The following is a 56,690-nucleotide window of genomic DNA, read 5'->3' on the forward strand; positions in this document are numbered from 1 at the left end:
GGCGGCGCTGAAGCGTACGCCCAAGGATGTGGCCAACGCAGTGGCCTCGGGCCGCGCCTCGGCCGGGACCACGACGGTGGCCGCGTCCGTGCGACGCAGCTTGATCCCCTGGGTGAGCAGCTCGTTCACGGCGCGGACGTCGTTGCCGTCCTTGATCGTCAGCTGGAGAGCGCTGCCCTTGCGGGCGTCGACCGAGCCTTCGAGAGCGGCGTGGGCGACCGGCTTGGTGAACACCTTCGGCGCGGCGTTGCGGCTGATGTCGACAGTCGCGCCCCAGAGCAGGCCGTGGCTCCAGCCGGAGATGTCGTACATCTGCGGTACGAGGTCGGAAATGTCCCGGCCGGCCTCCAGCAGCACGTTGGCGAGCCCGCGCTTCGGCTGGTGCATGTCGACGAGGTAGGTGCCGGCGTCGTACCGACGGCCGTTCAGCGCGAAACCGTGCAGCGCCTTGGTGACCCGGACATCATTGTCGATCAGATGGTTGACCAGCCGGGCCGCGGCAGGCGTCCCGGCGGGGATCACGTACGCGCGCGGGAACGTCGTCGAATAGCGGTCCTCCGGGCCGAACCCGTCGACGAAACCGTCCGGGATCACCGGTGACGCCTCACCCGCCCAGCCGCGGCGGAACTGCTCGATCTGGCCGGCGAGCAGGGACGCCTTGTTGGTGTCCGCGTACGTCAGGGCCGCCTCGATCGTCGCGGCCGCGACGTCCGTGTTGATGGCCGACCGGCGGCGCAGCTCCTCGACCGGCAGGTTGGTGTAGTTCGCGTTGTTGACGGCGAGCGGGATCTCCACGGTGTGGCCGACAGCGCCCTGGTAGATCGCGTACATCGGGGTGAAGATCGGCGGCCAGTCGTCCCAGTCACCGGGAGCATAATCCCGGAACGGGATGTCGGCGCGGGTCGTTTCGGCGTACCCGAGCTTCTGGATCGCCGCCTCCATGCCGAGCGCGTTGGGCAGCGCGTGTTTGATGTAGAGGTCGTACTCGTAGTTCTGCCCGTGCGGCGGGGTGGCCGGCTCGATCAGCGTCGTCCCGGTGTACCCGTGCTCGTCGAGCATCACGAACGGCTGCGTCCCGATCACCACGTCACGCACCGCGCGGGATTCCGGCTGGGCGTTGGTGGCGTGATCACGGTTGATGTCGAAACCGGCGCCGTTGGCCCGGGTGCCGGCGACCCGGCCGTCCGGGTTGTTCGTCACGGTCACGTAGACGCGGCTCTTCTTGAGGAAGTTCACCGTCGCGGCGTCGGTCGCGGTGGCGAGGCGCTCGATGACGCGCAGCGCGCCGTCGGTGCCCTCCCACTCGTTGCCGTGAATGTTCGCGTTGATCCAGACCGGGGTCTTGTAGCTCTTGGCCAGCGCTTTGTCGCGCTTGGCCGCCCACGGGTTGTCCTCGATCAGGTTCCGCCAGTAGTCCTGCTTCTTCGCGTCCGCGGCCGACTCCGGCGCGGTCACCGTCACCAGGTACAGGTCGCGGCCTCCGGCCGACTTCCCGATCACTTCGGCGGAGACCTTGTCGGAAACGTCCTGCAGGGCGTTCAGCTTGGGCGCGATCCCATGGTACGGAATAAGCCCCAGCTTGATCGAACGATCGTCCGGGTTCTCGGGATAGACGGTGAGCTGGTTCTGGCGTGGGTAGCCTTTGAGTTTGGGCGTCCACCGGCCTTGAGCGCTGTCCATGCTCTGGACGCCGAGTGTCCGGCTGAGTGCGCTGACCGGGTTGAGAGCGGCGACCTCGTTGCGTTCCGCGCCGTTTCCGAAGTCCCTGCTCGAGGGGGAGCCTCCGGGCGCGGCCGCAGCGGGCTCAGCGAGCAACGCCGCGGTCAGCAGCGCCGTGCCGAGTCCGGCCAGCGTTCGTGACAAGTCCACAAAGCACCTCCGTTGGGATTCCTCGCACCCTCCCTGGAATCACAACAGATGCGCAATGATCTATGCAGACGAATTCTGTTTTTTACCTGCCCGGCCTGCCAGCTGGGGCGCGACGGCCAGCAGCAACCAGATCCAGGCGGCGTACCGGGGCGCCACGAAAGCGACAGGTACCGAGACGGCGAACACCGAGGCGGCCGCGAGGTAACGGGCCAGCGTGACACGTACTTCCTCCGGTTCCACCGCGGCGAAACGGCAGGATCCCGACGAACAGCAACATCGCCAGGTTGATCCTGAGCAGCCAGTCGTCGGCGAACTCGACCCGGCGGAACAGCCGGACGTGGCCGAGCCAGACCAGCCCCAGCACATAGAACGAGAGCGCGTAGGCGGCGTAGGACGTGGCGTTGTCAGCGAGCGCCCGGCCGAGCTCACCGCCGGTCACGTCCTCGGGGACCTTGAGCTCCAGCACCAGCAGCGTCATGGCGATCGCGAAGACCGCGTCAGCCAGCATCTTGATTCGTTCCGGCTCATACCGCCCGCCCTGCGCCATGGCCGCCAACCTACGCGACCCGGACCACGGCACACACAAGGAACCAGCAGCGGTGATGAAGCCTCACGCAGTCCGTCCGTGCGCCCCCATCTCGGCCCAGGCGTAGCTGAAGTCGCACAGTGCTGTTGGGTGCGGCCTCATCAACGCCAATCGCCCGTTACGTGCGACGTGATCCACGCCAGTCGTCCCGTTCATCGCAGGCTCCACACCCCGATCGCCCGATTTAGAGGATTTGCGCGTGCGCTCACCGCCGCCTAGTGGGCTACGAACACACGCAAGGCGCTTACGTGCGCGCTCACCACCCGTCCACCTCGTTCGCCGCCCGCCCCGGCGCCGCCCGCCCGGCGCCGCTGGAGAGGCGGCCAGGTCAGAGAACGCCAGGTCAGGAGCCACCGGGCCAAGGGACCGGACCAAGAGACCACCGAGCCAAGGGATCTCCGGGCCGAGGAGCGCCGGGCCGAGGAGCGCCGGGCCGAGGAGCGCCGGGCCCTGAGAGCGCCCGGCCGAGGGAGCGCCGGGTCAGGGGGCTGCGGCCAGCACGCGGCGGGCGTCGCGGACGACGGCCAGGTCGACCATGCGGCCTCGGGCGTCCAGGCAGACGCCGCCGCCGGCCGCCTCGAAACGGTCGATCGTGTCGCGGGCCTCGGCCACCTCCTGCGCTGACGGGGTGAAGACCTCGTGGACCACCGGGATCTGGGCCGGGTGGATGCAGGCCCGCCCCCGGAAGCCCAGGCGCCTCAGCGCGAGTGTTGTCCGCCGCAAGGACTCCAGGTCGCGGAAGTCGGTGGTCACCGCTGCGGCCGGGGGGTCGATTCCGGCTGCCGCGGCGGCGAGGACCACGGCTGAGCGTACAAAAAGAAGCTCTCGCTCGTCCTCACCCAGGGTGACTCCCAGCTCGGCTGCTAGATCGGCTTCGCCGATCTGCAACCTGCTGACTCGCGGCGCGCTCGCGATGGCGGCCGCGGCCAGGAGCGCCTGCGGCGTCTCAAGCAGGGGTACGAGTGTGACCGCACCCGTCGGGTCGAGTTCGTCCAGGATCGTGGTGAGTGCGGCGAGCTGGTCCAGCGAGGCTTTCGCCACGACCAGGCCACGCAGCGCAGAGGAGGCCGCCGTCACCACCGCCCGGGCGTCGTCCAGGCCGGCCGCGCCCACGTTGACGCGGACGAAGATCGCGGCACCCGGGGATTGAGCGGACAGCCAGGACGCCACTGCTGAGCGGGCGGACAGCTTCTCCGCGGGCGGTACCGCGTCCTCCAGGTCGACGATGATGGCGTCGGCGCCCCGGGTCAACGCTGCTGCCAGCATCGACGGGCGGTTCCCGGGGACGTACAGATAGGATCTCATCCGATGGACGCCTTCCCGGCCAGCAGCGCGCGGGCGATCACCACGCGCTGGATGTCGTTGGTGCCCTCGCCGATCATCATGAGCGGGGCGTCGCGGTACAGGCGTTCCACGATGAACTCCTTCGAATATCCGTATCCGCCGTGCACCTGCATCGAGTTCAGCGCGCAGAACACCGCGGCCTCCGAGGCGAACGCCTTGGCCATGCCGGCTTCCATGTCGACCCGGTGGCCGCCGTCGGAGCGGGACGCCGCCCAGTAAACGAGCAGCCGGGCCGCCTGCACCTGCGCCGCCATCTCGGCGATCTTGAGTTGGATGGCCTGGAACTCGCCGATCAGCTGGCCGAAGGCGCGCCGTTCGCCCGCGTACCGCAGTGCCTCGTCGTACGCGGCCTGTGCGATGCCGAGGGCGCGGGCGGCCACGTTGATCCGCCCGGTCTCCAGGCCGGAGAGCACCTGCTGCATGCCCCGGCCCTCCACGCCGCCGAGCAGCTGGGTGGCGGGTACCCGGACGTTCTCGAACAGGACCTCGCAGGACTCGGTGCCCTTGTAGCCGAGTTTCGGCAGGTCACGCTCGACGGTGAAGCCGGGGGTGCCGGCCTCGACGAGGAGAACGGACATCCCCCTATGAGCAGGTGTAGCGGAAATATCCGTCTTGCACAGCACGGGCAGCGGATCCGCGTGCCGCGCGTTGGTGATCCAGGTCTTCCGGCCGTTGATCACGTAATCCGAACCGTCGCGGACCGCCGTCGTGCCGATGCCCTGCAGATCAGTGCCGGCGTCCGGCTCGGTCAGCGCGATGCCCGTGCGACGCTTTCCGGACGCCAGGTCCGGGAGATATTTCACCTTTTGCTCTGGTGTGCCGTGCCGGGCAAGCAGCCAGCACGACAGGGAGTGACTGCCGAGGATGCCGGCGATGCCCATCCAGCCCTTGGCGATCTCCTCGAAGGTCAGGGCGAAGCTGACCATGTCGGCGCCGAGGCCGCCGTACTCCTCGGGCACGGTGAGACCGAACAGCCCGAGCGCCCGCATCTTCTCGACGATCTCGGTGGGATACCGGCCGGAGGCCTCCCACTCCTGCGCGACCGGGCGGATCTCCCGGTCGACGAAGTCACGGAGAACGTCGCGGTACATCCGCTGCTCGTCGGAAAGCTCGAAGTCCATGCGTTACTCCGGGAGAGAGGGACGGAAGACCGGTAGGCCGTCGCGCCAGTCGAGTCGGACGGGCTGATCGCAGACGGGATCGGGGACGTCGATCAGATGGGTCAGCACGATCGGGCCTTCGGTGAGCCGGACCCGGGCGACGGTATAGGGCGTCTCCGCACGGTGGACCACGGTGAAGCTGTCGACGATCCCGGTGCCGGCCGCTTCCACGGGCCAGAGGTCGTCACCACCACAGGCGACGCAGATCGGTCGTGGGTAATACTGATATTTCTGACAAGTGCGGCAAAAATGTAGAATCACCGGTCGACCCCCAGGATGACCGTCGCGTGGCTGGAGAAGATCCCGCCCGTGCCGTGGGCCAGCGCCACCGAGGCATCCGGCACCTGCCGCGCCCCGCACTCCCCCCGCAGCTGCCGTACCGCCTCGACCAGCAGCAACACCCCGAACTGCCCGGGATGGCAGTAGGCGAGCCCACCCCCACCGGTGTTGTGCGGCACGGTGGCCGCAAGTCCCGCGCCCGGCGCAGCGAACCCGAGCGCCTCCAAACCCAGCGGCACCGAGATCGTGAACGCGTCGTACAGCTGGACCACGTCGACATCGGCCGGCGTCAACCCCGCACGGGCAAACGCCCGCTGACCGGAATCGATCGCCCCGGTTCGCAGCAGGTCCGGTGCGGTCGCCATGCCCGTGTGAGTGAGCGCTTCGCCGTACCCCAGGACCGTGACCGGAGGCCGGGGAAGATCGCGCGCACGGGAGAGGGACGTCAGCACCACCGCTCCGCCACCGTCGGTGACAAGGCAGCAGTCCAGCGCACCGAACGGCGACGAGATCATCGGCGCTTGAAGGACCTCGTCGACGGTCAGCGGCCCCTTGCCATAGGTCCAAGCAGCCGGGTTGAGCTGCGCCCGGTCCCGAGCGGCGACCGCCACACCGGCCAGATCGGCCCGGGAGAGACCGTAGGTGTGCAGGTAACGCTGCGCGACCATCGCGTAATACGAAATCGGATACAGCGGGCGGTACGGCTCCTCGAAGGCCGCCTCCGGCGTGCCTTCTTCGTAAACCCCGGTCAGCTTGCGGCTGCGTGCCGAGCGCTGATTGCTGGCGTACGAAATAACAACCGTCGAACACTGTCCGGAAGTGATCGCTTGAGCGGCGCGCGCCACGTACATCTCGAAGACCGCACCACCGGCGAAGCTGGAGTCGCTCCAGGCCGGCTGGAGCCCCAGATAGTCCGCGAGCTGGGTGGCCGAGAAGCGGGAGATCCCGTTGGTGGCGATCCCGTCCACGTCGGCGAGGGTGAGCCCGGCGTCGGCGAGGGCCCGGGTCACCGCCTGGGTCTGCAATTCCAGGACGGACTTGCCGGTCTTGCCGAGGTCACATTCGGCGGCGCCGGCAATGGCGACGCTCATGGCAGGGTCAGGGTCGCGGAGGCCGGAGCCACCGCGGTCCGCCCGTCCCCGACGACCTCGACCCTCAGGTCAACTTCGATCTCGGAGTCGGAAGAAGCGGAAGAAACGGCTCCGACGCAGCGGATCGTCTCCCCGGCGAAGACCAGGTTCTTGAACCGGAACGACAGCGACTCGATCACCGCCCCCGCTCCGAACCACTCCCGCAACGCGATCGCGAGGTAGGCGCCGAAGACCTGCCCGTCGACAACCGGCCGGTCCAGGCCCCGCGAAGCCAAGTACGAGCTGTCGTAATGCAGCCTGTGCCAGTCCCAGGTAGCGCCCGCATAGGCGATCATGTCCGGCAGCTCGATGGTCCGGACGAACACCAGCTCACCGCTCGACATAGATCAGCGACTCCTCGTTGACAACCAGGACGTGACCGTGCTGGTCGGTGTAGGTGGCGACCGAGGTGACCACGAGCATCCGCTTGCCGCTCCCGGTGACCCGCTCGGTGATGTCGGCGAGCTTCCAGCGGGCGGTCACCACCGTCGACGGCAGCACCGGCCGCTCGAAGCGATAGGAGTTGCCCCCACGCACCAACCGGGTGCCGGGCACGTCCAGCTGCCACCCGTGCCCGGCATAACCGTCGGCGTCCCGGGGTAGGTTCGCGTATTGATTCGTCTCGCAGATCAGCGTCGGCGGGGCGACGTCGCCGGCCAGGTGCGCCGGATCGGTGTCACCGGTGGCCAGCGCGAAGTACCGGATGGCGGCCCGCCCGAGCGGCTCCGGCGCGGTGTAGACGGCCTCTTCGCCGATCCGGTCGAGCAGCGAAGCGGAAAGCAGCGTCACCGCAGCACCGCCGTCGGCACCGTCTCCAGCAGGAACTCCGGCCGCAGCAGCGCCGAACAGACCACCGCGGTGACGGCCGCGTTCGGGAAGTACTTCTCCCGCAACGCGCGCGTCGAAGCGTAGGACGGGACCGCCGCCGGCGTGAGGTACTCGACAAGCGCGGTCACCTCAGAACCGGTTGCGCCCCCCGCAGCCAGCACGGTCTCGATGCTCGCGTAGATGAACTCGGTCTGCGCGGCCAGGTCACCGTCGTGCAGCGCCAGCTGGCTGACCGGATCGAGCGCACCGAACCCGGCCAGATAGATCGTGTCGCCGGCCCGGACGGCGGGCTTGTAGGTGAGCGTGTCGTACCGGGCCCAGCCGGGATTGAGAACCGTCAGCGGTCCGGAAGCGGCGATCGCGTCGAGCGACACCTGCGCACCGGGCGCGACCGGCACATCGACCAGGATCCCGGCGGCGCCCGGGTACACCGGGCCGGGAAGCAGCTCCTTGCGCGGCCGGCCGCAGCGCGGATATTCGGCACGGGTGGCGGTGGCCGTGTAGTCGACGGTCCGGACCAGCGACGTCATGTCCAGGTCCGCGACGGCGAGCAGCTCCGCGATCCGGGTGAGGCACCAGCGGTACTGATCCCGGAAGTCGCCCTCGACCGTGTGCACGCTGGGCAGGTAGACCACACCTCCGGCGACCCGCAGCACGTCGTCACCGTCGGCGAGCAGCGTCCCGCCACCGGGATGAGCGGTGACGGCGACGGCATAGGAGGCGCCGGACCCGTAGATCGCCTCGACCGGGACCCGGGAGATCGGCACGACGTGATCACCGAAATAGGCCGAGCGCTCCGCATCGAGCGAGAGCTCGGCGGAGGTGACATATTCGGTCACGTGGACCACGTCAGTGACGGTGACTCCGGCGTCAGCAAGCGCTGCGTAGCCGGCAACCGCCGGCAGATACACGGTCACGTGAGGCACCCTTCGATAGCGTCGAGCAGAGCGACCGGGTCATCGGCGGCGAAAACCGCGCCCGCTCCCGGTCCGAGATTCGCGGCGGCCTTGGTACGCGCTCCCCCACCGGTCGAGCGCTCCACCCGTGACACCCGCCCGTCGCCGTCGACGATCCCGGGAGCGTCCGCCGCCACGACCGAGCGGTCGGCGGAGAGAACCACCGTGATCCGGGAGGCCAGTCCGAGCACGTCCGGCCGGTCCAGATCGGTGAACGTGTCCAGGTCGACCCAGCCGTCCACCACCATCGCGGCGACACACCAGTACACACTGAACTTCGCCTCGTAGGCGCTGCGTGGCCGCCGCTTCTCCGGCCCGGCCACGATCGGCACGGCATCCGGGTGCAGGGTCACGGTGAGTGAGGCGGGCGCGCTGCCGGCGAATTCCCCGGCCGCGTCGATCGAGGCATGAGTGAGCTGGCAGGCCGGATACGGTTTGATCCCGATCCGGGTGGTTTCCCATCGCCCATTCACCCCGGCGCGGCCCAGCTCACCGAGCAGCGCGCCCACGTCCGGTTCGCGCCCGGCGAGCGCGCGGAAAAGTCCGTAGGAACCGTCGAGCGAAGAGTCCGGACCGCTGGCTCCGGCCGCGGCCAGCCGAGCCGCGAGAATGCCGTTCGCCGCGGCGGTTCCGGGATGCAACTGTTTGGTGCTGGCCGGGCTGTGCAGGAATTCGAGCAGCCCACTCGCGCCACTGGCAGCGATGCCGATCGCGTTCGTCAGCGCCGCCGCGTCCAGGCCGAGCAGTTTCCCGGCGGTGACAGCGGCCGCGACCGGCCCGCACATCGATGTCGCGTGCAGGCCGCGCGCGTGGAACGCATGCGGCGCGGCGGCACCCAACCTGCACATGATCTCCAACCCCGCGACCAGCGCGGCCACCATCTCACTGCCGCGAGCCACGGTCTGTTCTCCCACGGCCAGGGCCACGGGTACGCACACCGCGCTCGCGTGGACAAGACCACCAGCGTGCGTGTCGTCGAAGTCCAAGGCGTGCACCGCCACCGCATTACCGAAAGCGGCCGCCACCGCGCCGACCCGCTCACCGGTGAACAGCCGTGCCTCGGGTGGGCCGCCGAGCCCGCGCGCGACGGTGAGCGCGGGATCGGCGGCGGCTCTGCGGATGCCGGCGACGGCACAGCCGACCGCATCGAACAGGTGGTCCCGGGCGGCGTCGACGACTTCGGCGGGCAGGTCGTCGTCGGTGAGCCCGGCGGCCCACTCCGCCAGCACCACCGCGGCGGGACGGTTGTTCACTCGGTTACCTTGCCGAAGGCGCCGGCCGAGCGGAGCTTCTCCAGCTGTTCCGGCGAGTAGTCGAGCAGCTCGGACACGTACCCAAGGTCTTCTCCTCGCCGGGGCGCCCGGCGATAAGCCGGCGGCTGATCGCCCACCCGGACCGGCGAGGCGACCTGTTTGACCGTGCCGTACCGCGGGTGTTCGGTCTCCACGACGAGGCCGCGCGCGAGGGTGTGCGGATCACGCAGAGCGGCGGCAACGTCGTTGACCGGGCCGCACGGGATGCCTGCGGGTTCCAGAACGGCGAGCCAGTCGGCGGTGATCCGGGTCGCGAAGATGCCCTCCAGCAACGGCAACAGCTCGGCGGCGTGCTCGCGGCGGTCGGCGAAGGTGGCGAACCGCGGCTCGGTGAGGATCTCCACGCCCAGGACGGTGACCAGGCGCTGCCAGAACTTCTCCTTGGCGCAGCCCACCACCACCCAGCCGTCGGCGGAACCGAAGAGCTGGAACGGCACGAGCGACGGATGCGCGGAATAGCGGGTGCGCTCAGGAGTGAAACCGGCGTTGAGGTGCCACGCTGCCGGATAGGTGAGCATGCCGATCGCGGTGTCGAAGAGGCTGAGGTCGCAGTCCATGCCACGGCCGTCGCGGCGGGCCGCGTGCACGCCGGCCAGCAGGGAGATCGCGGCGACGAAACCGCCGGAGTAATCGACGATGGACAGGCCGGACTTCGCGGGCGGTCCGCCGGGCTCACCGGTCAGGTCCATCCAGCCGGCGAGGCCTTGGAGGATGTAGTCGTACCCGGGTTGTGCCGCTCGTGGCCCGGTCATCCCGAAGCCGGTCAGCGAGCAGCAGACGATGCTCGGGTTGATGTGCTTGAGCTGGTCATACCTGATGCCGATCTTCGCGGGGACGTCGCCGCGCAGGTTGGAGTAGACCGCGTCGGCGTGCCGGACCAGGTCCTCGAAGACCTCCCGGCCGGCCGGGGCGGCGAGATCCAGCGAGACCGACCGCTTGCCCCGGTTGAACGTCTCGAAGAAGAGCGAGTCCTCGTCCTGCGCGTACGGCGGGACGTACCGGCCCACGTCGCCGCCGGTGCCCGGCTCCTCGATCTTGATGACGTCGGCGCCGAGGTCGGCGAGGTGCACCGAGCCGAACGGTCCGGCGCCGTACTGCTCGACGGCGATGATCCGGATGTCCTCGAGTGGTCTCATCGCAGGCTCCCCACCAGTTCGAGCAGACGGTCCTGTGACCCCCGGACCTCGTCGGCGGGCAGGCCGTAGGAGGGCGGGGAAAGCTTTATGGCGTCGGCGAGGCCGTCGTAGGCGGCGATCTTCGCGGCGCACTGTGCCGGGGTCCCGGCGATCGTGTAGGCGTCGACCATCTCGTCCGGGACGAGGTGCCCGAGGTCGTCGGCCGGGCGGCCGTTCTTCAGCGCTTCGGAGGCTCTCCGGGTTACGTCGCCGAACCCGGCCTCGCCGAACATGTCCGCGTATGAGCGGACCGAGGCGTAGAAACCGACCACGTTGGCGGCACGCCGCCGGGCGGCCGCGGGGTCGTCGTCGACCGAGCAGCAGGCAGCGGCGACGACGTCGAACCCGGCTCTCGCCGAGCCCGAGCCCTCACCCACGCCCGGGCCCCCACCCTCGCCCGAGCCCTCTCCCGAGCCCTCTCCCGAGCCCTCTCCCACGCCCGAGCCCTCTCCCGAGCCCTCTCCCGCGCCCGACAAATCCGATTTATCGGATTTGCGGGAAAGGCCGTGCGTCAGCGCGGGCCAGATCCGGTCGCGCAGCTCCGACGGCGGGCAGAGCTCGTGCGCGATCCACCCGTCGGCCACCTCGCCGGCCAGCGCGACCATCGCCGGGCCGACCCCGGCCAGGTAGATCGGGATGTGCTCGCGGACCGGGGCGTACGGCCTGCGCCAGCCCCGCACCCGGATCGACCGCACACCCTTGTGGTTGATCGGATCCCCGCCGGCCAGCACCTTGCGGATGATCGCCACGGTGTCCCGCAGCCGCTGCAACGGACGCTCGAACTCGACGCCGTGCCAGTCCTGGTTGAGCCGGGCCACACCGGTGCCGAGGCCGAGCCGGAACCGGCCCTCGGCGAGCTCGTCCAGGTCGGCAGCGGCGGTCGCGGTCAGCATCGCGGACCGGGCGAACGCCAGGGCGATCCCGGTGCCGACGCCGATCCGGGCCTCGCCGCCGGCCGGCTTGCTGGTGCCGGTGGCCAGGGCCGCGGCCGTGGTGAACGCGCTGCGGTGCAGCTCGGGCGCCCAGACCACGCCGGCGCCAACCGCCTCGGCAGCCCGGGCGGCGACGACCAGCTCGGCCATCGTCTCGCCCCAGGGCTGCAGGTCAAGGCGCACTGGAGGGGCCGTGGCCGCGTTTGTAGGTGAGCATCGTCCGGGTCCAGGTGATGACGTCGACGCCGTCCTGGTTGAAACCGGTGGTGAAGACCTTCACGATCCCGGCGTACGGCCGCGACTTCGACTCGCGCAGGTCGAGAACCGTGGACCTGGCGTAGATGGTGTCGCCCACGAAGACCGGGTTGGGCATCTTGATCTCTTCCCAGCCCAGGTTCGCGAAAGCGTGCTGGCTCACGTCCGGCACCGAGAGGCCGGTGACGATCGCGACCGTCAGGGTCGAGTTCACCAGCAGTTTCTGGTACGGCGTACCGGCCGCGTAGTCAGCGTTGAAGTGGCTCTGATTGGTGTTCAGCGTCAGGAGCGTGAACCACGTGTTGTCCGCTTCGGAAATGGTGCGCCCGAGCGGGTGGTCATACGTGTCACCGACGGTGAAGTCTTCGTAATAGCGGCCGAGCATGGGGCGAAGCTAGCACTTGTTTCGCACAGTGGAAAGGTGTTTCCATCTACGCCATGCTCGAAGCGTTCCTCTACCTGCACATCGTGCTCATGGTCTTCTGGCTCGGCGGGGACCTCGGCGTCTTCTACTCCAGCAGATACGTGATCAACCCCGACCTGACTCCCGCCGCCCGGCTCACCGCGCTGAAGATCATGCTTGGCCTGGACCTCGGGCCGAAGATCTGCCTGATCCTGTTCCTGCCCAGCGGCCTCACGCTGATCTCGCTGGACGAGCACGGCGGTTCGCTCTGGGGGATCAAGCTGCTGCCCTGGTGGCTGCTGGTCCCGCTGTGGATCTTCGCGTTCGTCTGGATCTGGCTGATGTGGACCGACCATCACGAGCCCGGAAAACACCCTTTGGTACGCCGGGTCGATTACGCGATCCGGCTCGCGGTGATCGCCGGGATGGCCGGCGCCGGTGTCTTCACCCTGGTGGTGAGCGAGCCGTTCGGGGTGACCACGAACCCGAAGTGGCTGGGCGGCAAGGTGCTGCTCTACGCGATCGCCATCGCGGCCGGTCTCGGTATCCGGCAGACGCTGAAGGCGTTCGGGCCGGCGTTCGGCGCGGTGATGGCCGGCACCGCCGACGCGGCGACCGAGGCGGTTCTCAAGCGCAGCGTGAACGGGTGCCTCCCGTACGTCTGGACGATCTGGGGATCGGTGCTGCTGGCCGGCCTGCTCGGGGTGGCCAAGCCGCTGGCCGACCTGTAACGGTGCCGCCCGCACCCCACCCCTTCTCGATGGGTGGGCCAGTGGGTGGGTCAGTGGGGCTGGTAGCCGAGCTGGGCGGAGATGCGGGCGGCCGCTTCCTTGAGGTCGGAGACCGCTGACGTGTCGGCGTCCGGCTTGAAGCGGAGCGCCGGCCCGGCCAGGCTGATCACGGCGACCACCCGGGCGTCATGGTCGAAGATCGGCGCGGCGATCGACGCGGCGCCGGCCTGGCGTTCGCCGAGCGAGGTCGAGTACCCCCGCTTGCGTACCGATGCCAGGTCCTTGCGCAGTTTCGCCGGCTCGGTGATGGTCTTGTCGGTCACCGCTTCGAGGGGGTGCCGGGTCAGGTACGCCTCGACCTCGAAGTCGGGCAGGAACGCCAGGAACGCCTTGGACGAGGCGCCGGCGTTGAGGGGGAACGGGATGCCGAGGCTCACTTCGAGCCGCAGCTCCTGGTCCGGAACCACCTGGTCGACGTAGAGCCGGGTGTCGCCGCGCCGCAGCGACAGGGTCGCCGTCTCCTGGGTGCGCTCGGAGAGGTGCTTGAGCTCCGGCGCGGCCATCGCGCGCACGTCCGTGCGGGCCAGGTAGGCGCGGCCGAGGGCGACGGCGGCGTGGCCGAGGGCGTACCGGCGGGTGGCCGGGTCCACGGTGATCAGCTCGCGGCTGCGCAGGGCGGTGAGGATGCGGTGCACGGCGGCCTTCGTCAGACCGAGCGCGGTGGCGATCTCGGTCACTCCGAGATCCGGTTGGTCGGTACGGCCGAAGTAGAGCAGGACGTCCATGGCGCGCTCGACGGCGGCGATGGAGCGCGACTGGCTCTCGTCCTCGGCAGGTTGTGCCTGCGCGGCCGGCGGCACGGTTCGGCTGGGCACTGGAAACTCCCCCGGAACAGGAACGGAACAAAACTTTGGCGAAGCCTAGCCTGCCATTTCGCACCGCGAAACGGCGTACCGATCCGTTGTTGACAGCACACCCGACCGTCGTTACGTTCGGTGTAACACCGTTTCCCAAGGCGAAACGCAAGAACGAGGGAGACCACGAAGTGCCGGTCGACAGCACGACGTTCCGTTCCGTGCTCGGACAGTGGCCGAGCGGGGTGTGCGTGGTGACCACAACCGGCCCGAACGGTTTGCACGGGATGACCGCCAGTTCATTCTCCTCGGTGAGTCTCGATCCCCCGTTGGTGTCGGTCTGCCTCGGCAACCATCTGCCCAGCCGGACACTGCTCGGCGAGGCGGGCAAATTCGCGATCAGCTTCCTCGGCAAGGACCAGGCGCACATCGGGCGCCGCTTCGCCGGGCAGGACCGCGAGATCACCGATCGGTTCGCCGGGCTGGACTGGACCATGACGCCGAACGGGTGCCCGGTTCTCAGTGACGCCGTCGCCTGGCTCGACTGCACTGTCGCGCACGCGTACCCGGGTGGCGACCACACCATCTTCGTCGGCGCGGTGACCGAGGCGGCGCTGCCGCGGGTCATCTCGCCGCTGTTGTTCCACTCGCGCAACTGGGGCCAGGTGGCCCAGCCCCTCCCGGCCACCGTCCAGGTACGCGACACCGCATCCCCGGACGACGGCCTGCGATTCGAGTTCGTCGCCGACGGCCTCGACAGCCTTCCGTCGCCCGAGCGGGTCATCTCCGCGAAGCGATCCGGCACTTGCGTGGTCGGTTACGTGACCGACGCGTTCAACCCGGACCGCGAGGACGAGGTGCTCGCCACCATCGGCGCCCTCGGCGCGCTCGGTTGCGACGAGATCGGCTGCATCGAGTCCGCCACCACCCCGGCGTCGCCTCTGCAGGTCACCCGGATCCTCCAGGACGCCAGCGTCCGGGTCCGGCCGGCCGTGCTGCGGGTGCGGTTGAACGGTCATAACCGTCTCGCCCTGGTCAACGCCCTGGTGGCGATGAAGAACGGGGTCGCGCACTTCGACGTGGGGAACACCGGTCTGCCGGTGGACGACCTTCTCCACCTTTCCCGCCAACTCGAGGTCAACGGGCCGCAAGAGGCTGACCTCGCCCAGATCAGGGAGTAACACCATGGCCGACCGACTCATCGGCGAGAAGCTCGTCGACGACATGACCGCCGACGAGAAGTCCCGCGCGAAACTCGTCGAGCAGGTCCTCCCGGCGCTGCGCGCCAAGGCCGAACAGGCGGACCGGGACGGCGCCTTCCCCCGCGAGCACATCGACGTGCTCCGCGAGGCCGGTCTGCTCGGGCTCATCGTTCCCGAGGAGTACGGCGGCCTCGGCGGCACGCTGCGCGACCTGGCCGCCGCCACGTACGCGATGGGCAGCGCCTGCCCCTCGACGGCGCTCGCCTTCTTCTTCCACAACACCTCCGCCTCCCGCGGGCTGCTGCCCCTGGAGGCGATCGAGGCCGGCCTCTTCTCCGACGAGGAGACCCCGGTCGTCACGGCGTTCGCCGAGAAGGTGCTGCGCCTGATGTCCGGCGGCACCTGGCTGGCGAACTTCGCCAGCGAGTCGGTGAAGAGCAGCGGCGCGAACATCGCGATCGCCACCACCGCCGTGCCGGCCACTCGGGACGGCGTCGCCGGCTGGGAGCTCACCGGCGAGAAGTCGTTCGGCTGCGCCACCGGGATCGCCGACTACTACCTGGTCACCGCGCGCCTGGACGGGCACGAAACGGCCGACGGCCTGGTCATGTTCCTGGTGCCGCGCGACGCCGAGGGTGTCACCGAGCGGCCGTTCTGGGACGGGCTCGGCATGCGCGGCTCGGCGAACCACGGCATCAGGCTCAACTCGGTCTTCATCCCGCAGGACGACTCGCTCACCGTCCCCGGCGCGTTCGTGAAGATGCTGCAGTGCAGCCGGGGCAGCTTCGTCGGCAACCAGCTCGCGATCACCGCGGTCTACGTCGGCGCGGCGCAGGGTGTCTACGACGACACCCTGCAGCGGCTCACCACGAAGAAGTTCGCCGACACCGGACGCTCGATCGCCGAGTCGCCGATGCACCAGGTGATCATCGGGGACATGACGGAATCTCTGGAACGCGCGTACCTCTGGCTGCGCCGCCAGCTGCTCCTGGAAACGGTCGAGCCGCCCATCGCCACCAAGTCCGAGGTGTACGCCCAGTGGCGCATCGCCAAGGGCTCGATCTGCCAGGCCGCGTTCGACGTGGCGATCGGCGCCCTGAAGGCCTCCGGCACGTCCAGCGCCACAATGAACGGCGTGGTCGGCCGCGCGCTGCGGGACCTGTCGATGGGCCTGGTCATGACGTTCCCGCCGGAGCGTGGCCGGTTGGAGGCCGCCTCGGTGATCACCAGCAACAAGGCGAACGAGCTCTTCGCGAACGTGGCCTCATGAGGGACCTGGTGAACGGGGTCTGGGCGGACTGCACCACCGAGGTCGGCATCACCCTGGAGGATCCGGCGACCGGCCTGGAGACGGGCCCGGCCTTGGGGTCGTCTCCGGAGCGAGTGGAGGCCGCGCTCGCCGCTGCCGACGCTCTCGGCGCCTGGATATCAGATGATAAAGCCGACATCCTGGAAAGTGTCGCTGCCAAGGTCGCCGAAACCGCCGGGGAGATCGTCGCGCTGGAGAGCAAGGCCACCGGTGTGCCGATCCGGCAGACCACCCCGCTCGGCATGATCCTGGCCGGCGCGTTCGCCCTGGCCGCCGGTCAGCTGCGCTCCGGGTTGCTGACCAGCACGACCACCCGCGAGGACGGCCGCGAGGTCCTGGTGGAACGCCTGCCCTGGGGACCGGTCGCCTGTCTGGTGCCGTGGAACGCGCCGGCGCCGATGGCCGCGCACAAGGTCGCCAACGCCCTGGCGGCCGGCTGCCCGACCATCCTGAAGCCCAGTGAGTACGCGCCGTTCGGCACCGAGCGTCTGGCCCTCGCCATCGACGAGGCGCTGAAGGAGGCCGGCGCACCGGCCGCGCTGTTCCAGCTGCTGCACGGCGGCGCGGCGGTCGGCGGGCAGATCGTCGCCGACCCGCGGATCCGGGCCGTGTCGTTCACCGGCGGGCTCGGCGGCGGGCGGGCGGTCGCGGCGGCCTGCGCGTACGACATCAAACCGGTCCAGCTGGAGCTCGGCGGCAACAACCCGCTGATCGTGATGCCGGACGCCGACGAGGACGTGGCCGCGCGCGCCGCCGCCGACCTGCTGACCACGCTGAACGGTCAGTGGTGCCGGGCGCTGGGCCGCCTGATCGTCCCGGCCGGCCGGGAGGAGGCCATCGCGGCGAAGGTCCTGGCGAGAGTCGGCGCTCTGAAGACCGGCGACCCCAGCGACGACGGGACCGATTACGGTCCGCTGATCCATTCCGGTCACCGGGCCGCAGTGGTCAAGGCTCGCGAGGACCTCGGCGGCACGATCCACGAGGCAGCGATCACCGGACCCGGCAACATCCTGGCTCCTTCGCTGGTCACCGGCGCCGACCCGGCCCGCACCACCGACGAGATCTTCGGACCGGTCGCCGCGGTGCACGGTTACCACGATCTCGACGAGGCCATCACGCTCGCCAACGGCACGCGGTACGGCCTGGAGGGATACGTCATCGGTGCTGATGAGAACAAAGCTCTGGAAACCGCGAAACGCGTCCGGGCCGGCGAGGTCAAGGTCAACGGCTCCTCGATCATGAGTCTGCACCTGTTCACCCCGCGCCCGGCCTGGGGCATCTCCGGGTACTCCGAGGAGGGCACCGCCGAGACGCTGCTCTTCTTCACCAACCCCAGAGTCGTCGGCGTCGAGGGCGGTTTCGCCCTGCACTCCCCATCGTGACGGCGACGGCCCTGCGGGCGCTGCTTGCCGCGAAAACGGTCACCCACCTGCCCGGTGTCTACGACCCGGTGACCGCGGCCCTCGCGGTCCGGGCCGGGCACCGGGGTGTGCACCTGTCCGGGGCGGCCGTCTCGGCGATCGCGCTGGGCCGGCCCGACCTCGGTTATGTGCACGGCACCCAGATCGCCGAACGGGCCACCACGCTGATCCCGGCTCTGGACGGCGTACCGCTGCTCGCCGACGCGGACACCGGTTACGGCAACCCGCTGCACGCGGTCTGGACCGGTCTCGCGTACGCCCGGGCCGGCATCTCCGGCCTGCACCTGGAAGATCAGGTCAACCCGAAACGCTGCGGTCACCTGGCCGGCAAGGAGGTCGTCGACGCCGGCCTGGCGGCCGCCAAGATCTCCGCCTTGGCCGACCATGTGCCTCACCTCGCGCTCATCGCACGCACCGACGCGTACGCGGGACACGGCCTGCCCGAGACCATCAGACGCTGCCAGTTGTACGTCGAGGCCGGGGCGGACGCCGTCTTCCCCGAAGGTGTGGACGGTCTCGATGATCTCCACGCCATCACGGCGGCGCTCCCCGGCGTACCCATCGTGGTGAATCGGTCGGAAGCCGCCGGCGACCGTCCTGTGGTGACCGATGAGGACCTCGCCGAGGCAGGTGTCCGCCTCGTCCTGCATCCCGTCGCCGCACTGCTCGCCGCCATGCGCGCCGCGTCGCTCGCCTATCGATCGATCGCCGAGGACGGCAGCGCGGCGCCTGTCGACCGGATGGCCTGGCCCGACTTCACCGCGTTGGTAGGTCAGGACGAAGCCCTCGACCTCGACGCCCACTACATCCCGGCCCGCACCATTCAGGGGAGATAAGACGTGAATCGCATCCTGGTCGCCGGCGCCGGACCGGTCGGACTCACCGCGGCACTGGCCCTCGCCCGGCGTGGCTTCGCGGTGACCGTGCTGGAAGCCGGCGACGAACTCGCCGCCGAGTCCCGCGCCTCCACCTTCCACCCGCCGACCCTGGAGATGCTCGACGACCTCGGCGTCGGCGCGGAGCTGCAGGCGCGCGGTCTCATCTCGCCGACCTTCGCCTACCGCGACCGGCGGGCCGGGCTGGTCGCGATGCTCGACCTCGCGGTGCTCGCCGGCGACACCACATATCCCTACCGGGTGCAGTGCGAGCAGTCCAAGCTCACGCCCATCTTGAAAGATCATCTGCTGCGTCTTCCGCAGACCGGGATCCGGTTCGGCTGGCCGGTCGCCGAGGCGATCCTCAACCTGGACGGCGTGGTCGCCGTGAGCGCCGACGGCCGCACGGTCGAGGGTGACTGGCTGATCGGCGCGGACGGCGCGCACTCGGCGGTCCGCAAGGCCACCGGCGTGACGTTCGACGGCATCACCTACCCGGAACGTTTCCTGGTCGCCTCGGTCGACGAGGAGCTGACCGGGTGGCTCGACGACCTGGCCGCGGTCAACTACGTCTTCGACCCGGTCGAGTGGTGTGTGCTGCTGCGCACCCCGGACCACTGGCGGGTGCTGCTGCCGACGCCCGTGGACACCCCGGACGAGCAGGAGTACGCCCGGCTCGACGAGCGGCTGCGCGGCGTGTTCGACCCGGGCCGTCCGTGGCGGATCGCGCACGCCAGCATGTACCGCGTGCACCAGCGGGTCGCCACGTCGTTCCGGACCGGCCGGGTGCTGCTCGCCGGCGACGCCGCGCACGTGAACAACCCGCTCGGCGGCCTCGGCATGAACTCCGGCATCCACGACGCGATGGCCTACGCCACCGCGATCGCCACCGGCGACGACGCCGCGATCTGGGACGCTGCCACCGATCGCCGCCGGATCGCCCTGGAATACGTGCAGAGCGTCTCGCACCAGAACTACGAACGCCTGCGCGCCACCGATCCGGACGCCCGCTCGGTCTATCTGGACAGCCTGCGCGCCACCGCTGCCGACCCGGTCAAGGCCCGCGCGGCTCTGTTGCGCAGCTCGATGATCGCCTCGCTGCGCCCGGTATCGGCATGATTTCCCGGGAAAATCCGGCACACTTCGCGGAGATCGTCGGGTCGGTCGCCACCTCCTCGGCGGACGACGTCGACACGATCGTGCGCTGGGCCGACGCGGAGCAACGCCGGTGGGTGGACCGGCCACTGGATGACCGGCTCACTGTCATCGCTGCTGCCGCGACCCGGATCGAGAACGCGACCGAGGAGCTGGCCGAGCTTCTGGCCCGCGAGTCCGGCAAGGTGCTGGGTGACTGCCGCGGCGAGATCGGCTTCGCGGTTCGCTATCTGCGGTGGGTGGTCGAGCACGCGCCTCGTGCGTACGCGGACCGCGAGGTCGACGACGAGCTGGGCAGGATCGTCGAGCAGCGCCGGCCGTTCGGTGTCGTCGCCGCCGTCACCCCGTGGAACGCGCCGATCATCCTGTCCATGCTGAAGATCGCGCCGGCCCTCGCGGCGGGCAACGCGATCGTGGTGAAGCCGTCGCCGCTCGCACCGCTGACCATCGACCTGATAGCCGGACTGTTCGACGCCCCGATCCGGGTCGTGCACGGTGGCTCGGAGACCGGCGCCGCCCTGGTCGGGCACGAACTCGTCGGCAAGGTGGCGTTCACCGGCGGCGCGGCCGGCGGGCGGGCGGTGGCGGCCCTTGCCGGCGACCGGCTCACCCCGACAGTCATGGAGCTGGGTGGCAACGACCCGGCCGTCTTCCTGGACGATTTCGTGGTGGCCGACGATGCGATGGACCGCCTGGTGATGGCGAGCTTCGCCACCAGCGGACAGGTGTGCATGGCCGCTAAACGGCTCTATGTGCCGCTGGCTCGTCTTGATGAGTTCGTTTCGGCGTACCGCAATGCCGCAGGCCGGGTCTTGACGACCGGCGACCCACTCAGCGCAGGCGTCACGATGGGCCCGGTGATCTCCGCGGCCGCCCAGCGTGCCGCCCAGGCGCTGATCCCGCCGGACGCGATCGCGCTCGGCGCCTTCGACGCGGACCCGTCAACCGGCTACTTCGTGCACCCGGCCCTGGTCGTCGCACCCGACCCGGCGTCGCCGGTGGTGGCCGAGGAGCAGTTCGCGCCGGTCGTTCCGGTCCTCGGTTACTCCTCCGAGGAGCAGGTCCTGGCCTGGGCGAACGCCGGCGACCTCGGTCTCGGGGCATCGGTGTGGAGCGCCGACGAGGAGCGGGCGTTCGCGTTCGCGCGGCGGTTCGAGGCCGGTTTCACGTTCGTCAACACGCACAACCGCACCGGCATGAGCCTGCGCGCGCCGTTCGGCGGCGTGAAGCGCTCCGGCTGGGGCCGTGAGTACGCGAGCGAAGGCCTCGCCGAATATGTGCAGACCTGTGTGATCCACGCACCGGCCGCGTTCCGGCCGGGTGCTGCGGCGCCGAGCGGCGGTCCGTCGGCTTATCCCCCGGGGTGATCACTCCCGGTTTTCAACGCCGCGAACCGTGATCGCGCGTCGGCGCCGAAGAGAGGGCGGTCGCCGGCGCCGGTCACGGTTCGCGGTCCTAACGGCGGCCCGGCAGGTAACGGAGGTCCCAACCTGCCGGGCCGTTTTCCCTGCTCGCAATCATCTGTGTTTATGATCCACGCTCTTTCTCACGTTTTGCTCAGCTACCCGGAGTCACCTCTTAATGATGATCACCCGGGGCCTTGCCGGCCTCACCGTCCTGTCCGTGCTCGCCCTTGCCGGTTGTGGCGGGGAAGACGCTGATGTCGCCGAGTCCTCGGCTTCGACCCCGTCAGCCGCTTCCTCTGCCCCCGTCTCAGCGGCCGACGCGCTGCGCGCCTCGGTGCCGGACGACAAGGTCGCCGCCTACGCGTACGCGGCCACCGGTGCCTGCACCCCGCTGTCCGGCGTGGTCGACGCCCCGAACAAGTCCGCCTCCTTCACCACCTCGCAGGCGATCCCCGAGGTGGACGGCGGGAGCCTCGCCATCACGTTCCTCGCCCTCGGCGCCGACAAGCCCTTCGTGCGCTTCACGATCAAGCCGGCCTCGCTCGCCAAGCAGATGGGCATCACCTCGAAGAAGTGGCTCGCCATCGACCCGGCGAAGATCACCAACTACGACGAGAGCCCCTTCGCGTACGGCGGCGAGACCGACCCGCTCGGCGCCTCCGACCTGATGGGCGTGGCCGCCGACGTGACCTCCCCGACCGGCCAGAAGTTCTCCGGCACGCTCGACCTCACCAAGATCGCCGACGCGAACCCGGTCCTGGAGGCCGCCGAGGTCACCGCCCTCGGCGACAAGGCCAAGGCCGTCCCGTTCGACGCGGCCATCGACGCCAAGACCGGCAACCTGTCCACGTTCGTGGTGAAGGTCCCGGCCGCCGGCAAGGTCAAGGCCGGCAACTGCACCATCAAGTACTCCGGGTACGACACCACGAAGGCACTCGCCGTCCCGGCCGACGCCGCCAAGGCGCCCGAGGTCGCGTACGAGATGCTGAACGGCTGACCCTCGGGCTCAGGCCCCAGGCCGGAGCCGCAGGCGCGAGCCGCAGGCGCGAGCCGCAGCTCGGATAGGTCATCGGAGCCCATAAGGTGGCTGGCCTACGGCCGGGCGACCCGAGCCGTAGTCCAGACATGTCATCGCAGCCTGATAACCGTCCTGGGCTACGGCTCGCTCCATGCGCCACCAAGATCTTGTGAGCTTGGGCCGGGCGGGCCGGCCGGCCGGCCGTGGACCATCGGCGTGGCGGGTTTGACGTGGGGCGTGCTAGTTCACGTTCGGCGTGGCCCTGTTCGTCTCGTGGGCATCACTGCGAGAGAGGAAGTGCCAGATCGTGGTACTCGGCGGGGGACGGCATCATGCACGGCACTGTCAGAGCGGCATCCCGCCCCGCGTCACCGTGGCCTGGAACATCGCACGGCAGCTGAACGGGCAGAAACCGGGCCGGTTCAGCTCGTCACCGTGGCCGACGGCCGCCGGCCGCCCGGTTGGTGCGGATGCCGCGGCTGGCCTGGCGCCGATGAGCTCCTCATTTGCCGAGCATCGCTCACTCCTCTGCTCTGCGGCCTGCCGCCCGTCCGGCAGCATGAGGAGACGTCCTGATTCTTCGTCGCCGCCTCTCGCGGGGACATCGAACTCCCTGATGGAGTCGATCGTCCCGGACGTCACGCTGTGGACGGACGGTGGAGGCAGGGTGCGGCAGACTCACCTCCCGGTCGCCGGGCTGTTCGGGTCCGCGACGCGATTCGCAGGGATGACGGCGCGGCCTTATAAGGGTGTGTCGCATGCGGATATGGCGATGGAGATTGTGGAGCTGAACGGTTCGCCGGGTCTGGTTATCGGTGCGGCAGTCCGGGTATTGGTCAGACTCGCCCTGACCTGATCGCGGACGGCATGGTGACCGCCGTCCACAACATGGCCAACCCATAGAAGCTACGCGCGGTGGCGGGAGGAAACGTGCACTCCTTGGGCAGATGGTTGCCATAGCGCAAATTGACGGTTCACGCAGGCGATTGGCGTGAGCATGGCCGCGTGACGGCCATATCTGCCCGTTCGTCGAACATTCCTGACAAAAGGTCTATTCAGTAGACGTTTAGGCCCGTACGGCGGGGTGCTGGTGGTCGACTTTCTCCGGAAACCGAAATCGGATGAAAGGTAAGACCATGCCCAAGAAGAGCACTATTGTGGCCGCCGGCCTCGGACTTATGTTCGGCAGCATGCTCGTCGGCGGCCCCGCCTTGGCCTCACTCTCACCAGACGAACCCGACCCTGAAAACTACTGCGACAGGGGATTGGTCACTTGTGTCGATGAGGCCGGCCCAATTGCAGATTGGGACACCTGCTTCCGCTACGGCAATGACGGCGTCAATGACAAGATTTGGGGACGGCTTTACTGGACTTGCGTTGCTCGGCCCACGGCGGAAACTACCGATGCCAGCAATGCCAAACACATGTGGCTGATGGCGAAAAGGGGGGTCTTGGGATCTTCTGGTGGCAATCAACTCCCGAATAACAGTAAGAAACAGAACAACCCGCCAATGACCGGCTCGGGCGGCAACCAGCCATTCCCCGGCTCGGGCGGCGGCAGCACCGGACAGTGGGTCAAGAACGGCGTCGACCTCGTTTGTGGGGTCTTCAATTGCCGCTGACCAAATCCTGATTTCGAAATTTTCGATGCACAAATCCAGCCGAGCCGATGAAGCTCGTTGCCGAAAATCGCGCTTTCGATGACGAGCTTCACATTTGGGATCGGTTCTGAAATCGACACGATAATGATTGCGCGCGCTGTGGTGAGCTGACCGCCAAAAATCGGCACTGACAGTGATCAACGATAGGAAAATTATGAATAGCATTATTCGCCTGCTCACCGTGGCGGGCGCCGCCGTCAGCCTCGCCATAAACGCCGTCCCCGCGCAGGCCGTCGCCGCACCGGGTGTCCACCGCGCTCCCGCAACCCAGGACCAGAATCGCGTCGTCCTGTTCGCGGAGATCTACCGCGATGACACGAACACGGGACTCGCTCTCCAGCAGTGCCGCGAGGATGCCTACCAACTGGACTTTCGCTACTGGGGTCTGTTGGGCAGCTGGGGATTGCTCGAAATCGATTGCATGAAGCGCATCGCCGAACGCCCCGACGACTGGGTGCTCGCCGCTGTCGGCGATCCCCGCTGGATCCGTCAGCCGGCAGCGGACCTGCTTACCAGCAACGGAAACCCCTATTTGTGGCGGCCCCCGATCGAGACCACGGGGAACGCTTCGTCGTTCATCGGAACCAATGGGGTACGGATCAGGTTCGAGAACGCGACACCGGGACGCGTCATGGGCGACGGCAAGGACAGCTATAACTGACCAGCGCGCCGTTGAACCGCAGTACTGCTCCGAAAATATCCGAACATAGCTCGTTGCATCATTCACGGACGTCGCAGAAAACCGAGTTCGGGCACGACGTCCCGGTTTCACAGGCGAACCTCGTCTGGACGGCCGTGCGACGACCCAAGTCTGCACGTTCGTAACGGATCGGCTGGCGGTAGATCCGCTCAGCCGTCTTTCGGACGACCGGCGGAGTGTCACGATGCTCGACTGTTCCGGTCGGCTTCATCTGTCAGGAGGAAACCATGCTCACCAAGTCGACAATTCTCGCCGCCGGCGTAGGGCTGGTCGCGGGGGGTGTGCTCAACGGCGCGCCCGCGCTGGCCGGGAGCCCGCCGCCCGGCCAGGGCCAGGGCCAGGTGACCGTCACTGACAGCCCTAATCGCACCACGCACACCTGGAGGCCGCCCTCCGCCGCCGACGTGCCAGCGGTCGGGCAGTCGTATGACGGCTGGAGCCCGGTGGTGGGCGGCCTGACGGGCCTCAGCCTGGGGGACTGCGAAGACAAGAGGGACAAGCTCAATCAGGGCGGGCAGAACTGGGAGTGCCGGCCGCACGGCGAGGCGAACAACGATGGGATACACCAGGGTGCCGACTGGTTCTGGGACCTGCACGAGGTGAGCGCCGCAGAGGCGCCGGAGCCGACCGAACCGATGTACATCGGCAACGCCGGCGGTAACAAGGGGCAAGGCTTCAAGAATCAGTGGACGCCCAAGTGGGCGCCCAAGGGACCGCCGCCGGACTTGGGCGCTGCCGGGGCCGGGGCCGAGTACTGGGATGGGGGTTGGTCGCCCGACAACAACGCCGGGACCTACTACGTGGGTAGTTTGAACGACTGCGGCAAGCACAATTGCTAGCAGCAGGACCACCAAAGCTCGTTGCCGCGCATCACGACGGCAACGAGCTTCTCCGTTTCTCATGCCTCGGTGTAATCCACTACGGCGCGGGTGGCTAGCAGGGGGCGTAGCCAGACGCCGAGTTCCAGGTGAGCCGGGTGTGCCTGGTATGCCCGGAGATCGTCGGCATCGCGGTGGGTTGTCTTCAGGTAGAGGTCCCAGGAGACGCCGGTCTGCAGCTCGTCCAGGCGCACCTCGAGTGTCCTGATCTCAGGAACGACACCGGCAAGTTCTTCCAAACGCAACTTGGCCTTGGCAGCATCGCCAGCGTCAGCGAACTTCATCAGCACGATGTGCACCAACAAGTCGACACTCCACATCTCTCGATCATCAAGAAACCCCTGTTGCAAACGTGAACCCGAGTGTAGTTTTGGGAAACGCCGTTTCGCTAGGGGGAACCGGATGCCCGGTGTTGTTCGTGTTGCCGCAGCCCAGATCGAAGCCGGTCAGGACATCGCTGCCAACCTGGCCGCCTGCCTGCGCGTCATCGACGCCGCTGCGGAGCAGAAAGCCCAGCTCGTGGTCCTGCCCGAGTTCTGCAATCACCTGTCCTGGTACGCATCGCGCGCGCAGGCCCACGAACTCGCGACCCGGCTGGAGGACGATTTCCTCACCGCGATCGCCGAGCGGGCCCGCCGGCACGGGATGTGGGTGAAGGTCAACGTCACCCACGCGTACCCGGACGGACGGACCGGAGGAACGAACTTCCTGTTCGACGCCGCCGGTCAGATCGCCGGGTCCTGCGACAAGCAGACCCTGATGGGCGCCGAGAACGACTTCCTGGAGCCGGCGCCTGCCGTCGGCCCGGTGCTCGACACGCCGTTCGGCCGCATCGGGATGTACGCCTGCATGGAAGGCGTCATCAACGAGGTCGCCCGCGGCCTCGCGCTGCGTGGCGCGCAGGTGCTGCTGAACAGCCTGAACAGCTTCGCACTGGACGAGGCCGACCTGCACATCCCGGTACGCGCCGCGGAGAACAAGGTCTGGGTGGTCGCCGCCAACAAGGTCGGCCCGCTGCTGCCCCGCGAGGATCTGCCGGCCATCGCCGAACGACTCGGTGTGCCGCCGGAGTGGCTGCACGGCGCCGGCGAGAGCCAGATCGTGGCACCGGACGGGACCGTGGTGGCGAAAGCGCCGCGCACCGGCGAGGCCGTCGTGGTCGCCGACATCGACGTGTCACTCGCCGACGACAAGTTGCGGCCCGACGGTACGCACATCCTGGCCAGCCGGCGCCCGAGTCTGTACGGGGCGATCGCGGCGGAGCCGGTGGGCCGTCAGCGGCCGGCCGGTGCACCGACGCTCCCCGTGGCGGTAGTACGAAATATCGGAAAGATCCGAGATGTTGTCGAGCAGTCCGGCGCCCAGCTCGTCGTCCTCCCCGAACTGGCCGGAACACCGGACGAGATCGCCGCGACCCTCACCGGCACCACCGCACATGCCGTCACCACGGTGCTTGACGAAGGCGTACCCACTGGGGTCTTGATCTCGGAAAACGGCCTGGTGGCGCGGCAGCCGCAGTTGCACACCGCCAACGCCGCGGGCAAGGAGATCATCCCGGTCGACCTGGAGTGGGGACGGCTCGCCATCGTCGTCGGTGACGACGCGCTGTACCCGGAGACGTTCCGGCTGGCCGCGCTGCTCGACACCGACGTGGTCGCCGTGCCGCTCTCCGTGCAGGAACCTTGGGAGCTGGAACTCGGGCTGCCGGAGCGCGCCGCCGAGAACCGGCTCAACGTGGTGGTCGCGACGCCGCTGGACCAGCCGGCCGCGATCTTCGCGATGACGCCCGACTTCACCCTCTGGACCAAGTGGGAAGGGCCGTTCACCGGCCGGATCTCCACGCCGATCCGCACCGACATCGCCGCTGGTGAGCCGGTCGGTCTCGGCACTGTCAATCCCGCGCAGGCCGCGAATCGGCAGGTCTCGCGGAACACCGATCTTGTCGACGGTCGCCCGTGGCGGCTTGTCAGCGCTCTTTTATAAAGGAGTTTCACAGTGGCGGAGACCATTCAGCACGTGGAGGACATGGTCGACGGCTCGCCGGTCGTCGACGTGCACGACACGTTCAACTATTACCGTCAGCTCCTCGCCGACCTGAAGGCGAAGATCGACGCCCGGTTCGAGCTCAAGCGTGACCCTTCCACGGTGGATCTCCAGACGTACGGAACCTATCCCGAGGGGCCGGGCGGTTCCCTCGAGGCGTACGCCGGGCCCGAGGTCGACTGGATGGTCCACTCCTGGATCGGCAACCCGGGCGCCAGTTTCGCGAACCTGCATCTGACCTGCTGGCTCGGCCCGCAGGTGAAGGTGCCGCACCTGGGCATCGCGCTGCTGGTCTGGCCGGGTGGCTGGTTCTACCTCGACTCGGTGCCGCGGACGAACATGGTCGAGGACGCTTCATATTTCGATGCTTATTATTCTCAGCTCGACGCCGAATGGCTGGAGCTGCGCAGCGACCCGGAGTTCGAGTACTTCGTGAGCCGGGCCGGTTTCATCCGGGCCAGCCTGTCGCCGACGGCGTACTGCTACTCGTTCGAGCGGTCCCAGCGCAACCTGGAGATCGTCTCGCAGCGGGCGCACGCGCACGTCGACAGGTGGCTGCGGTGGGTCGACGAGGCCTCGGAAGTCCCCGTCGAGGAGCGCGCGGCCCTCGCGCAGACCGACGAGACGATCCGGCGCAACATCGCCGAGCGGGACCCGGCCAACGTGATGGGCGTCCGGTTCTTCGGCGAGGAGACCACGAACAAACTGGTCCGCGCGCTCTGGGGCGGCGACCGTGAGCTGCCGCGGCCGGGTGCCGGGTCATGACCATCCGTTCGGTCTGGTGGGCCGCTGCGATTCCCGGCGCCGAGGCCCCCTTCGATACCGCTCACCTGCGGATCTTCTATCCGGCGAAGCCGACCGGCTCGGACGCCGAGCGGCTCTCCGGGGTCTTTCCGGCGGACCCCGCGCAGGCGCCCTATCCGGTGGCGGTGATCGTCTCCGGGGTCAACGTGGGCCAGGAGGCCTACCGGTGGCTCGCGGTCGAACTCGCCTCCCGGGGCTACGTCGCCGTCACCTACGACTGGGTGGGTGAGCTGTTCGGCGGCCTCAAGGGAATCACTCCCGGTGTCGAGCTGGCGGCTGCGAAGCCGGACGCCTACGGGACCCGGGCGACGACGCCGTCGGTGCCGGTCATTCTCGACGCGCTGAAGACCATGACCGGCCCGGTCGCCGGCCTGCTGGATCTCGACAACGTGGCGCTCATCGGTCACTCGGCCGGCGGGACCGTCATCCTGCAGAGCGCCCGCTTCTTCCCCACGGTGAAAGCGGTCGCCGCGTACGGGACCCACACCATGGTCGCCACCATGCTCGGCTGGCCGGCCGGCACGGTCCTGCCCGCCCAGGTGGACAGCCCGGTCCTGCTGATGAACGGCGAGAACGACGGCGTCATCAACGGCTCCGCCGACCGGTACGGCGAATCCGTGGTCAAACGGGATCCGATCAGCCGGACCTTCGACGAGGCTCTCCCCGACGCCGGCGGTGACAACCTGCAGGTCACGTTTTCCGGGGCGAACCACTTCGGGATCGTGCACCCGGTCGACGAGACCGCGGCCCGCGCTTTCCTCGACCTTCCCGCGGAGACCGATCCGGCCGCCACCCGCGCGGCCCTGGCCGACGTGACCACGGCGTTCCTCGACATCCACCTGCGCGGCGCCTCCGGCGACGTGCTCGACAAGGCCCTTCAGAACCCCGACATCGCCGGGATCCGGCGGAGGTAAAGCCATGCTCAAGAACTTCTGGTACGCGGTGGAGTTCTCCGACAAGGTCACCACCAAGCCGGAGCGGCTCACCGTCCTCGGGCAGTACATCGTGGTCTACCGCACCCCCAAGCAGGGCCGCGTCGTCGCGTTGAGCGACCTCTGCGTGCACCGTGGCGCCGCGCTCTCCGGCGGCACGCTCAAGGACGACAAGATCGTCTGCCCGTACCACGGCTGGGAGTACGACCCGGACGGCCAGTGCACCAAGATCCCGGCGAACCTGCCGGGCCGGGGCATCCCGAAGAAGGCACGCGTCGACTCGTACCCGGTGCAGGAGAAGTACGGCTTCGTCTGGGTCTTCATGGGCGACCTGCCCGAGGAGGAGCGCCCGCCGATGCCGGTGTGGCCGGAGTTCGACGACCTGGTGGAGAACGGCGGCAGGTTCCGCGTCGTCACCGGCGAGTTCCTCTGGAACGCCAACTACGAGCGCATCCTGGAGAACGGCTGCGACATCGCGCACGCGCCGTTCGTGCACGCCGGGCGGTTCGGCAACCCGGACATGCCGCAGGTGCCGGATTACGAGGTCGAGCACCCGGACGAGTGGTCCGCGTTCGCCACTGTCGACCTGCACCCGCCGAAGCCGTCCGGCCTCTGGGGCAAGTTCGGCCGCCTGCTCGGCAACGACCTGAAGAAGCGCCCGCCGGTCACCACGTCGGCCGGCTGGATGCTGCCCAACATGATCAAGCTGCATGTGCGGCTGCCGATCGGCGACATGATCATTTACGACACCAACATCCCGATCGACGAGACGCACACGCTGGTCAAGTGGGTCGCGCTGCGGACCTTCTTCACCGGCAAGTGGGCCGACAAGGACGCCATCAACCGTACGATGCGGATCTTCTACGAGGACGCAGCGGTGGTCGACAAGGTCCGGCCCGAGCTGCTCCCGTTCGACCTCGGCGCCGAGCTGCACATCAAGAGCGACATCATCGCTGTCGAGTACCGGCGGCGGCGTCAGGAGCTGGCCGAGAAGGGCTGGCTGCTCAACGAAGAGGACTTCATCACCGGTGACGTGCCGCGCCGCACGGCGACCGTGATCCCCTCGCCGGCCCGCCGGGAAAGCCCGGAACTGGCCCGCGCCTGGGTGCACAAGGCCCGTGGCGAGCACCCGACCGTGGCGGCGTCCCGGCTGATGGGTACTGACGAGACCACCGAGGAGAACAAGTGAGCCTTCCTGGAGCGCTCGCCGAGACCACCCTTGCCAAGATCCTCGGCCGGTTCCCGGTCACGCTGGCCGAGGAGCGTGACCTGACGTCGCCGATGAGTCCGGCGCCGGTCGGACATATCCGAATTTGGCGCGGTGATAGACCTGTCGTAAAAATCGTAAATGTCGCCCTTGTCGTCCCGCCCATCGGCCTCGACAGCCACATGATCTTCGCCTTCACCGCGCCTTCGTCAGGGGTTCCGCACTTCACCCTGGACTCCGTCGCCAACGGGGAGAACTACGCGTTCCACCTCGATCTGATCCCCCGGATCGACCTGGCGACCTCGCTGCCCTACCTGGACGAGGTCTACGAGCCTCTCACCGAGCTCTACCAGGAGGTGAGCAAGCGCGAAGGCCTCACACCAGCGCACTTGACCCCTCGGCAATATGCGCTCATGTCACCGTGGATGCTGGTGAACCGGGCGACGGAAGACGCCTTCAAGGGCATCGACGACGCCGTCGACAACTACCTCACCCACTGGGCAGCCCTGGTGGACAAGGGCGTCGACGCGGCCGGCACGGCGCAGCGCGACGGTCAGCACCGCGAACTCCTCTTCAGCCCGGAGATCGACCCGGTCTGGAAGCAGACCGTCCGACTTCTCGGCGAGGAGCAGAGCGAGTCCGTCCGGCTGGCCCTGGTGAGCAACGAATGAGCGAACCCAGCGTCTGGCAGAAGCGGATCGCCGGCGAGTGGCACGGACGCCCCTCGCTCTTCGACGCCACCGGAACCTGGTGCGGCTTCGAGGAGATCCGGCGGTCGTCGGACTTCGTGGACGGTGTGACGACGTACCGGATGGACGGCGGGCTGATCGGCGGCGGTCCGCTCGCCGGCCAGTTCCGGCTCGGTGCGCCGTTCTCGTTCGGCGTTGTCGACTCGGACCAGAACCGGGTCTACACCGGGCCGGACTTCTTCGGCACCGGTCAGCCGTACGGCAGCTTCGTGGACTCGCACTACTACGGCCCGGGCTGGCAGGTCGACCTGAACACCTGGAACCAGGTGCTGCCCGACGGCGAGACCCAGGTGTACTCGTCGGTGCTGTATCAGGGCTGGTCGGTGGTGGGTTGCTTCAACGGCCTCTACACCCGGGTGCCATCGCGCGTGGACAGTTTGATCGAGGCCGAGACCCGGAACGGCTCGGTCCCGTACATCCTGCCCACCAAGGAAGCCGGCGCCTACGTCGGCGAATTGGAGCTGTGGGGGTCTGATCAGAAGCTTCGAGGCACGGTGAGCGTGCGCATCGAGCTGGAGCCGATCAACCTGCTGCGCACGCGTCGCACGACGACTTTCCAGGGCGCGCTGGAGCGCGAGTTCACCACGGAAACCCGGCGCGACGGCAACCGGTTGTTCTTCGAGGGGCCCGGGGCCTGGGGTAACGCGATCGGTTTCGGCCGCGCATCGTTCCAGTCGGTGCACCTCACCGATGTCTGGAAGATCAAGGGCCGGGAGTTCTCGATCGACGCGGCGCCCGGGATGTCGGCCGGCCGCAAACTTGCCGTTGTCTACGAACTGTCCGACGGCGGGCAGCTCGACAGTGTTCTGCACGGCTTGCTGGAGTGGCAATCATGACGGTCGTCGTGGTGACCGGCGGGACACGCGGGATCGGGCAGGGCCTGGTGACGGCATTCCTGGCCGAGGGGGCGCAGGTCGCTTACTGCGGCCGATCGATTCCCTCCGACGGACCCGCCGGCGCGCTGGCGATCGCCGCCGACGTCACCAAGCGCGAAGACGTCCGCAAACTCTGGGACGCCACCACTGACAAATACGGAAAAGTCGACATCTGGGTGAACAACGCGGGCCTCTCCACGTCCCGCAAACCGCTGTGGGAGCTGGACCCCAGCGAGATCGACGATGTCGTCGGCCTCAACCTCCGCGGCACCCTGCACGCCAGCGCGGTGGTCCTCGACGCCATGCTGGCCCAGGGTCACGGCGCCCTGTGGAACATGGAGGGCCTCGGCTCCAACGGCCAGATCGTCCCCGGCCTGAGCGTGTACGGAGCGACAAAACGCGCCGTCACCTACGCCACCCTGGCGCTGGCGAAGGAGCTGAAAGACACTCCGGTCACCGTCGGCCTGCTCTCCCCCGGGATGGTCGTCACCGACCTGCTCACCCGTGACTACGAGCCGGCCGAGCTGGAAAAGGCGGCGAAAAAGATCTTCAACATCCTCGCCGACCGGGTGGAGACAGTCACCCCGTGGCTGGCCCGCCAGGTTCTCAAGGGAACCAGAAACGGTGGCCGGGTGGCCTGGCTGACCAACCGCAAGGCCGCGTACCGGTTCGCCACGGCGGCCTTCAACAAGCGGGACGTTTTCGGCGAGAAGGGGTCCTGATCATGGACTACCCCATCGTGCTGGCCCTTGAGGACTTCGTCCCGGTCATCCTCGGATCGACCGGGTTCGCTCTGCTCAGCCGCACCGCGCCAACGGCACGAGCACAGCAGGCCGGTCTCGCCGGAGCTGTCCTCATCGGCCTTGGCGGCGTCTCCAAATGCATCTGGAAACTGGCGTTCTCCGCGGAGGTCGGCGACTGGACGCTCTTCGAACAGGCACTGTTCCCGCTCATGGCGGCCGGTGCCACCCTTCTGGCGTGGGCTCTGGCTGTCACGGTGCGTCACGGTAGGCGTACCCATGCCTGGCCTTTTGCTCTGGCTTTTGCTCTCTGTGTGGCGGGGGCGATCTTCGGGCAGAGCCTGAACCCGCTGTTCGTGGCGGCGACGCTCGGTGTGACCGCGGTCAGTGTGCTCGGCGCCATCATCGCGGCGCGTTACCAGCAGTGGTGGGCGGTTTCGCTCTACGTGCTCGGGCTGGTCCTGGTGATGGGGCTGGTGCCGCTGCGCGGCTCGGACAGCCACCACACCCTCGCCTTCCAGTGGCTGGAGCAGGGCATCAACACGTCCGCCCAGGCCGCGCTGCTCGCCGCGGCCTGGCTCACTCTCCGGGCTTCCCGCCGGGCTTCTCGCCAGGCTTCTCGAAATTCAGCGAATGTTGGAGCATCCCAATGACCGACGCCCTCGGCTGGCGCCGCAAGTTCGGCGTCATCGCCCCGTCGACGAACACGATCGTCGAGCCGGATTTCTATGCCATGACAGTGCCGGGCGTGACCTCGCACTTCTCCCGCATCCACATCCGCAACCAGGACCTCTCCGACGACGCGAACTTCGAGAACCTGCTCGTCCAGATCCGTGGCGAGATCGGTTCCGCCTGTGAGCGCGTGCTGACCTGCGAACCCGACTACATGGTCATGGGCATGTCCGCCGAGACCTTCTGGGGCGGCGTGGAGGGCAACCGCGAGTTCGTCGCCCAGATCAAGGGCATCACCGGCCTGGAGGTGGCGACCGGCGCCGAGGCGTGCGAGCGCGCGCTCAAGCTCTACGGCGCCCGCAAGATCGGTGTGGTCACCCCCTATCAGCCGGTGGGCGACGCCAACGTGGTCCGCTTCTTCGGCGAGATCGGCTTCGACGTCACCGCGATCGAAGGCCTCAAATGTCCCACGGCCGTCTCGATCGCCCACGTGACCGAGGACGAACTCCGCGCCGCGATCCTGAACGTCAACGCCCCCGACGTGGACGCCATCGTCCAATGCGGCACCAACCTGTCGATGGTCCGCCTCGCCGACGAGGCCGAACGCTGGCTCGGCAAGCCGGTCATCGCCATCAACGCGGCGACCTGGTGGATGGCCCTGCGCGAGAACGGCATCAAGGACAAGGTCTTCGGCGCCGGCAGCCTGCTCCGCGACTACTGACACCGGCTGGCTCTCACCGCTGTCTCAGGCCCCCCCGAAACAGTGGTGAGAGCCAGCTGGTTCTGATGCTCGTTGCCGGGTCGATGCGCCGAAGTGGACGCCGGTGAGGTGTTCGGACTCGGTCCAGAGGCGGTGCTGGGCAGCGATGTCGTGAGATTCGGGGACGAGTCGACTTTTTCCGGATATCCGGTGAACCGGCGCTTATCTGGCAGGCCGAAGAAGTCGCCGCCCGCCGCGCCCGGGTCGGTGGCCGCTCGCAGGCTCGCCAGCGCGGCGACATCCGGGTCCTGCATGAGCCACCACGTCAGCGGCTTCATCCGAGGGCTCATCATCATCCGGGACAGCCGGTCCAGCTCCCGGCCGAACTCGGTACGCCCATTGCCCGGGTACGCGGCCACCGCGATCGTCTCCGCACCCGTGGCGGCCAGCCGGCGCTGAAGCTCGTAGGTGAACATCAGGTTGGCGAGCTTCGACCGGAAGTACGCCGCCCGCCGCCTCGCCGCCTCGCCGCCCCGCCGCCTCGCCGCCTCGCCGCCCCGCCGCCCCGCCGCCCCGCTCCCTGGATCTTGTGGACTTCTCCGCAGACGTGACCGCACAACTCCACAAGATCGAACAGGCCCAGCCGATCTTGCGGAGTTACGCGCAAACGGTTCGCCGAACTCCACAAGATCGGCGAAGCAGCGCGTTCACCACCCCGGAGCCGTGAAGCACCGCGTTCACCACCCCGGAGCCGTGAAGCACCGCGTTCACCGAACCTTGGAGCCGTGAAGCACCGCGTTCACCGAACCTTGGAGACCTGTAGGGCGTGGAACACCAGGGCGTAGAACACCCACGAGCCTCCAAGATTTCGCACGTCCATCCGCTGCGGTGGCGGAGCGCCACCACAAAGCACGCCAACCACCCGAAATCGACATGCCACCGATGGCCGTTCCGCAAACTCGTGCACTCGTGGTCGATCAGCCGGCCAAACCGCACAAGATCTCCGAGCGGCACCTCGCACGAAAGAACTGCCACTCCGCCCCGAACCCGATACCGCTCCACAAATGGCGGAACCCGAGCGCAGCCAGATTTATCCAAGATCGTGGAACAACCGGTGTGCGCCTTCGGATCGCGTGGTGAAACTGGGCGCGACGGCTTGCCAGGGACGCGCGCCGACCTCGCCGCAAACAGCATGACGGCCCCGGACGCTAACGCCGTGACGGCCCGGCGTTAGCGTCCGGCCAGAACGTAACGGCCGGCCAGAACGTAACGGCCGGCCAGAACGTAACGGCCGGCCAGAACGTAACGGCCGGCAAGAACGTAACGGCCCGGCCGGTGGGGCGGCCGGGCCGTGGGGAGCACGCGTTTTGTCCGGATCGGGGGTGTGGGACCTGCCCCGCGCAAAGCCGGCCCCACACCCCTGAACCGTCCCTCTGAGGTCCTGCCCCGCGCGGATCGAGAGTGCGGATCGAGAGGGGCGCGAGACAGAGACCTAGTGGAAGCCCGCCATCCGGCGCCGGCGAGCCGGCAGCATGGCCAGCAGACCGAAGCCGGGCAGCAGCAGACCGGTTCCGATCAGTACGACGGTGGCCCACTCCATGCCGGGCCCGGTCTTCGGAAGGGCGTCGTCGTCGGTGGTCGCCGCAGCGGCGGTGGTCGCCGCAGCGGCCGTGGACTTGGTGGAGGCCGGCGTCGTGGCGGCGGCACCGGACGACCCGAAGACGATCTTCACGGAGACCGCGTTGGCCTTCACCGTGGCGTCGTCGTGGGCGGACGGCAGCAGCTGCGCGGCGATGACGCAGCCGTCGGTTCCACACTCCTTGCCGTTGAACGTCTTGGACAGCTTGAGGGTCACCTTCTCGGTCTTGCCGCTGCTGTCGGTCTTGGCGAACACCGCCCCGCCGGCCAGGTTGCAGTCGGTCGGACCGGCCGGATTCTTGACGCACTGGCCGAGCGCGAGGTCGGTCAGGCCCTTGGTGAACCCGGTGCCGGTGACGGTGATCGAGTCGCCGTCTTTGAGACCGGTGGACTTCGAGACCTTCAGACTCGCCTTGGCCGCGGCCGGCGCCGCGGTCACGAACAGGGTGGCACCTGCGCAGAGCAGGCCTGCCGCAACTGCGGCGGCCAGCCGGTTCAGGTGGTGGGAACGGGTCATTCGATACTCCTCCATCAGGGATATCAGCCGGCCGGCTCTCCGGACCGGGCGACGGCAGCCTCGTCGGTGCCGAGATAGGACAGGACGACCGCGGGATGCGAGCGCACCTCGTCGGGCGGACCGGCCGCGATGACGGTTCCGGCGTCCATCGCGATCAGCCGGTCGGCCACCCGGGACAGCAGCGGCAGGTCGTGTTCGATGACCAGCACGGTGGTGCCGAGCTCGTCGCGTACCCGCAGCATCAGCTCGCCGAGGGCGACGCCGTCGGACTGGGTGAGCCCGGACGACGGTTCGTCGAGCAGCAGCAGGCGCGGTTCGAGGGTGAGCAGGCAGCAGAGTTCGACGATCCGGCGGGTGCCGGTGGAGAGCTCGCCGACCGCCCTGCCGGCGAGGTCTTCCAGGCCCATCGCATGCAGCGCCGTCAACGCCCGCTGCGCTTTCGCGATCTCCGGGCGTTCGTCGCCGAGGATGTCGATCACCAGACTCGACGGGATCGCGGACTCGGCGGCGACCATCACGGCCTCACGCACGGTCATCGCCGGGAAGAGCCGGGCATCCTGGAACGATCGCACCAGCCCGGCCCGTGCCCGCCGCTCCGGCGTCCAGCCGGTGATGGTGCGTCCCTGATAGCGGACCGTTCCGCCGTCGGAGCCGGTGAATCCGGCAAGGATCTCGAAGAGCGTGGTCTTGCCGGCGCCGTTCGGCCCGATGATGCCGACGATCTCGCCCTCGGTGATCGTGAACGTGGCGTCCTGCACGGCCCGCACGCCACCGAACGCCCGCCGGATCCCGGCCACCTCGAGCAGCGGCCCGTCCCCGGTGGCGGGCGCCAGCCGCGCGGCCGGCAGGTGGTGAACCCGCCACTGCCCGGGCCTCCCAGTCGCCCTGCCCGACAAATCAGATTTGTCGGGCGAGGGGTGGGGGGTGACGGCCGAGGTGCGCGCCGGTGCCTGCGTCGGCCGCCACGCGCGCACCCGGGAGAGCAAGTCCGCCAGCAGGCCGCCGAGGCCTTCGGGCAGGAAGATCACGACGAGCAGCCAGCCCAGCGTGAGCACCGCCTGCCCAGCGATCCCGAGCGGCAGCAGCGCCGGCAGCCCGACGATCACGAGGGAGCCGAGCAGCGCCCCACCGGTCCGCGACAACCCGCCCACCACCGCGATGGCGACCACGTCGATGCTCGCGGAGGCCGGGAAACTGTTTATCGACAGCTGGGACTGACCGAACCCGATCACCACGCCGCCGAGGCCGGCCAGGGCGCCCGCGACCGCGTACACCTGAAGTTTGCGAACCGGGGCCGCGACAGTGAGTGCTCGCCCGGCCTCCTCGTTGTCGCGCAGAGCGAGCAGGAGACGGCCGAAACCGCCGCGGCGCAGCCGCGCGGTGACCATCCACCCGAGGGCGAGCAGCAGGAGCGCGAACAGGTAGTAGTCGGTGGAGACGCTGACGACGTAGTCGCGCCAGACCGGGTACGGGGTGGTCAGCCCATCGCCGAGCAGGAAGCTCTGCCGTAGCAGCCATCCGCTGGTGGCGAGAGCGAACGCCAGGGTGGTGACGCCGAGCGCCACACCGCGCAGCCGCAGCGCCGGGATGCCGACCAGGGTCGACGCGAGAGCACCGGCCGCGCAGCCGGCGGCCACCCCGACGAGCATGTTGCCGCTGGCCTGTGCGGCCTGGATCGCGGCGGCGGCGCCGATGCCGGCGAACGCGAACTGGCCGAGCGAGAGTTCACCGGCGATGCCGGTCACCAGGATCACCGAGAGGCCGACCAGGGCGTATCCGCAGATCATGGTGAGTACCGAGGCGGTCGAGTTACTGACCACGTACGCCAGGCCGACCCCGGCAACGCCGAGCAGCACCAGCCCGATGCGCGCTCCAGGAGGCGAGGACGCGTCCCAGCGCGGCCATGCGGCGTGCTCGCTGTTGCGGCCGCCGGAGCGTTGCCGCAGCAGCGCGACGAGGATCGCCAGGCCGAGCACCACGTCGACGAACCCGCTGGTCTCCTTGGAGAGCAGCACCTGTTCGAGGACGCCGACGCCGATCGAGGCGATGAACGCTATCGGCAGTGACGCCATCCGGGCGATGACAGCGCCGGCCAGGCCGCGCAGCAGCAGTTGCGGGCCAAGCGACTCGATCGACTGGACGCCCTGGGTGGGTGTCAGCAGGATCGCCGAGAACGCGGCGACACCACCGGCGACGGCCCAGGCCAGGCTGGTCATCATCGGCGCCGGCACTCCGTTGACGGTGGCGGCGTCCGGATGGTCGGCGGCGGCGCGGATCGCGATGCCGTACTTGGTGCGGCGCAGGAAGAACGCGAGCGCGGCCAGCAGCACCGGGGTGAGCACCAGCATCGCGGTGAGCGACGAGCCGACGGCCGTGGTGCCGATGCTGAAGGCGGGCAGGCCGGGCGGTTTCGGATAGGTGGCGCCGGAGAAGCTGTCCCGGTCCACCAGCAGGGCCAGGACCAGGATGAACTGGGACAGGCCGAGGGTGGCGATCATGCCGATCACCCGGGGCCGGCCGTGCAGCCGGCGGACCACGGACATCTCGATGCCGGCGCCGAGCGCACCGGCGACCAGGATGGCGATCGGGAAGGCCATCCAGAACGTGATGCCGTCGGTCAGCTTGGCGAGGACGGCCGCGCCGAAGACACCGACCGCGCCGTGCGCGAAGTTGACGAACTTGCTGGACCGGTAGACCAGCACGATGCCGATGGCGAGCAGCCCGTAGGTCAGGCCGGTGAACATGCCGACGGCGAGCCGGTCGAACCCGAAGTCGTACCCGAGCCAGGTCATTCGGCGTGTCCTCCCAGCACCAGGCGGCGGGCGAGGTCGGGGGTGGCGCGCAGTTCGGCCGGGGTGTGCTCGGCGATGATCGTGCCGTGCTCCATGAAGAGCAGCCGGTCGGCGATCGACATGGCGACGTTCACCGACTGCTCGATGACCAGGGTGGCGACGCCGGCCGCGGCGAGCCTGCGGACCAGTTCGAGCAGACCGCCGACGACGACCGGGGCGAGCCCGAGGGAGAACTCGTCGATCAGCAGCAGGCTGGGCCGCTGGATCAGGGTCTTGGCGAGGACCAGCATCTGCCGTTCGCCGCCGGAGAGGTTCGCGGCCGGCTGGTCGGCGCGGGCGGCCAGCCGCGGGAAGACAGCGAGGGCGCCGTCGACGACGGTGCCGGTCTTGTCGTCGTCCTTGCCGTTCGGGTACGCGTGCAGCCGCAGGTTGTCCCGCACGGTCAGCGATCCGAAAGCCTGCTGCCCGATGACGGTGGACATGCCGAGTTTGACCCGCTTGGCGCCGGACACCGCTGTCACATCCCGCCCGAGCAGGGTGACAGTGCCCGAGGAGGGGCGGTTCAGCCCGCACAGCATCCGGACCAGGGTGGACTTGCCGACGCCGTTGGGACCGCAGAGCGCCACCGTCTCACCACGACGCACGGCCAGGTCGATGTCGAAGAGGATCTGAATGTCTCCGTAGCCGCCGTTGAGCCCGGCGACGTCGAGAACGATGTCACTGTCCAAGGCTGGTCACCGGCCCGGAGTAGGTGAAGCAGGCGCAGTCGTCGGCGAACTTCAGGACCCGGTACGCCGTCCCGGCCGCGTTCCCGCCGCCGAAGTCGCCGAGCCCGGCCGCCGTACTGAAGGTCATGTTCTGTGCCGCCGCACCCCACGCGGCCGCGTTCAGATCGGCGCCGAGGTCCTTCGCGCCGGCCTGCAGCATCAGCGCCGCGTCGCAGTAGGTGAACGCGACCCGGGTGTTCTCCCGCTTGCTGAAGGTGATCCCGGCGTCCGAGTAGATCTTCTGGCAGTTCTTCTCGGCGTCGCTCGCGGGGAACGCCATCTCGCTGTCCGGCACGTCGTACCCGGGCGCGAACCCGACGCCGACCATCCCCTTGAGCGCCGCCGGCGGGATGGTTCCCGGGTTGGACACCATGAAGCTGGGGCTGTCGAAGGTGGAGATGCCGTACTTGGCGGTGTAGCTGATCGCCGCGGCCGAGGTCATGAAGAACGGGGCAATGCGGGCGCCGCCGAGAAAGAAGACCCGGTCGATCTTCTTGCCCCGGAAGTTCACGGCGGCCTGGGAGAGCCCGGAGTTCAGGGTGCCGAGGGACGTCGTGTCGATCCAGGAAACGGTGGGTTCAATTCCTGCTTTTTCCATGAATGGAACGACAATCTCGTCATAAACCGATTTGTTAGCCGGAGTGTCAGCTGCGACAAGGCCGGTCTTGTCCCGCCCGTCGAAAAACTTCTCGCGGGAGAGCACTGCCAGGAAGGACGAAGCAAACGCGTCATACTCCGGGAAGGTCGCCGTCCATAAGTAAGGGGACAAAGCAGAAAAAGTCGATTTGGCATTCGCGATCAGCGTCGCGTCGAGCATCAGGGTCTGCCGCTGGGCGTAACAGGGCCGCGCGTTCGACTGCAGCTGCCCGGTCAGCACCACCGCGAACGCCTGATCATCCTGGGTGATCTGGCTGCACAGCGTGGTCTCGGCGGCCGGCGAGTCGTTGCTCGCCTCGTACTCGCGGTAGACCGCGTCGAGCTTGCGCCCGGCGATGCCGCCGTTGGCGTTGATGTAGGCGGCGAGCGCCTCGACCTGCTCCTTGGGCTTGCCGACGTCGGCGTTGGTGAACCCGGTGAGCGACGCTGTCTTGGTGAGGTCGGTGCCGATGAAGACGACCTTGACGCTGTCCCCGGTGACACCCGGCCCGGCTCCCGCGGCCGAGACCTGCAGGGACGAGCCACCGGGCATCAGGGCGCCGCAGCCGGTGTAGGCCACGATCGCGACGAGCAGAACCGCGCCGAGACGGAAGAGCAGCGGCCCGTCAGGCCTCCGGCGTGTCATGTGGCTTCCTCCATGAGGGAAATGGAGCGCGGGTACCGCCGGGCCAGCACGTGGCCGAGGGCGTCCAGGTCGAGCACCGAGTCGCCGGCGCCGGGACCATTGCCCTGACCGATCAGGGTGCGCAGGTTGTCGAGGCTGAGTTGCGCGCCGGCGTGCCGCCGCAGCCGCCGGGAGCCGGGCGCGTCGTCGAAGACCAGGTAGGCGCCGAGGCTGCCGAGGCGCACCACGGCCGGCAGCATGGCGTCGGCCGGGTTGAGGTCGCGCAGCGCCCGCCGCCGCCCGTACCGTCGCAGGAGTCCCCAGACGATCAGGGAGATGCCAACGGCATTGATCAAAATCAGACCCCATGGGTACGCGTTGTGCGACACCCGCACCGGGGCGAGACCACTGACGTCGGCGCTGACCACGTACGCGCCGAAGGCGGCCAGGGGCAGCTCGACGGGGACGGTGAAGGTGCGGCTCTGACCGGGTGCCAGGTTCTCGACGACCTCCTGATGGAAGATGTTGTCGTCGCCTCCCCCGCCGAGCCGGACCTGGACGGTCGCGCTGGTCAGGGCGACCGCGGTCGGGTTACGCACGGTGTAGGTGAGCTGGAGCCGGTCGCGGGCGCCGAACCAGGCCGCCGAGGTGCCCCCGGTGAGCCGCACCTCCTGGACGGCCAGCTCACGGACGGCGGTGGCTGCCCTCGGGATGGTCCCGACGGCCAGGCCGGTGATGCTGATCGGTAGGTTGACCGGGTCGGTGGTGCCCTGCACCTCGGCGATGTGCACGACGCACGGGCAGTCCTTGGGTGGTGTGCCGATCTGCAGGTCGACGACGAACTTGCCGTCCGCGCGTACCGGGGTGGCCAGGCCGGCCCGGGTGTCGCAGGCCGCGGAGCCGGTCAGGCCGCCTTCGCCGCAGGTGACGAACTGGAGCAGTTTGCCGGGTGTCCAGCCCTCGCCGCTGACCCGGACGGTCTCGCCGGGTTTCGCCACGTTCGCCGACAGGGTGGCGACCAGGCCACTGGCGTGTGCGGCGGTCACCGGTGCCAGGGTGAGAGTGAGCGCGGCGGCGGACAGCAGGAGCTTCCTCATCGGGCGACCTGGAGTCATCGTGCGGCCACCAGGCCGCGCGGGCGGAGCTCACGGGAGCGGGTGCGGCGCCGGATCAGCAGCACGACGGCGGTGATCAGCAGGGCCAGCAGCGCCACGGCGGTCCAGGAGATGACGAGGGTACGTTCCGAGCGCTGGGCGAAGACGTCGCCGTCGGCGCGTACCGCCACCGAGGTGGTGACCACGTCGAGCGGCCAGATGCCGCTCGCGGTCATGGCGAAGGTGCCCTTCGCGCCAGGGATCATGTCGCTGGCCGGTGTCGCGCCGGCCACCTTGATCTTGTGGCCGAACAAGCCGGTCACCTTCACGGTGGCCGCCGGGACCAGGTGCACGTTGCCGACGTTGGCGACGGTGTACTCCAGGTCGCCGCCGGTGAGCGTGGGCAGCAGCAGCGGGCCGACGTTCAGGTCCAGCTCGGGTACGCCCAGACCAGGCACCACGGCACCGGCGACGCGCAGGTAGACCCGGGCCGCGACGGCGCGCTGGATGTTCACGGTGGCACCGTCGGCCTGTGCCGTGGTGCTGGCCGAGGCCTCCATGGCGACGATGCCGCCGACGTGGTCACCGGGTGTGGCGTTGGCCGGCACGTCGATGGTGAAGGGGATGTCCGCACTCGTCCGCGCCGGCACCTCGACGGCTGTGACCTGGGATTTCACCCAGGAGCCGAGGTCCGTCTGCTGGTCGGTGCGTGTCCGGATGGCGAATCCGCCGTTGCGGACGGTGTTGTACGCGTCGGCGCCGTAGATCACGAACGACCGCGGCTTGGCGGTCAGGTTGGTGACCCGGACGGATTCCTTGACCCGCTCGCCGGCGGACGCGTCGAGGAAGAAGTACAGCCGCGGCGTGGGGCCGGGGTTCTTGGCCGGGGTCGGCGTGACCGCCCATTCCCCGTTGCCGGTGGCGGCGGCAGGCGCCGGGGTGAGCAGGACCATCGCTGCTATCACCAGGACGGCCGCGATCTTGCGCATGGTGCTTCCCTCCGTAAGGGTGCGGGTGAGAGGCGGTGGCGGCCGCCTCTCACCCGCAAAGGGTCAGCTCAGAGTGAGAGTGAGCGTCGCCGTGTACGTGCCGGCAAGCTGGATCGCCGGCACCGTGAGGGACAGATCGGCCTTGGCGTCGAACGAGCCGCCGGTGACCGTTCCGGCCGTGCTGGCCGGTCCGGAGCACAGGGTCGCCTCGTTCACCGCGACCGCGGACGATCCCGCGACCGCCACGCTCGCGTTGGTTGCCCCGGTGTGGTCGGTGCACGACGGCGTCCAGGTGAGCGCGCTGGCCGGGATGGTGCCGCCGGGGACACCGGTGAAATCGGTGACCTCCGCGGAGAGTTCCCAGCCGAGGGTGCTGCCCCGGTTGTCGGTCACGTTGATCGCCTGGAGCGAACCGGTCGCGACCTGGGCCTCGCCGTTGAGCGTCACACCCGTGAAGATGATCGTGCTCGAGCCGGTGCCCCGGGACATCGACAGTGACCCACCGGTGACGGTCTCGGAGAGCTCGTACTTGAGGTCACAGTCGCCGGTCGTCGCGTTGCCCTCTTTCGCCGTGCAGGCGTCCGCGGACGCCGTCCACGGTGCCAGGGCGAAGAGGCGGCCGGACACCGCACCGATGTACGCGGTGGCGGTGTCGTTGACAGTGAACGACGAGCTGATCCCACCGGTCGCCGTGGCGGTCGCGGTGACCGTCGCGTCGGTGGTGGCCGGCGGCGGCGGGGCGCCGGTGAGCGCCTGGTAGCCGCCGATGATGACCGCACTGCCCGGGTTCCAGTCGGTGCCCTTGACGGAGATCGCCGTACCGGCGCCGCCGCCCGAGGGCGTGATCGTGACCGTCGGCGTGCCGAGGATCGTGATGGATACCAGGATGGTGTTGGTGCCGTCGGAGATGGCGAGGGTCCGGGTGCCGGTCGTGGGGCCTGCCGGCACCACGATCGATCCGGTGCCCGCACCGTTGGCATCGGTGGAGCCTGTGCCGCTACCTTCGCCGGTACCGCCACCGGAGCTGTCCTTCAGCGACGCCGTGAGGGTGGCGCTGGGTTCGAGCCCGGTGACCGAGAAGTTGATCGTGTTGGTGGCCCGGGCCGCCGTGACGGCGGTCTGGCCGGTGATCGAAGTGATCGTCGCGCCGCCGTCGAAGACGGTGACGTTCTGCACGATCGTGGAGGTGGCCGGAGCCGCCTTGTGGTCCCGGTCGCCCTCACCCGAGCAGTACGTGGACGCCGTGGTGTTGGCGAACTTGACCTGCTTGACGGTGAGCGAGACGGCACCCTGCGCGCCGGCCACGAACGAGCCGGTGGCGGTGAAACCGCCGAGCGGGGTGTACGCCGCGACGGCGCCGGTCGGGTAGTTGGACTGGTTGAGCGTGACCGTCCCGGTCTGGGCACCGGAAATGCCGACCGAGATGCTCACTGGCACCGAACCCGCGGTGAGCGCGACCGGGCCGTTTGTGGAACCTGTCGCCGCGGTGAACGACACGGTCACCGACTGACCCGGCTTCGGCGAGGCCGGATTCGTGGTCAGCGTGTAGGTGTCGGCCCACGTGGTGGGTGAGGTTCCGGTACCGGCGTCACTGAAGTAGATCCGGCACCCGAGGGAGTTGGCGGTAGGCCCGTATGCGGCAGCCGGCGTTTGGACGGCTACGACGCCGGTCAGAGCCAGCGCCGCTCCGGCCGCCACAGCCAGGGCCCTTCGTACGATGTGTTTCATGGTTGGTGCCGCGTCCCCTCTCTCAGATGGGTACGCCTCCGCCGTTGCCGGCCTTGGCGATCTTGCGCGCGGTACACATCCGGTCCCCCTGCTGTTTCCCATTGGGAAACGGCGTTTTCCTTTTGTGTGGGATCAATAAACGCGGTCCGCAACAGGTGTGTCAACCCACCGAGCAGCCTTATTTCGCATCCCGGAACACTGTTTCCCGAGTTGGAAACAGCGCGGAAACCGGGCCACCCGACCCCAGCGCCCACACCGCGTCGGACAGCGCGCCCGCGGCGCCGGCAGAGATGGCACGCGTGGCGTTCCCGGTGAATTTCGCCACCACCTCGGCCGGGCTCAGCGGATGCCCGGGACCGCCACGGGAACTGTCCACACGGTGTTCGAGAAGGACTCCCGCCGTGGTGCAGACGCGCAGCACACCGGCGAAGGCACGGGGGAAAGCGGCGGTCGCGGCCGGGTCGGCGACGACACGCACCTTGGCGGCCAGCTCGAGCCGGCGCGCGTCCAGGCCGGCGAAATCGTCCAGGCCGACACCGAGCCCGGTGCCGCCGGTCAGCGCGATCGCGAGCGTGTACGGACCGGAGAACTTCGCGTGGTACCCGGTGCGTGGTCGCGCCTTCTCGGCCGCCGGCTCGGCGATGGTACGCAGAACCGGCTCGGCCACTCCGAGTTCGATCTCGGCCACGTCGTCCGGATCCAGGCCGGCCGCGATCAGCGCCAGGGCACAGTCGATCCCGGCATGGGTGAAATGGTTCGACGGGTACGGCTTGAAAACCGTCCGCAGCAGCTCCCAGCGCTCACCGAGCCCGTTGGTGACGGCGGCCGCATCGAACCGGCCGGTGTGTGCGGTGAAGAACCCGAACCGGCCTTCCAGGACGGTCGGCGGGCCGGTCAGCCCTTCGGCAGCGAGGGTCGCGGCCACCACCCCGCCGTGCGCGGCCCAGCCGCAGTGCGTCCGTTTCACGCTGCCGCCGGTGCGGTTCGCCTCCAGGACGCCGGCGCCCATCGACACAGCGATCCCGATGGCGTCCGCGATGCGGCCGGCGTCCAGTTCGTAGAGCCGGGCCACCGCCACCGCGGCGCCGATCGTGCCGCAGATCGAGGTGGCGTGCTGCCCGCGCTCGAAGTAGAGGTTCGCGCCGGTCTCCGGGTCGCAGCCGGCCATCCCGAGCCGGTTGGTCACCTCGATGCCGGCGGCGATCGCGGCGATCAGGTCACCAGGCGCGCCGGCCTCCGCAGCGGCGAGCGCGGCCGGCACCACCGAGGCGCTCGGGTGCAGCACCGACGGCAGGTGGGTGTCGTCGTAGTCGAGTGAGTGCGCGAGCGTGCCGTTCACGAACGCGGCGTTCGGCGCCGGCAGCCGGTCGCCGTAACCGAGGACGCTGGATTCGGGCACGCCACCCCAGCGGCGCATCGCCCGGATCGCCGCCGGCCCCGCGTCAGCGTCTTTCTCGGCGTACCCGGCCAGCGCGTTGCCGAGCACGTCGAGGATCCGGGTGGGCACGTCGTCGCGTACCCGGGCCGGCGGATCGATCTTCGCCGCGAACTCACCCAGGTCCTGCGCCAGCGTCACGGAATCACCGCCAGCGGACGCACCGGGCTGCCCGTCGCCCCGACCAGTCTCAGCGGCGCGAGGATGAACTGGAACTCGGTGACGCCGGCGTCGGCCAGTTCGCTGAGCAGCATCGTCTCCACGATGTTGATGCCGGCGTCGACGAGCAGGATCCGGTGCACCGGCAGGCTGGCATGCCCGGCGCCGGGTGCGATGTGCTCGTACGCGATCGTCTCCGCCCCCGTGACGGCGACCTCCCGCTCCACCAGCCATCGCGCGGCGGCTTCTCCCGGACCGGGCACGCCGGTCCGCGTACCCAGGAAGGACGCGCCCTCGCTGAAGCGCCTCGACCAGCCGGTGCCGATCAGGACCGCGTCTCCGGGGTTTATCGAAAGGTCGCCGCAGGCGGCCTCGAGATCCGCGACCGTCACCTCGTAACCCGCGGGAAGCACCTCGGCGCCGTGCACGCGCGCCACGTCGAGGAAGACGCCCCGGCCCACGTACGGCGCGAACTCGTCGATGCCGAGCCGGGCGAAACCGGCGTCGGACTGCACCTCGGCCGCGACGACACCGCCGTGCAGGAGCCCGTCCTGGGAGACGTGCGCGAGCGCGTCGACGTGCGTGCCGACGTGCGTGCCCATGACCAGGACGTCGTTGGCGGCCGAGCCACCGCCGGCCCGGACCATGTCACCGTGCCGGCGCACGAGCGAGTGGTGGTACGCCGGATGGTTCGGTGACTGTGGAATGCCCCGCCGCATCGGCTGGGCGAGATCGAACACCTTCATCTCAGATGACCCCTTCGGCCCTCAGCGCCGCCCGCTGCTCCTCGTCGTAGCCGAGGTCCGCGAGCACATCATCGGTGTCCGCGCCGCGCGGCCGGCCGGTCCAGCGGATCTGTCCGGGTGTGCGCGACATGCGGTACAGCGGGCCGGGCATCCGCACCGGCCCGAGCGTGGGATCCTGCGCGGTCGTCACCGAGTCACGCGCCTGGAACTGGGGGTCGGCGAAGACGTCCGCGATGTCGTAGACCGGGGCGATCGCCGCCTGCGCCTTCTCGAAGGAGTCCTGGACCTCTGTCAGCGGGCGCGAGCCGATCCAGGTGCTCAGCGCCTCGTCCAGCACGTCGGCGTGCGCGGCCCGGCCGACACCGGTGGCGAACCACGGCTCGTCGATCAGCTCAGGGCGCCCGACCAGGTGCATGACCCGCTCGGCGATGGGCTGGGCGCTCGTCGAGACGGCGACCCAGCGGTCGTCGCTGGTGCGATAGGTGTTGCGGGGAGCGTTGTTGACCGATCGGTTACCGGTCCGGCGTTGCACCGTGCCCAGCTGGTCGTAGACCATCGCCTGCATGCCGAGGACGGTGAGCATCGGCTCGACGATGGCGAGGTCGATGACCTGGCCGGGTTCGTGGTGGACGTCCCGGTGGTACAGCGCTGTCATGATCGCCTGGGCGCAGGTGAGCGCGGCGATGCCGTCGGCGAGGCCGAACGGCGGGAGCGTCGGCGGGCCGCCGGGTTCGCCGGTGATCGCCGCGAAGCCGCTCATGGCCTCGGCCAATGTCCCGAAGCCGGGCCGGTGGGAATATGGTCCGAACTGGCCGTATGTGGTCACCCGGGCGATGATCAGTTTCGGGTTGATCTCCTGGAGTGTTTCCGGGCCGAGTCCCCAGCGTTCCAGGGTGCCGGGGCGGAAGTTCTCCACCAGGACATCTGCGTCTTTGATGAGATTTTTTGCTAGTGAAGCGCCTTTTTCACTGCCCAGGTTCAGCGTCAGCGTGCGCTTGTTGCGGCCCAGCATCGTCCACCACAGCGGCACCCCGTCCTTCGACGGACCGTGGCCCCGCGCCGGATCACCCTTCGCCGGATGCTCGATCTTGAGAACGTCGGCGCCGTAGTCGCCGAGAATCGTCGCGGCCAGGGGTCCGGCGAACAGGGTCGACGCGTCGACGACCCGTACGCCCGCAAGAGGGCTCATGACTCACCCTAACCGCTCTGTTCCGTTAAGGGAAACCCCGTTACTGTGTGCGAAACACGTGTAGGAGGTTTGCGGGATGAGCCGTTACGAACTACTGGTACGCGGAGGCACTCTCGTCGTGCCCTACCTGGGAACGATCCGGGCGGACCTCGCCACCAAGGACGGCAAGGTCGCCGCGATCGCCTCCGAGATCTCTGAGGACGAAGCCGAGACGGTGCTGGACGCCACCGGCAAGCTCGTCTTCCCCGGAGCTGTCGACGCCCACTTCCACCTGGGCATTTATCGCCCTCTCGCGACCGACGCCGCCGAGGAGACTCGCTCGTCGCTGGTCGGCGGGGCCACCACGGTGCTGTCCTACTTCCGCACCGGCCAGCACTACCTGAACAAGACCGGCCCCTACGGCGAGATCTTCCCGGAGGTGCTGGACGCCGTCGCCGGCCACGCGTGGACCGATTACGGTTTCCACCTCGCGCCGATGGACACCGCCCAGGTCCGCGAGGTCCCCGACCTCGTCGAGAACAGCGGCGTCAGCTCCTTCAAGTACTACATGTTCTACAAGGGCTTCAACCTCTCGGCCGACTCGCGGGACGCCAAGGCGTTCACCATGAGCGACGAGTACGACCTCGGGCACCTCTACCAGCTCATGGAGTCAGTGGCCGCGGCTAACGCCGCTACGGACCGTCGTGTCTCCCTCTCCCTGCACTGCGAACAGGCCGAATTGATGCGGCTCTTCATCGACCGGGTACGCGGAAACGGCGACCCGCAGACGCTGAAGGCGTACTCCGATGCCCGGCCGCCACTGACCGAGCGTGTCGCCATCGGCGAAGCCACCACGCTTGCCAAGGCCACCGACTGCGCGATCAACCTGCTCCACCTCTCCTCCGGTGAGGCCCTGGCCGCCGCCCGCGAGGCGCGGATCGCGATGCCCGGCGTCGACATGCGCTTCGAGGTGACGCTGCACCACCTGTGCCTCACCCACGAAGAGCTGGACGCACAGGGCGGTTTGGGCGGCAAGGTCAACCCGCCGATCCGCAGCAAGAGCGACAACGACGCTCTCTGGGCCGGCGTCGTCGACGGCACGGTCGGCTGGGTCGCCTCCGACCACGCCTGCTGCCTGGAGCAGGAGAAGGGCGACGAGCTGTGGCCGGCCCTGCCCGGCTTCGGCGGCACCGCCCTGCTGTACCCGATCCTGCTCAGCGAGGGCATGCACAAGCGTGGCCTCTCCCCCGCCCGGGTGGCCGAGCTGGTGTCCGCCAACCCGGCGCGGGCGTACGGCCTGGACGGCCGCAAGGGCAACCTGCTGCCCGGCTACGACGCCGACCTGGCGATCGTCGACCCGGACCTGGAGCAGGAGGTGACGGCCGAGCTGCTGCTCTCCGGACAGGACCACTGCCCCTTCGAGGGCCACAAGGTCCGAGGCTGGCCGGTGGCCACGGTGCTGCGCGGCCAGATCGCGTACCAGAACGGCGAGGTCACCGGTTCCCCCCGAGGCACCTTCGTAGCCCGCTGACCCATCCCGCTGATCCAGACGGGCCGGCCGGCGGATCCCCCTCCCCCGGCCGGCCCGTCTCCAGCGACCTCCGCCCGCCCGAGCAAGGCCCACGGGTCCACGGGTCCACGGGTCCACGGGTCCACGGGTCCACAATCAGGGCCCAGCGTGTTGACTTCGGGTTCAGTGTGTTGATTTAGGGTTCAATCCGCACCCAATGCCGACACCCACCCCACGAAACAGCTGCTGCGTGTTGACTTCAGGTTCGAATCGCACCCCAAATCAACACGCATCGGGGCTACGGCGGAGCCGTGGGCGCCCGGCCTGTGCCCGGTCAATCGGCCGGCGGCACTTCCTCTCACCGAACCGTCACCGAAAGTGTGCGCCCGACGCAGAGTGCCGTCGGGCGCCGCCCGATCTTGGAGCCCGGTGCGTGCTCCGCCCACCACCAGGTTCCACAAAGCCGAACTCTCCACCATTGTGGTGACAGCGCGTCACCCCCCGGCCGGCTGCTAGACGAGGACTGAGCGGACCTCGTCGTCCTCGGTCGCCATGACGTCCTGGCGGTCCGGCTCCTCGCGGAGGATCGCCGCGTTCAGCCACGCGTCCGGGACGGCGAACGCGTCGACCAACGTACGCATCGACGGTCGCAACGAGCGCAGCAGGTCGTTGACCACTCCGGTCACCGCCTTGGAGCGGGCCGGGGTGAGGTGGCCGTGTTCCAGGAACCAGCCCTTGTCAGCCTCGATGACGGTCAGGGCGTAGAGGTCGCAGACCCGGGACAGCAGCGCTGCCGCGTCCGGGTCGGAAGCCCGCTCGATGCCCGCGACGAACGCCTCCAGGGTGATCCGGTCGATGTGCGCGACCGCGGTCTGGATCACGTGGTCCTGTACGTCGTTGAAGATGTCGAACGGCCGGTCCTTCTTGGTGGCCGCGCCGCCGCGCAGGCGCCGGATCGCGCCTTCGAGCAGGTGCTTCTCGCGGAACTCGAACATCTTCAGGTGCCAGCCGCGGTCGGTGACAGCGATGTCCTCGTCGCGGCCGGGTACCGCGCTGACCAGGCGCTGGATAACCGAGCGGGCGGCGGTGCGTTCCAGGACCATCTCGCGTACCTGCTCGGCCACGAACGTGGCGCGGCCCCAGCCGTCGAGCGAGCCGAACGCGTCCCGATAGCCGGTGAGCAGGCCCTTCGCGACCAGTTGCAGCAGCACCGTGTTGTCGCCCTCGAACGTGGTGAACACGTCGGTGTCGGCCTTCAGCCCGGGCAACCGGTTCTCGGCGAGGTATCCGGCGCCGCCGCACGCCTCCCGGCACATCTGGATCGTGCGGGTGGCGTGCCAGGTCTGCATGGCCTTGAGACCGGCGGCCCGGGACTCCAGCTCGCGCTGGCGGTGCTCGTCGACAGAAGCCGCGGCCGAGCCGGACTGCACCTCGGCCAGCGTCGCGACCAGCTCCTCCTGGGCGAAGGTGTACGCGTACGACGTGGCCAGCGCCGGCAGCAGCTTGCGCTGGTGGGCCAGGTAGTCGTTGAGCAGCACCTCGCGCTCGTCACCGGGCCTGGTGAACTGGCGGCGGGCGTCGCCGTACCGGACCGCGATCGTCAGGGCGCTCTTGGTCGCCGCTGAGGCCGCGCCGCCGACCGTGACCCGGCCGCGGACCAGGGTGCCGAGCATCGTGAAGAAGCGCCGGGTGTCGTTCTCGATCGAGCTGGAGTACGCGCCGTCCGCCGCGACCTGGCCGTACCGGTCCAGCAGCATGTCGCGCGGCACGGTCACGTGGTCGAACGAGATCCGGCCGTTGTCGACGCCGAGCAGTCCGGCCTTCGCGCCGGCGTCGCCGATCGTCACGCCGGGCATCGGGTTGCCGCTCTCGTCCCGGATCGGGACCATCCACGCGTGCACCCCGTACCGGCGGCCCTGGGTGATCAGCTGAGCGAAGACCACCGCCATCCGCCCGTCCTTGGCCGCGTTGCCGATGTAGTCCTTGCGCGCGGCCTGATGCGGGGTGTGCAGATCGAACGTCCCGGTCGCCGGGTCGTAGGTGCACGTGGTGCGCAGCTGCTGCACGTCCGAGCCGTGACCGGTCTCGGTCATCGCGAAGCAGCCCGGCAGCGCCACCGTCATGATGTCGCGCAGGTACGCGTCGTGGTGCTTCTTCGTGCCGAGCGCGACCACCGCACCGCCGAACAGGCCCCAGTGCACGCCGGCTTTCACCATGAGCGAGAGGTCGACCTGGGCGAGCATCTCGGCGGCCACCACCGAGCCGCCCTGGTCGCCGGAGCCGCCGTACTCGGACGGGAAAGCGTCGACCACGCCCACGTCGAGGGGGATCTTCCGGATCAAGCCGCTGATCCGGGCACGTGCCTCGGCGCCCGTCTCACCTCCGACGGTGACGAATTCGGGGCCGAGCCCCTCCCGTACTGCCTGGCGCACGTGCGCCCATCGGCCGTCCAGCACGTCCTGGAGACGTGCTGGATCGACCGAGTTCCGCTGACCGCTCATGGCGAGATATTACCCGCCAGTAACCTCGGGCAACCGCAGAACGGCGTATCTCACATCCCGTCGCCGGACCACTCACCCCGGGACCGCGAGCGCACCGGCAGCGTCGAGATGACCGGCTGGTGGCTGTGGTTGTGCTCGTCGTAGTTCTCCGCGTGGCCGCCCCACTTGACGAACTCGGCGGTGGTGTACCAGTTGGTCAGCTCGCCGTCCGACCGGATGATCCAGTCGATGTCGGTCTCGGCGATGAAGTGGCCGTGCTTCACACCGGCCGGCCGGAAACAGTACGTGCCCTCGTCGATGTCGCCGAAGTTGTACGCCATCTTCCCGCCGAGCGTGTAGAACTCCTCGTAGCACGGGTGGTGGGCGAGCCGGTGGTCGGTCCAGCCCTTCTTGGCCCGGATCAGCCGGGTGTAGAAGCCGGTTTTCGGGTCCCGGTGCAGCAGCTTGATGTAGAGCGGGGTCAGCGGGCCGACCGACTGCGCCTCGGTCCACTCCATCTTGGTGGCGTCGATGACCGTGACGCCTTCGGCCGCCTCCGGGGAAGCGGCGGCCGACGCCTCGGCGAGGTTGGTGAACGGGTCGAACCCGACGTCGCCGTACTCCCGCCAGTGCAGGACCCGCGATCCCTCCCGGATCTTGATCCAGTCCATCGGCACACCCTTGGGCACCTGGACGTATCCGCCGGCCCCCAGTTCCTGGCCGCCGTAGATCAGCGAACCCTCGACCACGTAGAACTCGGTGTGCGCGTGCGCGATGCCCGCGCTGCGGCCCCAGTCCGAGGTGGCGTGCAGCGACAGCGACGACGAGCCGTCCTCCTCGTCGGTCGACAACCGGCGCTCCAGGATCTTGCCCTCGCCGTACGGCAGCTCACCGGCGTGGAAGATGTAGTCGTCCTCGTGAATCAGCTCCACATGTGCCCTCACGGCGTACTCCTCAGCTCGCGTTTCAGAATCTTGCCGGCGGCGTTGCGGGGTAGTGCCGCGACGGTCCGGTACTGCTTGGGAACCTTGAATCCGGCCAGCCGTTCGCGCAGATACGTTTCGAGGGCATCGGCGCCGACAGGTTCCCGGCCGACCAGATAGGCGACGACCCGCTCGCCCCAGCGGTCGTCCGGCTCACCGACGACCGCGCACTCGACGACGGCCGGGTGGGTGAGCAGGACCTCTTCGACATCACGCGGGTAGACGTTCACGCCACCCGTGATGATCACGTCCTTGACCCGGTCGACGATGGAGATGAAGCCCTCCTCGTCACGGATCACGATGTCGCCCGAGGTGAGGAAGCCGTCCTCGGTCGTGCAGGCCGCCGTTGCGGCGGGGTTCTCGTGGTAGCCGTTCATCAGGTACGGGGAGCGGCTGTACAGCTCGCCGGGCTCACCCGGACCGACCTCTTTCCCCGCGCCGTCGACGATCCGCACCTGGGTGCCGAACCACGGGTGCCCGACCGTCCCGGCCTTACGGCGGGCGTCCGCCGGCCGCAGGTTGGTGACGACGCCGGCCTCGGTGGAGCCGTAGAGCTCGTGCACCCCGACACCGGGGAAGGCCTCGAACACCCACTCCTTGAGCACCTTGGGCAGGGCGGCGGCGTTGAAATACAGCGTGTCCAGAGTGGGCAGGTCCGGAATTTCCGAAAAAGCGCCTTTGAGGAGCTGCGCATGAGTCGGCACCAGGAACACCGACTGCGCCCCATCCCGCGCGATCATGTCGATCAAGGCGTCCGGCTTGAAGGACCGCAGCATGCTCACCGTCGCACCGCAGTAGACAGCCGCGTACGCGAACGCGAACCCCGCACCGTGATACATCGGCGCGACCGCGATGGTCCGCCGGCCCGGGCCGATCCCCCACTCCAGAGCGGTCGCGTAGAACGTCAGCGACCGGGATCGATGCGAGATCAGCACGCCTTTGGGATCACCCGTGGTCCCGGCCGTGTAGGTGATGCAGAACGGATCCCGCTCGTCGACCGGAACCCAGGGATCCCGCGACGAGGCGGCGCCGATCCACTGCTCGTACGACGGCCCGAGCACATCACCGTCGATAGTGATGATATATCCGGAAAAGCCGGGAGGAACCGAGGCGGCCAGCGCTGCGTCCGCGATCAGCACCCGGGCGCCCGAGTGCCCGAGGATGAAGCCGACCTCCGGCGCCGTCAGCCGCGGATTCACCGGCACCAGCACCAGCCCGGCCTTGGCGATCCCCGCCGCGATCTCCGGGTACTCAAGACGGTTTCCGCACAGCAACGCGACCCGGTCACCACCGGAGAGGCCCAGCCCCAGCAGCGCGCACGCCAGCTGCGACGACCGCGCGTCCAGGCCTGCGTACGACAGCGCCCGGTCACCGTCACGCACCGCGATCACATCCGGGGTGGCCCGGCCGAACTCCCGTACTCCACCAGCGATCGTCAGATCAGCACCACCGGGCCGCAACATGCGAGAATGGAAACACCGTTTCCATTACTAACGCAAGAGCTCTCCGGGAAAGTCACCGGCTCGCCCCAACTGCGCCGGCACCTGATCCAGACCCAGCTCCGCACCGATCCACAGCCCGGCCGAAGCGGCCGCGGTCACATCGACATCGGACGGCACCCGGGACTGCCGCAGCAGGTAGGCCAGGTCCTCGGTGGCGATGTTGCCGGTGGCGGCCGGCGCGAACGGGCAGCCGCCGATGCCGCCGATCGACGCGTCCAGGGCCGTGAAACCGGAGGCCACGGCGGCGATCGCATTGGCGTACCCGGTGTTGCGTGTGTTGTGGAAGTGAGCGCGCAGCGGCGCGCCTGGCGCAACCGAGCGCACGGTGTCGGCCAGCTCGCCGACCTGGACCGGAACGCCGACGCCGATCGTGTCGGCCAGGCAGATCTCATCGACCGGCCCGGCGTTGGCCGCGATGTCCCGGATCCGGGACAGCGGCACCGATCCACTGAACGGACACCCGAAAGCCGCCGCAATCGTCAATGTCACGAAAAATCCGGCGTCCCGCGCCCGTCGCGACACCGCGCGGAATCCAGCCAGTGAGTCAGCCGTGGACACCCCCTGGTTCCGCCGGGAAAACTCATCCGAGGCGACAACTACATAGTTGATCTCGTGAGGCCGGGCGTCTTCGAGCGCGAGCGCGCGATCCAAACCGCGGCCGTTCAGCACCAGGGCGACATATCGGATATCTTCCGAGCGTGGCACTCCGCGCAGCACCTCCTCGGCATCCGCCATCTGCGGCACCCGATCCGGCCGGGCAAACGCGGCCACCTCGATCCGCGTCAACCCGGCAGCGATCGCGCGGCGCACGTATTCGATCTTGACCGCGGCCGGCAGAACCCGCTTCTCGTTCTGCAAGCCGTCCCGAGGGCCGACCTCGACGATCTCCACTCCACGCCACCCCTGTTCCATCTAGCGAAACATCGTTTCGCAAGGATAGGGTGCGAAACATGATCGGGCCACTATCTGACATCCGCGTCCTGGAAACCGGCACCCTCCTGGCAGGGCCGTTCTGCGGACAGCTCCTCGGCGACTTCGGGGCCGAGGTGATCAAACTGGAGGACCCCGGCAAGGGCGACCCGATGCGCCAGTGGGGCCGCGAGAAACCACACGGGCAGTCGCTGTGGTGGCCGGTGGTGGCCCGCAACAAGAAGTCGGTGACCTGCAACCTACGCACGCCAGAGGGCCAGGACCTGGTCCGCAAGCTGGTGGAGAAGGCCGACGTGCTCCTGGAGAACTTCCGGCCGGGCACCCTGGAGCGCTGGGGCCTGTCCTACGAGGAGCTCGCCGAGATCAACCCACGTCTGATCCTGGTCCGGGTGACCGGTTACGGTCAGACCGGGCCCTACTCGCCCCGCGCCGGCTTCGGGTCGATCGGCGAGGCGATGGGCGGCCTGCGGTACGTCACCGGCGAGCCGGACCGCGCGCCGTCGCGCAGCGGCATCTCGATCGGCGACTCGCTGGCGGCCACCTACGCGGCGTTCGGCACCCTCGCCGCACTGCACGCCCGCGAGCGCACCGGCCGTGGCCAGGTCGTCGACTCGGCGATCTACGAGGCCGTGCTCGCCATGATGGAGTCGCTGATCCCGGAGTGGGGCATCGCCGGTTACCGCCGCGAGCGCACCGGCCCGATCCTGCCGAACGTCGCGCCCAGCAACGTCTACCCCAGCGCCGACGGCTCCGACGTGCTGATCGCCGCCAACCAGGACACCGTCTTCCGCCGCCTCGCCGACGTGATGGAACGCCCCGACCTGCCGGC

Annotated in this window: 53 protein-coding genes (2 of these 53 only partly in view); 23 read left to right on the plus strand and 30 right to left on the minus strand. The window is 68.9% G+C overall.

The features are described 5' to 3' along the window. The 13 genes from ACQP2E_RS26455 to ACQP2E_RS26515 all read right to left on the minus strand — a co-directional run. On the minus strand, positions 1-1,869 hold the 5' portion of the coding sequence (locus ACQP2E_RS26455) for a M14 family zinc carboxypeptidase (RefSeq protein ID WP_433825643.1). 660 nt of this gene lie to the left of the window's left edge; 1,869 of the gene's 2,529 nt are visible here — the first part of the coding sequence; the start codon lies at positions 1,867-1,869; the stop codon falls past the left edge of the window. A gap of 82 nt (positions 1,870-1,951) precedes the next feature. Continuing rightward, a complete protein-coding gene (locus tag ACQP2E_RS26460; protein WP_433825644.1) occupies positions 1,952-2,416 on the minus strand; it encodes a TMEM175 family protein in 465 nt (154 codons plus the stop codon). Positions 2,417-2,935: 519 nt separating this feature from the next. Further along, positions 2,936-3,760: an HpcH/HpaI aldolase/citrate lyase family protein gene (locus ACQP2E_RS26465; RefSeq protein WP_433825645.1), complete on the minus strand. Its 825-nt coding sequence runs from the start codon at positions 3,758-3,760 to the stop codon at positions 2,936-2,938. Further along, a complete protein-coding gene (locus ACQP2E_RS26470) occupies positions 3,757-4,920 on the minus strand; it encodes an acyl-CoA dehydrogenase family protein (protein WP_433825646.1) in 1,164 nt (387 codons plus the stop codon). Before ACQP2E_RS26470 ends, ACQP2E_RS26465 begins: the two co-directional genes overlap by 4 nt. A 3-nt stretch (positions 4,921-4,923) precedes the next feature. Continuing rightward, entirely contained in the window at positions 4,924-5,130 is a 207-nt protein-coding gene (locus ACQP2E_RS26475; RefSeq protein WP_433825647.1) for a Zn-ribbon domain-containing OB-fold protein, read from the minus strand. Positions 5,131-5,216: 86 nt separating this feature from the next. Beyond that, entirely contained in the window at positions 5,217-6,329 is a 1,113-nt protein-coding gene (locus tag ACQP2E_RS26480) for a thiolase C-terminal domain-containing protein (RefSeq protein ID WP_433825648.1), read from the minus strand. Then, positions 6,326-6,712: a MaoC/PaaZ C-terminal domain-containing protein gene (locus ACQP2E_RS26485; protein ID WP_433825649.1), complete on the minus strand. Its 387-nt coding sequence runs from the start codon at positions 6,710-6,712 to the stop codon at positions 6,326-6,328. The genes ACQP2E_RS26480 and ACQP2E_RS26485 overlap by 4 nt, the downstream gene beginning before the upstream one ends. Further along, positions 6,699-7,157: an FAS1-like dehydratase domain-containing protein gene (locus tag ACQP2E_RS26490; protein WP_433825650.1), complete on the minus strand. Its 459-nt coding sequence runs from the start codon at positions 7,155-7,157 to the stop codon at positions 6,699-6,701. The genes ACQP2E_RS26485 and ACQP2E_RS26490 overlap by 14 nt, the downstream gene beginning before the upstream one ends. Beyond that, on the minus strand, positions 7,154-8,113 hold the full coding sequence (locus ACQP2E_RS26495) for a RidA family protein (RefSeq protein WP_433825651.1): 960 nt from the start codon (positions 8,111-8,113) through the stop codon (positions 7,154-7,156). Before ACQP2E_RS26495 ends, ACQP2E_RS26490 begins: the two co-directional genes overlap by 4 nt. Beyond that, positions 8,110-9,405 (minus strand): MmgE/PrpD family protein, encoded by a 1,296-nt coding sequence (locus ACQP2E_RS26500; RefSeq protein WP_433825652.1) that lies wholly within the window; start codon positions 9,403-9,405, stop codon positions 8,110-8,112. The genes ACQP2E_RS26495 and ACQP2E_RS26500 overlap by 4 nt, the downstream gene beginning before the upstream one ends. Next, a complete protein-coding gene (locus ACQP2E_RS26505) occupies positions 9,402-10,601 on the minus strand; it encodes a CaiB/BaiF CoA transferase family protein (protein ID WP_433825653.1) in 1,200 nt (399 codons plus the stop codon). The genes ACQP2E_RS26500 and ACQP2E_RS26505 overlap by 4 nt, the downstream gene beginning before the upstream one ends. Next, entirely contained in the window at positions 10,598-11,755 is a 1,158-nt protein-coding gene (locus tag ACQP2E_RS26510) for an LLM class flavin-dependent oxidoreductase (RefSeq protein ID WP_433825654.1), read from the minus strand. Before ACQP2E_RS26510 ends, ACQP2E_RS26505 begins: the two co-directional genes overlap by 4 nt. Then, positions 11,745-12,212, minus strand: a complete 468-nt coding sequence (locus ACQP2E_RS26515) for a MaoC family dehydratase (protein ID WP_433825655.1) — start codon at positions 12,210-12,212, stop codon at positions 11,745-11,747. Before ACQP2E_RS26515 ends, ACQP2E_RS26510 begins: the two co-directional genes overlap by 11 nt. A gap of 53 nt (positions 12,213-12,265) precedes the next feature. On the opposite strand from ACQP2E_RS26515, the gene ACQP2E_RS26520 reads away from it, so the two are divergent. Beyond that, entirely contained in the window at positions 12,266-12,961 is a 696-nt protein-coding gene (locus tag ACQP2E_RS26520) for a hypothetical protein (RefSeq protein WP_433825656.1), read from the plus strand. A 50-nt stretch (positions 12,962-13,011) separates the two neighbouring features. Here ACQP2E_RS26520 and ACQP2E_RS26525 read toward each other — a convergent pair whose 3' ends face one another. Next, positions 13,012-13,836 carry an IclR family transcriptional regulator gene (locus tag ACQP2E_RS26525; protein ID WP_433825657.1) on the minus strand — a complete coding sequence of 275 codons (825 nt, stop codon included), beginning with the start codon at positions 13,834-13,836 and terminating at the stop codon, positions 13,012-13,014. 170 nt (positions 13,837-14,006) lie between these two features. Here ACQP2E_RS26525 and ACQP2E_RS26530 point away from each other — a divergent pair, with 170 nt between their 5' ends. The 11 genes from ACQP2E_RS26530 (at position 14,007) to ACQP2E_RS26580 (ending at position 25,401) form a co-directional block, all read left to right on the plus strand. Then, a complete protein-coding gene (locus ACQP2E_RS26530) occupies positions 14,007-14,996 on the plus strand; it encodes a flavin reductase (RefSeq protein WP_433825658.1) in 990 nt (329 codons plus the stop codon). A gap of 4 nt (positions 14,997-15,000) precedes the next feature. Beyond that, positions 15,001-16,287 (plus strand): acyl-CoA dehydrogenase family protein, encoded by a 1,287-nt coding sequence (locus ACQP2E_RS26535; RefSeq protein WP_433825659.1) that lies wholly within the window; start codon positions 15,001-15,003, stop codon positions 16,285-16,287. After that, positions 16,284-17,708 carry an aldehyde dehydrogenase family protein gene (locus tag ACQP2E_RS26540; protein ID WP_433825660.1) on the plus strand — a complete coding sequence of 475 codons (1,425 nt, stop codon included), beginning with the start codon at positions 16,284-16,286 and terminating at the stop codon, positions 17,706-17,708. Before ACQP2E_RS26535 ends, ACQP2E_RS26540 begins: the two co-directional genes overlap by 4 nt. After that, positions 17,705-18,583, plus strand: coding sequence for an isocitrate lyase/PEP mutase family protein (locus tag ACQP2E_RS26545; protein ID WP_433825661.1), 879 nt, complete (start codon positions 17,705-17,707; stop codon positions 18,581-18,583). Before ACQP2E_RS26540 ends, ACQP2E_RS26545 begins: the two co-directional genes overlap by 4 nt. A gap of 3 nt (positions 18,584-18,586) precedes the next feature. Then, positions 18,587-19,741, plus strand: a complete 1,155-nt coding sequence (locus ACQP2E_RS26550) for an FAD-dependent oxidoreductase (protein ID WP_433825662.1) — start codon at positions 18,587-18,589, stop codon at positions 19,739-19,741. Continuing rightward, entirely contained in the window at positions 19,738-21,144 is a 1,407-nt protein-coding gene (locus ACQP2E_RS26555) for an aldehyde dehydrogenase family protein (protein WP_433825663.1), read from the plus strand. Before ACQP2E_RS26550 ends, ACQP2E_RS26555 begins: the two co-directional genes overlap by 4 nt. 217 nt (positions 21,145-21,361) lie before the next feature. Continuing rightward, entirely contained in the window at positions 21,362-22,180 is an 819-nt protein-coding gene (locus ACQP2E_RS26560; RefSeq protein WP_433825664.1) for a hypothetical protein, read from the plus strand. Positions 22,181-22,817: 637 nt separating this feature from the next. Beyond that, positions 22,818-23,057 carry a hypothetical protein gene (locus tag ACQP2E_RS26565; RefSeq protein WP_433825665.1) on the plus strand — a complete coding sequence of 80 codons (240 nt, stop codon included), beginning with the start codon at positions 22,818-22,820 and terminating at the stop codon, positions 23,055-23,057. A 280-nt stretch (positions 23,058-23,337) separates the two neighbouring features. Then, on the plus strand, positions 23,338-23,823 hold the full coding sequence (locus ACQP2E_RS26570; RefSeq protein ID WP_433825666.1) for a hypothetical protein: 486 nt from the start codon (positions 23,338-23,340) through the stop codon (positions 23,821-23,823). A gap of 193 nt (positions 23,824-24,016) precedes the next feature. Further along, positions 24,017-24,523, plus strand: coding sequence for a hypothetical protein (locus ACQP2E_RS26575; protein WP_433825667.1), 507 nt, complete (start codon positions 24,017-24,019; stop codon positions 24,521-24,523). A gap of 266 nt (positions 24,524-24,789) precedes the next feature. After that, the gene (locus tag ACQP2E_RS26580) at positions 24,790-25,401 is read left to right on the plus strand and encodes a hypothetical protein (protein WP_433825668.1); all 612 of its coding nucleotides are present in this window, start codon (positions 24,790-24,792) and stop codon (positions 25,399-25,401) included. A 59-nt stretch (positions 25,402-25,460) separates the two neighbouring features. Here the strand turns inward: ACQP2E_RS26580 and ACQP2E_RS26585 are convergent, their stop codons facing one another. Beyond that, positions 25,461-25,760 carry a Dabb family protein gene (locus ACQP2E_RS26585; protein ID WP_433825669.1) on the minus strand — a complete coding sequence of 100 codons (300 nt, stop codon included), beginning with the start codon at positions 25,758-25,760 and terminating at the stop codon, positions 25,461-25,463. Positions 25,761-25,842: 82 nt separating this feature from the next. Between ACQP2E_RS26585 and ACQP2E_RS26590 the strand changes: the two genes are divergently transcribed. From ACQP2E_RS26590 to ACQP2E_RS26630, 9 genes are read left to right on the plus strand one after another with little or no spacing between them, the layout of a single operon-like run. Continuing rightward, complete coding sequence (locus ACQP2E_RS26590; protein ID WP_433825670.1) at positions 25,843-27,423, plus strand: nitrilase-related carbon-nitrogen hydrolase; 1,581 nt, start codon at positions 25,843-25,845, stop codon at positions 27,421-27,423. A 12-nt stretch (positions 27,424-27,435) separates the two neighbouring features. Beyond that, positions 27,436-28,248 carry an oxidoreductase gene (locus ACQP2E_RS26595; RefSeq protein ID WP_433825671.1) on the plus strand — a complete coding sequence of 271 codons (813 nt, stop codon included), beginning with the start codon at positions 27,436-27,438 and terminating at the stop codon, positions 28,246-28,248. Further along, on the plus strand, positions 28,245-29,201 hold the full coding sequence (locus tag ACQP2E_RS26600) for an alpha/beta hydrolase family protein (protein WP_433825672.1): 957 nt from the start codon (positions 28,245-28,247) through the stop codon (positions 29,199-29,201). The genes ACQP2E_RS26595 and ACQP2E_RS26600 overlap by 4 nt, the downstream gene beginning before the upstream one ends. Positions 29,202-29,205: 4 nt before the next feature. Continuing rightward, on the plus strand, positions 29,206-30,408 hold the full coding sequence (locus ACQP2E_RS26605) for a Rieske 2Fe-2S domain-containing protein (RefSeq protein WP_433825673.1): 1,203 nt from the start codon (positions 29,206-29,208) through the stop codon (positions 30,406-30,408). Then, a complete protein-coding gene (locus tag ACQP2E_RS26610) occupies positions 30,405-31,097 on the plus strand; it encodes a hypothetical protein (protein WP_433825674.1) in 693 nt (230 codons plus the stop codon). Before ACQP2E_RS26605 ends, ACQP2E_RS26610 begins: the two co-directional genes overlap by 4 nt. Beyond that, positions 31,094-32,011, plus strand: a complete 918-nt coding sequence (locus ACQP2E_RS26615; RefSeq protein ID WP_433825675.1) for a hypothetical protein — start codon at positions 31,094-31,096, stop codon at positions 32,009-32,011. Before ACQP2E_RS26610 ends, ACQP2E_RS26615 begins: the two co-directional genes overlap by 4 nt. Beyond that, positions 32,008-32,772 carry an SDR family NAD(P)-dependent oxidoreductase gene (locus ACQP2E_RS26620; RefSeq protein ID WP_433825676.1) on the plus strand — a complete coding sequence of 255 codons (765 nt, stop codon included), beginning with the start codon at positions 32,008-32,010 and terminating at the stop codon, positions 32,770-32,772. The genes ACQP2E_RS26615 and ACQP2E_RS26620 overlap by 4 nt, the downstream gene beginning before the upstream one ends. A gap of 2 nt (positions 32,773-32,774) precedes the next feature. Then, complete coding sequence (locus tag ACQP2E_RS26625; protein WP_433825677.1) at positions 32,775-33,443, plus strand: hypothetical protein; 669 nt, start codon at positions 32,775-32,777, stop codon at positions 33,441-33,443. Beyond that, positions 33,440-34,183, plus strand: a complete 744-nt coding sequence (locus ACQP2E_RS26630; RefSeq protein WP_433825678.1) for a maleate cis-trans isomerase family protein — start codon at positions 33,440-33,442, stop codon at positions 34,181-34,183. Before ACQP2E_RS26625 ends, ACQP2E_RS26630 begins: the two co-directional genes overlap by 4 nt. Here ACQP2E_RS26630 and ACQP2E_RS26635 read toward each other — a convergent pair. From ACQP2E_RS26635 to ACQP2E_RS26685, 11 genes are all read right to left on the minus strand, one after another. Beyond that, entirely contained in the window at positions 34,177-34,779 is a 603-nt protein-coding gene (locus tag ACQP2E_RS26635) for a hypothetical protein (RefSeq protein ID WP_433825679.1), read from the minus strand. The two genes, ACQP2E_RS26630 and ACQP2E_RS26635, sit on opposite strands and share 7 nt — an antisense overlap. A gap of 875 nt (positions 34,780-35,654) precedes the next feature. After that, positions 35,655-36,317, minus strand: coding sequence for a neocarzinostatin apoprotein domain-containing protein (locus tag ACQP2E_RS26640; RefSeq protein WP_433825680.1), 663 nt, complete (start codon positions 36,315-36,317; stop codon positions 35,655-35,657). A 23-nt stretch (positions 36,318-36,340) separates the two neighbouring features. Then, positions 36,341-39,109, minus strand: coding sequence for an ABC transporter permease subunit (locus tag ACQP2E_RS26645; RefSeq protein ID WP_433825681.1), 2,769 nt, complete (start codon positions 39,107-39,109; stop codon positions 36,341-36,343). Then, the gene (locus tag ACQP2E_RS26650; RefSeq protein WP_433825682.1) at positions 39,106-39,837 is read right to left on the minus strand and encodes an ABC transporter ATP-binding protein; all 732 of its coding nucleotides are present in this window, start codon (positions 39,835-39,837) and stop codon (positions 39,106-39,108) included. The genes ACQP2E_RS26645 and ACQP2E_RS26650 overlap by 4 nt, the downstream gene beginning before the upstream one ends. After that, positions 39,827-41,158, minus strand: coding sequence for an ABC transporter substrate-binding protein (locus tag ACQP2E_RS26655; protein WP_433825683.1), 1,332 nt, complete (start codon positions 41,156-41,158; stop codon positions 39,827-39,829). Before ACQP2E_RS26655 ends, ACQP2E_RS26650 begins: the two co-directional genes overlap by 11 nt. Then, positions 41,155-42,234: a hypothetical protein gene (locus ACQP2E_RS26660; protein WP_433825684.1), complete on the minus strand. Its 1,080-nt coding sequence runs from the start codon at positions 42,232-42,234 to the stop codon at positions 41,155-41,157. The genes ACQP2E_RS26655 and ACQP2E_RS26660 overlap by 4 nt, the downstream gene beginning before the upstream one ends. A 14-nt stretch (positions 42,235-42,248) precedes the next feature. Further along, positions 42,249-43,220, minus strand: a complete 972-nt coding sequence (locus ACQP2E_RS26665; RefSeq protein ID WP_433825685.1) for a WxL protein peptidoglycan domain-containing protein — start codon at positions 43,218-43,220, stop codon at positions 42,249-42,251. A gap of 63 nt (positions 43,221-43,283) precedes the next feature. Further along, the gene (locus ACQP2E_RS26670) at positions 43,284-44,948 is read right to left on the minus strand and encodes a WxL domain-containing protein (RefSeq protein ID WP_433825686.1); all 1,665 of its coding nucleotides are present in this window, start codon (positions 44,946-44,948) and stop codon (positions 43,284-43,286) included. A gap of 178 nt (positions 44,949-45,126) precedes the next feature. After that, positions 45,127-46,524: an MmgE/PrpD family protein gene (locus tag ACQP2E_RS26675; RefSeq protein ID WP_433825687.1), complete on the minus strand. Its 1,398-nt coding sequence runs from the start codon at positions 46,522-46,524 to the stop codon at positions 45,127-45,129. Beyond that, complete coding sequence (locus ACQP2E_RS26680; protein WP_433825688.1) at positions 46,521-47,288, minus strand: cyclase family protein; 768 nt, start codon at positions 47,286-47,288, stop codon at positions 46,521-46,523. The genes ACQP2E_RS26675 and ACQP2E_RS26680 overlap by 4 nt, the downstream gene beginning before the upstream one ends. A gap of 1 nt (position 47,289) precedes the next feature. After that, positions 47,290-48,477 carry a CaiB/BaiF CoA transferase family protein gene (locus ACQP2E_RS26685; RefSeq protein ID WP_433825689.1) on the minus strand — a complete coding sequence of 396 codons (1,188 nt, stop codon included), beginning with the start codon at positions 48,475-48,477 and terminating at the stop codon, positions 47,290-47,292. Between the two features lie 76 nt (positions 48,478-48,553). Here ACQP2E_RS26685 and ACQP2E_RS26690 point away from each other — a divergent pair, with 76 nt between their 5' ends. Then, positions 48,554-49,987 carry a dihydroorotase gene (locus tag ACQP2E_RS26690; RefSeq protein WP_433825690.1) on the plus strand — a complete coding sequence of 478 codons (1,434 nt, stop codon included), beginning with the start codon at positions 48,554-48,556 and terminating at the stop codon, positions 49,985-49,987. A 491-nt stretch (positions 49,988-50,478) separates the two neighbouring features. Here ACQP2E_RS26690 and ACQP2E_RS26695 read toward each other — a convergent pair whose 3' ends face one another. From ACQP2E_RS26695 to ACQP2E_RS26710, 4 genes are read right to left on the minus strand one after another with little or no spacing between them, the layout of a single operon-like run. After that, on the minus strand, positions 50,479-52,467 hold the full coding sequence (locus tag ACQP2E_RS26695) for an acyl-CoA dehydrogenase family protein (protein WP_433825691.1): 1,989 nt from the start codon (positions 52,465-52,467) through the stop codon (positions 50,479-50,481). A 50-nt stretch (positions 52,468-52,517) separates the two neighbouring features. Further along, positions 52,518-53,390: a DUF4437 domain-containing protein gene (locus ACQP2E_RS26700; protein ID WP_433825692.1), complete on the minus strand. Its 873-nt coding sequence runs from the start codon at positions 53,388-53,390 to the stop codon at positions 52,518-52,520. After that, the gene (locus ACQP2E_RS26705) at positions 53,387-54,892 is read right to left on the minus strand and encodes a class I adenylate-forming enzyme family protein (RefSeq protein ID WP_433825693.1); all 1,506 of its coding nucleotides are present in this window, start codon (positions 54,890-54,892) and stop codon (positions 53,387-53,389) included. The genes ACQP2E_RS26700 and ACQP2E_RS26705 overlap by 4 nt, the downstream gene beginning before the upstream one ends. 27 nt (positions 54,893-54,919) lie before the next feature. Further along, positions 54,920-55,843, minus strand: coding sequence for a hydroxymethylglutaryl-CoA lyase (locus ACQP2E_RS26710; RefSeq protein ID WP_433825694.1), 924 nt, complete (start codon positions 55,841-55,843; stop codon positions 54,920-54,922). A gap of 38 nt (positions 55,844-55,881) precedes the next feature. Between ACQP2E_RS26710 and ACQP2E_RS26715 the strand changes: the two genes are divergently transcribed. Then, a protein-coding gene (locus ACQP2E_RS26715) for a CaiB/BaiF CoA transferase family protein (protein ID WP_433825695.1) crosses the window boundary here: on the plus strand, positions 55,882-56,690 show its 5' portion. 385 nt of this gene lie beyond the right edge of the window; only the first 809 of its 1,194 coding nucleotides appear in the window; the start codon lies at positions 55,882-55,884; its stop codon lies beyond the right edge, outside the window.

This window comes from Actinoplanes sp. CA-015351, from assembly GCF_050955685.1.
In the GTDB taxonomy this organism is placed as follows: domain Bacteria; phylum Actinomycetota; class Actinomycetes; order Mycobacteriales; family Micromonosporaceae; genus Actinoplanes.

Excerpts from the sequence above, each read along its gene's own strand:
- ACQP2E_RS26460 (WP_433825644.1), bottom strand. The coding sequence starts at position 2,416 with ATGGCGCAGGGCGGGCGGTATGAGCCGGAACGAATCAAGATGCTGGCT.
- ACQP2E_RS26465 (WP_433825645.1), bottom strand. The coding sequence starts at position 3,760 with ATGAGATCCTATCTGTACGTCCCCGGGAACCGCCCGTCGATGCTGGCA.
- ACQP2E_RS26470 (WP_433825646.1), bottom strand. The coding sequence starts at position 4,920 with ATGGACTTCGAGCTTTCCGACGAGCAGCGGATGTACCGCGACGTTCTC.
- ACQP2E_RS26480 (WP_433825648.1), bottom strand. The coding sequence starts at position 6,329 with ATGAGCGTCGCCATTGCCGGCGCCGCCGAATGTGACCTCGGCAAGACC.
- ACQP2E_RS26485 (WP_433825649.1), bottom strand. The coding sequence starts at position 6,712 with ATGTCGAGCGGTGAGCTGGTGTTCGTCCGGACCATCGAGCTGCCGGAC.
- ACQP2E_RS26505 (WP_433825653.1), bottom strand. The coding sequence starts at position 10,601 with ATGAGACCACTCGAGGACATCCGGATCATCGCCGTCGAGCAGTACGGC.
- ACQP2E_RS26515 (WP_433825655.1), bottom strand. The coding sequence starts at position 12,212 with ATGCTCGGCCGCTATTACGAAGACTTCACCGTCGGTGACACGTATGAC.
- ACQP2E_RS26520 (WP_433825656.1), top strand. The coding sequence starts at position 12,266 with ATGCTCGAAGCGTTCCTCTACCTGCACATCGTGCTCATGGTCTTCTGG.
- ACQP2E_RS26535 (WP_433825659.1), top strand. The coding sequence starts at position 15,001 with ATGGCCGACCGACTCATCGGCGAGAAGCTCGTCGACGACATGACCGCC.
- ACQP2E_RS26540 (WP_433825660.1), top strand. The coding sequence starts at position 16,284 with ATGAGGGACCTGGTGAACGGGGTCTGGGCGGACTGCACCACCGAGGTC.
- ACQP2E_RS26555 (WP_433825663.1), top strand. The coding sequence starts at position 19,738 with ATGATTTCCCGGGAAAATCCGGCACACTTCGCGGAGATCGTCGGGTCG.
- ACQP2E_RS26560 (WP_433825664.1), top strand. The coding sequence starts at position 21,362 with ATGATCACCCGGGGCCTTGCCGGCCTCACCGTCCTGTCCGTGCTCGCC.
- ACQP2E_RS26565 (WP_433825665.1), top strand. The coding sequence starts at position 22,818 with ATGGAGTCGATCGTCCCGGACGTCACGCTGTGGACGGACGGTGGAGGC.
- ACQP2E_RS26570 (WP_433825666.1), top strand. The coding sequence starts at position 23,338 with ATGCCCAAGAAGAGCACTATTGTGGCCGCCGGCCTCGGACTTATGTTC.
- ACQP2E_RS26575 (WP_433825667.1), top strand. The coding sequence starts at position 24,017 with ATGAATAGCATTATTCGCCTGCTCACCGTGGCGGGCGCCGCCGTCAGC.
- ACQP2E_RS26580 (WP_433825668.1), top strand. The coding sequence starts at position 24,790 with ATGCTCACCAAGTCGACAATTCTCGCCGCCGGCGTAGGGCTGGTCGCG.
- ACQP2E_RS26585 (WP_433825669.1), bottom strand. The coding sequence starts at position 25,760 with ATGTGGAGTGTCGACTTGTTGGTGCACATCGTGCTGATGAAGTTCGCT.
- ACQP2E_RS26590 (WP_433825670.1), top strand. The coding sequence starts at position 25,843 with ATGCCCGGTGTTGTTCGTGTTGCCGCAGCCCAGATCGAAGCCGGTCAG.
- ACQP2E_RS26600 (WP_433825672.1), top strand. The coding sequence starts at position 28,245 with ATGACCATCCGTTCGGTCTGGTGGGCCGCTGCGATTCCCGGCGCCGAG.
- ACQP2E_RS26605 (WP_433825673.1), top strand. The coding sequence starts at position 29,206 with ATGCTCAAGAACTTCTGGTACGCGGTGGAGTTCTCCGACAAGGTCACC.
- ACQP2E_RS26615 (WP_433825675.1), top strand. The coding sequence starts at position 31,094 with ATGAGCGAACCCAGCGTCTGGCAGAAGCGGATCGCCGGCGAGTGGCAC.
- ACQP2E_RS26620 (WP_433825676.1), top strand. The coding sequence starts at position 32,008 with ATGACGGTCGTCGTGGTGACCGGCGGGACACGCGGGATCGGGCAGGGC.
- ACQP2E_RS26625 (WP_433825677.1), top strand. The coding sequence starts at position 32,775 with ATGGACTACCCCATCGTGCTGGCCCTTGAGGACTTCGTCCCGGTCATC.
- ACQP2E_RS26630 (WP_433825678.1), top strand. The coding sequence starts at position 33,440 with ATGACCGACGCCCTCGGCTGGCGCCGCAAGTTCGGCGTCATCGCCCCG.
- ACQP2E_RS26640 (WP_433825680.1), bottom strand. The coding sequence starts at position 36,317 with ATGACCCGTTCCCACCACCTGAACCGGCTGGCCGCCGCAGTTGCGGCA.
- ACQP2E_RS26645 (WP_433825681.1), bottom strand. The coding sequence starts at position 39,109 with ATGACCTGGCTCGGGTACGACTTCGGGTTCGACCGGCTCGCCGTCGGC.
- ACQP2E_RS26655 (WP_433825683.1), bottom strand. The coding sequence starts at position 41,158 with ATGACACGCCGGAGGCCTGACGGGCCGCTGCTCTTCCGTCTCGGCGCG.
- ACQP2E_RS26660 (WP_433825684.1), bottom strand. The coding sequence starts at position 42,234 with ATGAGGAAGCTCCTGCTGTCCGCCGCCGCGCTCACTCTCACCCTGGCA.
- ACQP2E_RS26665 (WP_433825685.1), bottom strand. The coding sequence starts at position 43,220 with ATGCGCAAGATCGCGGCCGTCCTGGTGATAGCAGCGATGGTCCTGCTC.
- ACQP2E_RS26670 (WP_433825686.1), bottom strand. The coding sequence starts at position 44,948 with ATGAAACACATCGTACGAAGGGCCCTGGCTGTGGCGGCCGGAGCGGCG.
- ACQP2E_RS26680 (WP_433825688.1), bottom strand. The coding sequence starts at position 47,288 with ATGAAGGTGTTCGATCTCGCCCAGCCGATGCGGCGGGGCATTCCACAG.
- ACQP2E_RS26685 (WP_433825689.1), bottom strand. The coding sequence starts at position 48,477 with ATGAGCCCTCTTGCGGGCGTACGGGTCGTCGACGCGTCGACCCTGTTC.
- ACQP2E_RS26690 (WP_433825690.1), top strand. The coding sequence starts at position 48,554 with ATGAGCCGTTACGAACTACTGGTACGCGGAGGCACTCTCGTCGTGCCC.
- ACQP2E_RS26695 (WP_433825691.1), bottom strand. The coding sequence starts at position 52,467 with ATGAGCGGTCAGCGGAACTCGGTCGATCCAGCACGTCTCCAGGACGTG.
- ACQP2E_RS26705 (WP_433825693.1), bottom strand. The coding sequence starts at position 54,892 with ATGTTGCGGCCCGGTGGTGCTGATCTGACGATCGCTGGTGGAGTACGG.
- ACQP2E_RS26710 (WP_433825694.1), bottom strand. The coding sequence starts at position 55,843 with ATGGAACAGGGGTGGCGTGGAGTGGAGATCGTCGAGGTCGGCCCTCGG.